Raw genomic sequence first — 45,222 nt, forward strand, 5'->3', positions numbered from 1 at the left:
GGGTACACCGTCCTCGTCAAAGGAAATATCCTCGCGAGCGAGTTCCGCAGCGTCAACATCGTGTTCAGCCGCGGCGAAGTCCGCCTGTTGCTCTTCGTTTACAGTCGCTTGGGCGTCGTCCACCATCGGCTCTGCATCTGATTGCTTCGTCGAGTCTTCCGTCACCTGGAACATCCTTTCTTCGAGTATCGCGCCGATGTAGCATCAATTGCCTGTGCTCCAGCGCGTCAAAAACTCGGTCAACGCCGCCGACGTATATTGAAGGATTTGCATGATGCGGTTGTAGTCCATACGCGTGGGCCCCAACACACCAATATGGCCCACGGGATGCCCGTACAAACTGTAGGTCGTCGTCATAACGGTGCAGTCTTGCAATGCGCCAACGCTGTTTTCCGCGCCGATACGCACCGTGAGTCCGCGTTCGTCCTTCGGGAACCAAGACGTAACGGTACCGCCTTGTTCCAATAGGCTGAGAATGGACTGCGCCTTTTCGACGTCGTGAAATTCTGGTTGGCTAAGGACGTTCGCCGCGCCGCCGATGTACACCGTCTCTTCGCGGTCCGTCACCTGACAGACTTCGCTCAACACCGCCAACGCATCTTCGAAACGCTCAACCGTCCGCGACAGTTCTTCAGCCAACTCCGCGTATAGGTTGCTGCGCAACTTCGAAATGGGCACACCGACCAGTTTATCGTTCAAAACGTTGACGATAGCCTCTACGTCATCGACGCGAATATCCTCCGAAAAATGGACGTGTGCGTTTTCCACATGACCTGTATCGGTCACGAGAATGGCGACTGCCCGCCCGGAGCCGATGGGAATCAGCTCAATCTTACGCACCTTTTCGGTATACATATTGGGTCCAAGGACAATCGACGTCTGCCTGGTCAGCGAAGATAGCATCGTCGATACTTCGCGCACAACCTGCTCCACTTCGTCGATCCGCTTCGTGAAAAAATCTTTCAGGAAGGCGCCAGCGCTGCGGTCGACGTGACCCTGCCGCAACAGGTTATCGACGTAGAACCGATAGCCTTTCTGAGACGGAATACGCCCCGACGAAGTGTGAGGCTGCGTCAGGTAACCCATCTCCTCCAAATCCGCCATTTCATTTCGAATCGTCGCTGGGCTGAACTGAATTTCTTCGTGTTTGGCGAGCGCCCGCGAGCCGACAGGTTCGGCCATCCGCACATAGTCCTCGATCACTGCAGACAAAATCAACTGTTGGCGGGGCGTCAACATCATTCTCGCCTCCTTGTTAGCACTCCAACTCCGCGAGTGCTAAACTACTCTCCTTGACAATAGCAACGCCAGCGCCCATTGTCAATCGACTGTAACGGCGCCGATGCACTTCGCGAAGATGGCATTGGCAACGGGCCAATAACCAGCGGGAATACGATACCCACCTTCCACTTCAACCACCAGACCCTGCGCGAGCAGCCCGCGCCACACATCCCCGAAAGCCTCTTCGATAGACAAGCCGAAGCGCCCCTGAAAGCGGGGGGCTGACACGCCTTCGGCCAAGCGAAGTCCGAGCATGACCTGATCTTCCATGCGTTCAGCGATTGAGATGGCTGTCTCCTCGGCGTAAGGACGCCGCCCCAGCGCGATCGCGTCAAGATAATCGCGGATTTTGCGCAAATTTTCGTGGCGGACGCCGCCAACATAGCCATGTGCCCCTGCCCCCGCCGCAAGATAAGGCTGGTTGCGCCAGTATACGAGGTTGTGGCGTGCTTCTGCCCCCGGCTTCGCGAAGTTGCTAATCTCATAGTGGCAAAAACCATTTTGTGTGAGGGTGTCGCGGACGAGATCATACATGTCCGCCTCCTCGTCCTCGCCGGGCAGCGGAAGTTGGCCAAGCTCCTGCCACTTGGCAAACGGCGTGCCGGGCTCCACTTTGAGCCAGTAAGCGGAAACGTGATCGATAGGCAAAGCCAATACGCGCAAGAGACTGTCTTCGACGTCTTCGATGGTCTGTTCTGGCAAGCCGAACATCAAATCGATGTTGATATGGCGAAAGCCCGCTTCAAACGCTGCATCGACGGCGGCAGAAATGGCGTCGCTATCGTGCGCGCGACCGATGGCCATGAGCAGGTGATCGCGAAATGTCTGAGCACCAAAGGAGATGCGATTGACCCCATATTCGCGCAACACGCGCAACTTCTCTGGCGTAATGGAGTCTGGGTTGGCCTCGAAGGTCACTTCCGCTTCCTCGTCCAACGAAAAATGCGCATGCAGCGATTGCAGCATGCGCGCCAGCAACGGGTCCGCCAAGAGCGTGGGCGTACCGCCGCCAAAAAATACGGTTCGCAAAGGAGGTACACCTTCCTGCGCAATCATCTCCCACTCCCGTGCGAGGCCGTCGACATAGTCTTCCATCACGCGTTCCGGCGCCACATACGTATTGAAATCGCAGTAAAAACATCGGCTCTTGCAAAACGGAATGTGCACGTACAAAGACCTAGGCCAAGCTCCTGCCTCCCGATCAAACCAATCGGCCATGTCGATCACTCCATTTTTAAGACGGCCATAAACGCTTCCTGCGGCACCTCGACACTGCCGACCTGTTTCATTCTCTTTTTGCCCTCTTTCTGCTTTTCCAGTAGCTTGCGCTTACGCGAAATGTCGCCGCCATAGCATTTGGCCAAGACGTTTTTGCGCATAGCGCGAATCGTCTCGCGGGCGATCACGCGATTTCCGATGGCCGCCTGAATGGGCACTTCGAACATCTGGCGCGGGATGAGTTCCTTCAGTTTTTCGCACAACACCCGCCCACGGTCGTACGCCTTGTCGCGATGCACGATAAAGGACAGGGCATCGACCACTTCACCATTAAGCAAGATGTCCATCTTCACAAGCTTGGACTCGCGATAGCCGACCAACTCGTAGTCGAACGACGCGTAGCCTTTGGTTGAAGATTTGAGCCGATCAAAGAAGTCGTAAACAATTTCCGAAAGCGGCAGATCGTACACAATCGTCGTCCGCGTCTCGTCGAGGTATTGCATGTCGTGGAATTGTCCGCGTTTTTCTTGGCAGAGCTCCATGACGCTACCGACATAGTCCTTTGGCACAAAAATCGATGCCCGAACGTACGGTTCCTCAATCCGCTCGATCCGATCCGGATTCGGCATTTCGCTTGGATTGTCGACCGTCTGCATGGTGCCATCCGTCCGATACACGTGATAGACGACGCTGGGCGCTGTCGTGATCAAGGTCAGCCCGTACTCGCGTTCGAGCCGCTCTTGTACGATTTCCATGTGCAACATGCCGAGAAAGCCACAGCGAAAGCCGAATCCCAAGGCGCTGGACGTCTCCGGCTCATAACTCAGTGCCGCGTCGTTCAGTTCGAGCTTTTCCAACGCCTCGCGCAGATCCTGATAATCAGCGGAATCGACCGGGTACAGTCCACAAAACACCATCGGGTTCGTCTTGCGATACCCAGGCAACGGCTCTGGAGTCGGATGTTCGGCATCCGTAACCGTATCGCCGACGCGTGTATCGCGCACATTCTTGATACTCGCCGCCAAATACCCGACATCGCCGGCTGAAAGTTCGTCCACAGGCGTCATGCGCGGCCGAAAGACACCGACCTCATCTACTTCGAATTCTTTGCCCGTCGCCATCATGCGCACGCGCATACCTTTCTTCACGGTGCCGTTAAAGACGCGCAGATAAACAATCACGCCGCGATACGCGTCGTAGTGCGAATCGAAGATAAGGGCCTGCAAAGGCGCATGCGGATCGCCTTGAGGTGCCGGAATTTTGGCCACGACCTGCTCGAGAATGTCCTCGATGCCGATGCCCGCTTTGGCGGAAGCCAAAACCGCCTCGCTCGCATCCAGGCCAATCACATCTTCAATTTCTGTGCGCACGCGCTCCGGTTCAGCACTGGGCAGGTCAATCTTATTGATGACCGGAAGAATTTCGAGATCGTTATCCAAAGCCAGGTAGACGTTTGCCAAGGTCTGCGCCTCAATTCCTTGCGCCGCATCGACCACAAGCAGCGCACCTTCACACGCGGCAAGCGATCTTGAAACCTCGTACGTGAAATCGACGTGTCCTGGCGTGTCAATTAAATTTAATTCGTATTCATTGCCGTCCTTCGCGCGATACGCCAGTCGCACCGCCTGCAACTTGATGGTGATGCCGCGTTCGCGCTCAAGATCCATCTGATCAAGTAACTGGTCCTGCATCTCCCGCTCGCTGACTGCCCCAGTTAGCTGCAGGATCCGATCCGCCAGCGTCGACTTGCCGTGATCAATGTGTGCGATGATTGAAAAGTTGCGAATGCGCGATTGCCGATCCGCCGTAGACACCGTTCATCCTCCTCTCTGACGGAACCATGAAGCCGCCAGAGCTGCCTTAAAATCTATCCCATTTGCAAAAAGCGTGGTCTGCGTAAACAGGCGCACGTTCCGTTTTCGACACAAATAAACCGCGCCTAATGCGCGGCTTGCCCTAGATTATAGCACTCGCGTGAGGTGCCCGCCACATTGGGATCAGTGGTTGTGGTGCGTGTGTGTATGTCCCTCTCCCGAGGTGAACGACGCGAAAGCCTCAAAGCCCTCGTGTAGCACGAAGTAAAGAATGCCTGTCGCCGCCAAAGCGTCCACCCACCACCAATGGAACACGTCGTTTAATGCTAAGCCGACGAGCAGCGTCCACGACATGTAGGCACATGTAAACGAACACATCGCATCCCCAATCAGCGATGGACTTCCGATCTCGCGCCCATATCGCAATTTTTGCACGGCCAGCCAAGGCGTTATGACGCTGCTTGCGGCTGCAACGGCCAATCCTAGGATCGACAGTTCGGGGCCTTCGCGCAGGCGCAGGGCCTGTCCTGACTTCACCGCAATATAACCGGCGAGCACAAACAGACATGCGGCAATAAAGCCGCTCGTCCAGCGCTCGACGGGGTGCTTGGCGTTCATCGGCACACCCGACTGGATTTCGATAAACAGGCGCGCAACCAGCAACATGCCACTCACCAGTTCCACCGCACTATCGACGCTGAATGCAGATAGCGATAGGCTCCCTACGCGATAGGCCGCAATCGCTGAAAGAATCGATTCAGTCATAATCCATCCGACCGATAACAGCTCGAGCTCAAGAGCACCCCGAAGGCGCTTTTCACGCATCGACTCCATGACGTCCTCCACACCTAGCTCAGTTTGTATTTAGGAACAACGTATTGAGCACACCTTTGAGCATCGAGCCAAAGACATGTGTAATCCGCTCGCCGACGTATACGCCACCGGTATCCATGGCCGCCGCCAAGGCGCTGTTCGAGGCGTCTTGCGGATCGGGTGAAGTCGTGCTCGATCCCGTCGTCACAGGATTACTATCACTTGGGAAATTGTTGTATTCTAACACAGGCGGCTGATATGTCGTCACGCCTTCAGGTGCAAAAGCGCTACTCGTCGTCGCAGGAACCTGCGTGACAGGTGCGACGGACACCGTGCTTGTACCGAGATGGGACATAACTGTCGAAACAATGGTAAATACGGTTCCGCTCGCACCGAGCAAGATGGATACAAAAATGACGACTGCGGCAATTTGCTTTAGCTTTCTTTGCGCGTGCTGCCATGAAAAGTTCATCTGCGCATGCTTCCTTTCGTTCTCGCTTCTATCTCCAGCCTATGCCCAAACGAAAAGAATTATCACCATCCACAAAAAATCAGTAGACCGGTAGGTTTGCGAGCAGGAAACCACACCGCAAGAACGAATTGGTCGAAGAGAGACTTCAAGATTAGGGTTGGGCGACCAACCTGCGACACCAGTGAGGGAATTTTCAGATGGACAATACGATTTCGCAGAGCAGTGCGCTCGCACCACTTAACGGGACCTACGCGCAGACGAACAACAATACGGCGCAGGTCACCAGCGCTGCACAGGCGTTCGCGCTGTTGCTTGAGGCCGAGTGGGCGCTCATGTCTGGCGAAGAAGACATGCCCGATGTAGATGCCAGTGGAAACGGGGATACCATCGTCGGGGCTGATGATACAAGCTTCCCGATAGACAGCAGTGGCCTGTTGGCGGCGCTGCCAAACTACGCCGGGGCGCTCATCGGCAATTTGGACACGACCTTGCCGGATCAACTGGCTCAAGGCTCCAACGTTCTGCCGACCACGGCCACAGGCTCCAACGACAATCTCGCATCGCTCGTCGAACAGGCCGCCAATCGCTATGATGTGCCTGCGTCGCTTGTACGGGCCGTGATCGCACAGGAATCCGGCGGCAACGCAAATGCCGTCTCGGATGCCGGTGCCATCGGGCTCATGCAGTTGATGCCGACGACGGCCGCCGCGCTCGGCGTCCAAAATCCTTATGACCCTGCGCAGAACATCGATGGAGGCACCCGCTATCTCGCGCAACTGATGCAGGAATTTGGGGGCAGCGTACCGCTGGCGCTCGCCGCCTATAACGCAGGGCCAAACGCCGTGAAGGCATATGGTGGTATTCCACCGTATCCAGAGACTCAGCAATATGTACAAAGCATTCTCGCAAAAAGCGGCATGATGCAGTCCACCTAACCGTCTAAAAGCCAACGACCATGGCCGCCCGGGTCAAACGGGCGGCCTAACGTTTTAATGCGTGACGAGATCCGCATCTTCAAATGTCATCGCAGGATGAAGCGCAACGTTCAAGCCCTTGGCGACGATATAGGCCACATTGTCCATAAAATCATCCACTTCTTTAGGTGTGACGACCAAATTATTTTCTATAGGTTCAAGCACTTCTTTCACCAAATGCCACTTCTCCATTGACGATAATTGATCAAACAGCGCCGTCGCTGCATTGCCTGGCACTTGTTCGCGCAGTTGGTTGAGCACGAGCTCTATGGCGTCGCCGGCAATGGTCGCCGCCTCGACGACCGTAGGCACGCCAATGGCAATCACGGGGACGCCAAGCGATTCCTTGTCAAGTGCGCGACGGTTGTTGCCCACGCCGGCACCAGGCTGAATGCCTGCGTCAGACAGCTGAATCGTCGCGTTCACGCGAGAGAGGGAGCGCGATGCCAAAGCGTCAACCGCAATCACGGCGTCAGGCCGCACGCGCTCGACGATGCCGCGCACGATTTCACTCGTCTCAATTCCTGTTAAGCCAAGGACGCCCGGTGAAACGGCCGCGATGGAACGATAGCCCTTGCCGTCGCCTAGCACATGAGGCATGTATTCGAACAGGTGGCGCGTCACAAATAGCTTGTTGACCACCATCGGACCCAGGGCATCGGCCGTCACATGCTCGTTGCCCAACCCAATCACCAAAATGGTACTTGACGGAGGGAGGTCAAGCAGATGCTTGAGTTCGTCCGCCAATACCCTGGTCACTCGCTCCTGTAAATCGAGATCGCGGTGACGCAAGCCTGGGACATCGAGCGTGATGTATGTTCCCTTGCGCTTGCCAAGGCGCCGCTGTGCCGCTTGCGTCCGTACACGCACGCGCGTGACGACTATGCCCTCGTGTTCTTCGCGCGATTCCTCGACGCCATGAACAGTTCCTTGCCGCGAAGCGAGTTCGTGCGCTTCCATCGCCAGGTCGGTGCGCGGACTTCTGTGCGTAACCGACATGTGGCATTCTTTAAGCGGCACTCGCCGCCAGCGCTTACATCCGATCCGCTGCTCCATCGACTTACCTCCCATCTGTTGCGACAATGACCAGTCTGTGTTACACTCTCTGTCGTCTGCATGATGACGGCTCTGTGCACTGGAGGTGAACCATCGATGCCGAACATCAAATCCGCGAAAAAACGGGTTTTGGTTGCTAAGCGCCAAACGCTTCGCAATACATCCTTGAAGTCCGCTCTACGCACGAGCATCCGCAAGTTTGAATCGGCCTATGCGACGCAAGACGTCGAACAGGCGCAGGAGACTTTGCGTGCTGCCATTCGCGCTTTGGACAAGGCGGTTACCAAAGGCATATTGCACAAAAACGCCGCTGCGCGTAAAAAGTCGCGCTTGACCAAGCGTCTGAACGCTTTGGCCAACAACGGCTGATCAAACAAAATAAGGCCTCATGGCCGGCAATCAGCGACTCGGTGGAGTCGCTTTTTGTGTTTGTAGAAGCCTTTCCACATGCCCATTGGCCAGTTCCTGGCGAGCCAATGCCACCAGCTTCGCAACCATCGGGCCGCCCAAATGCCCGCCAACCGCCCCCGCCTGTTCCGCGGTCAGCGCGCCATTGTCGCCACCCTCCTGGTAAGGAACGTGCAATTTGTCGGCGACCAGTTTTGCGGCCGAAGGTTTTTCCGGCACCGTGTACGGTACGACATGTAGTTGCCCATCCTTTCCAATCGTACGAACCGCAGGGCCGTCGTTCCTGTTCTGTTCCATACACGCACCCCCTTTGCGTTACTGTACCCGGGGTGAACTTCTTGTACTCGCCGCCAAAGCAGCCTCCATGAGGATGGTTTCCAAGGCCTGCTGTGGGTCTCTCCGCCCGCGCTTAACATCGTATTCGCTGTCAGCGATCCGCCGCGTCAACATTTCCAAATCCCGCAGTGCAAAACGCTGCGCTTGTTTGGCCGCCACCCGCATCGCAAACGGATGCACACTTGCCCGTTTCGCAAGTTGATCCAACGTCTCCCGACCGTCGCCGTGGGATTTCGCAAGCCCCATCATGCGAATCTGCCTCGCCAAAAGCGCCATCAGCGCCAGCGGATCATAGCCTTGCCGGGCCAGTCCCTGCAGATTCGTCAGTGCAGTAGCAATTTGCCCTTGGGCAACGCAATCAATCCAGTCAAAGACACTGTCCTCCACACTTCTCGCCACAAGCTGTTCGACATCCGCGCGTTCAATGCGCCTGTCCAAAGCGTATACGGACAACTTCTCCAGCTCGTTCAGGCAATGCGTCATGCTGCCCACGCGCCGCCAAAGTTCCTGTATCGCTTCTTCCGTGATATCCACACCGCGTTCTTTTGCAAAGCGCTTGAGATGGCGCAAAGCCTCCGGCTCTTTTGGTGTCGTACATTGCACCACGACATGTCGCTTTGCTGCCTTTGTTATGCGTTTACGTTCGTCGAGCTTATCTGCGACCGTTGAGAGCACCAGTACGCGTCCAGGTGCGGGGTTTTCAAAGTACGCTTCGAGCGCATCTGCATCAGATCCAGATTTACCTTGACTGGTCAGTGCAACACAATTGCGCACATGCACCAAAGCCTTTTCGGCAAAAAATGACAAGGTATCCAGTTCTAATCGCGCCTGTTCAAAACCATCCTCTTCGTAGTCAAATCTGGAAATGCTCGTGAACCCACCGATACGCGTAGCGCGATCGCAAAACAGGTCCACAAGGCCAATCTCGCTACCGTATAGCACGTAGACGGAAGCTAAGCGGTTTGCCTCCAACTCATCTATCGCTTGAAAAACATCCAAAAGCAAAACGCCTCCCCGGCACCAGTATACAACCTGACCCAGGAAGGCGCATATTGAAATCGAACCTACAAATGAAAAGCTGAGTTACAGCGATTAGAGTTTCATCACATACTTGCTGCGATTACCCGCGAGGCGCATGCCGCCAAGTTCCCAAAGGTACTTCGCTTTGCTGCCTTCCTTCGCAAGTGCACCCATGACGCCCTTGATGGGTACGCCCATGAAACTGCCGACGCCCACTTCAGCTCCCAACGAACAGAGCGTGCCCCAATCGCGCGGATGGAACGGCTCCATGGGTCGACGGCGCTCGCGCAACATAATGTTTTTCGCAGCCAGTGCACCCATCTGCTCAGCATTTTGTGCTGTTGGCGGATATGGACGGCCATTTGCATCCTCGGCCCATGCACTGTCACCAGCGATGAAAATGACTTCGTCATCGACGGACTGCATAAATTCGTTGACTTTCGCGCGACCGCGGCGATCAACCGTGAAGCCAGACTCGGACAACAACGGATTCGCACGGACACCACCCGTCCAAATAATCGTACCTGCTTCAACCGTTTCGCCGCCATCGAGATGAATGACGCCCTCTGTCACTTCATTGATCTTGGTACCCGTGCGCAATTTACCGCCTTTTTTGGTATACGTCTCGACGACGAATGGACGCAGGTGTTCGGCCACCATCGGCAAAATGGTAGGCATCGCTTCGATGCACTGCAGGTCAACCTTTTCCCAAGGTATGTTCAGCGACTTGCAGAGCTTCGGTAGATAGTCAAGCAATTCGCCCATGAGCTCGATGCCCGTCAAACCGGCGCCGCCAAGGGCGATGCGCAGATGACGTTCGTCGCCGTCCTGCGTATAGAGCTGGAACTGATTATCGATATGCTTGCGAATCTCGATGGCCGAATCGAGGTTGGTGATACTCAAGCTGTACTCTTTCAGGCCTTTAATGCCGAAGTACTCCGACACCCACCCCAGACTGTAAATGAGGTAGTCGTACGAAATATCTCCCGTTGACGTCTTCACGACTCGATTCGCCTTGTCGATACCCGTCACTTCTGCAACAACCAATTCCGAGGTGTCTTTGCGCAGCACTTCTTTGATGGGGATGGCATACTTTTCACCGTCATCACGACCGCCAGCAGCCTCGTGCAGGAGGATGGTCAGGTAGTGATAGTCGTGGTTGTTGACGATGGTAAACGGGATGCCTTCCCGATCCAGATGAGCGGCGGCCATCATTCCTGCATAGCCTGCGCCGACAATTACGATTTTGCTCATGCTCGTCCTCTCCAGTTCCAGTGTCCTTGAATTCTGTTGCCCGATTGTCCGATCCGGCACGGCGACAAGACCGAACATCTTCCAACGCAAAATCATATCATATCGTTTGTCGATTTACACGACTCTGTATACGCAATCTGCGATTCGCTATGTACGGTAAGTGCAGGCGTCTGCAGCATGCCATCGCGATCACGCAGAGCAAAGCGGCAGGCAGAGGCAACGGGGGCATTTGGACGAGGCTCCATGGCCAATGGGCGATTGTCTGTACAATAGCCATAACAATGGACACCAAATTTGTGTCGAGGATACCACATGCATGCGCGAGATCGAACAAGATCATATTCTGTGCCAATAGGGACGCGCATAGGGATAGAGCCGCCCAAATGACGGTCAGAGGCAGCAACCAAGCAGCCATAGGTTCTAAAAGCACGGTCGCAATGGCACTGTACGGTGTCCACTGGCCAAACATCCACCAAACGACGGGTAACAGATATGCATCCACGACAAGACTCGTGGTAACGGAATGGAACATGGTGCGCCACAATGTATTTACTATTTTGGGAAAGGAGAGCCACGAAGGCGATGGGTTCGGTGCTTGAGCTCGTACGTGCGACGCCTCAACCAAATCTGTCGCTTCACACACGGCGAATGTCGCAAACATCGACAACAACGTACTCGGCTGCGTGAAGTCGGCGGGTAAGGCGATAGCGAACAACAGACAGGATGCCGTCAAGGTAACCCCACCACCGACCGATCTGCCCAGGCTTGTTGCCAGGATCCGATACGAGGCGGCAAAGGCGGCACGAAGGATGGAAAGTGTGCCCCCGCACAGCGCGGCGAAGACCCAAATCACGGCAAGCGCATATACACATCGCGCCGTTTTCCGCCAGCGGCCGGCTGCTCGCGCCGCAAACTGCCATGGCATAAGGGCGAGGCGCAATGCGAAGGTGACATTGGCGCCACTCGCAGCGAGCAGGTGCGCCACACCCGCCGCCAAAAACGCCGATTGCGTCGTATTGGCAATGGGTGCGGACCTTCCGATCACGATGGATTCGGCCAACGTTGCACTCGCCACCCGGTTCGTCGATACCGTCTTTTGCATGGCCGCCAATGCCGCGGCACCCGTATCCGTGAACCAAGCATGCCCCGTTGTCATGGGATAGGCTTTTCCGCGAAACAACCAAAGTGGTGCAAGCATATCGAGCACACTTTGGTTTTTCGAAACCGACAATACATAGATGCCGTTTACCCGTACCAACTGGCCGGTTTGCCAAACCGTAGAAACCGGAACAAGTGCCAGTACGCGAAAACGACAGGGCTGCCTCAGTTCCCCTTCACTCGTTACCTCTAACCATAACTCCGTATTTCTTTGCTTTTGCGTCACACTTTCGATCACGCCTGTCAGCGTTGTGTAGACACCCGGCTCGACCGCTGGACGGCCAGGGCAGAGGCGAGCATATATGAGTCCATAGCTGCATGCGCCGATGGCCAGCACGACAATGACCAACACCAGCTTCAGTCCGTAGCTTTTGTGTCGCCACCGGAACAGCAGCCCCAACACCGCACCGATACCAGCGGAGCAGCATGCCACCCATATGGCCTGCACGCAGTTCACACAACGATATGACAACCATTCCGCCACAATCCATAGCCATGCACAACTGCATGCAACGACCGAGCGTCTCAAGGGCTACTCACGCCCCGCCGGCTGGCGATCCAACGCCAAAGCTGAGCAAGCTCTGCCACTTGGCCAAGGTTTTTGGACCGATCCCGCGCACTTGCCCAAGGCTCTGCAAATTGGCAAATGGGCCATGCGCCGTCCGGTAAGCAATGATTTCTGCGGCCCGCTTCGGGCCGACGCCGGGCAGTGTTTCTAGAGTCGCTGCATCGGCCGTATTAACATCGATACGCATCGACGTTGGCGAGGCGAATCCTCGAGCAGCCCCCGGTATCTGGGAGGGGGCCGTGCCGTCGCCGATTCCGCCAGCGGGTGCACTTGCCAAGACATCGATTTCTTCGCCATCCCAGAGCAAAGCCGCTTGGTTGACAGTGGCTGCGTCCGCAGCGTGAAGAAAGCCACCTGCCGCCCGGATGGCGTCTCCGACACGCGCGGTCGACAGCACCTGAACAACGCCAGGACGACGTACGTCACCATGCACATCGACCTCAATCGTACCGAGCGCCTCTCCGTCATTGGCAGTTGTCGCGTTATTTGTGCTGACACGGGCTTGTAAAGACGTCCCAAGCGCTTTCGTACCGAGGTTCACCGATCCCTTCGGATTCGCGCTGTGACCAAAGAAGATACCTAGACCCGCAGCGCACAGCGCGACCATCAGCACGCCAACAACGCGCCACCACCTGTTAAGCGGGCGCAAACCAACTTGCAACATCCTGCCTTCGCCAGGCGCTTCACGGTCGTGTTCCGGCTCCGGCTCCACGAGCCAGAGATGGCGATCTTGCATACCCATCCCTCCGTGCGAATCGTCTTTCGAACTGTTGCTTCATCATTCGCGGCGGAGGCTGGTATCGCCTGTTGCCTGAACACTAGATTCGTTTAAACTTTGAAGAACGGGTCGACTGAAGGCGAATATGCTATCGTAGGAAACCATTTGCCGGAGTTTCGATATGTCGTGTAGAATCATGGGTGACCGCATTGGAGGTATCCTGTTTGCTTACACCCAGTATGGAAGATTACTTGGAAAAAATCTATGAACTGATCCTCGAAAAAGGGTACGCACGCGTGTCCGACATTGCGAACTCCCTTGCTGTACAGCCCAGCTCCGTCACAAAAATGCTCCAAAAATTAGATGAGAATAAGTATGTCAGCTATGAAAAATACAGGGGGATTGTGCTTACCGCTCGTGGGCACAAGATGGGCCGGCTCATGAAGGAGCGGCATGCTATGTTGGCGGAATTTTTGCGTATGCTCGGCGTCGCAGAAGAAACATTGCAGAAAGACGTTGAAGGCATTGAACATCACGTTAGTCCCAAGACGCTTGAATCCCTGCAAGCACTCGTGGTGTTTTTTCAGGAAAACCCAGATGCGCTTGCCGCATTTCTCGCGTTTCAGGCGGGCGGCGAAAAGTCCTAAAAAGACGGCGCGCCTATGGACGCACCGCCCGACACACGAGTCTATCAGCAGTCTCTACCGATTGTCTGCCGAAATCCCCTGTGGCTTCAATCAACTGTAATCCAGCCGCTGCCAAAGCCTCTTGCACCTGTGGGAGTGGATAATAACGTTGGCGATGCCGTTCTTCAATACGGCGATACAACGGCTCACCAGCGACCTCATGCACGCGGGCAAACGCCACAACTTCGTGTCGTATCCAATCCCCTTGCACGTCGGTCTCGTGGAGCAAAGCGACGTCGTCATCAACCTGGTGCCAATACCCATGTTGCAACATGTCCAACCGAGCAGGGCCGATGACATCGAACGCAAATACGCCGCCGTTGCGCAGTGTATTTGCAATCGCACGAAACGCTTGGCGCAAGTCATCTTCACACGTTAAATAGTTCAATACATCACACGTGGCGATAGCGAGATCGACCGGGCGAGGAAGCCGCAACTCACGCATGTCCTGCGTCAACCAGACAATGCGCGCTCCTGCGGCCATCGCCCGCTCCTGTGCGATGCTCAACATCGCTTCGGATTGATCAACGCCAATGCACAAGCGGGCTTGGCGTCCCAATTCAACCGTCAAAACACCGGTTCCGCAACCGATATCCGCGATATCCAGGCTGTCAAGGCGATAGCGTTCTTCTAAAAACGCCCGCCACTCTGCGTAAGGCGCATCGGCCATGAGCGCATCATAGACGTCTGCAAACGCATCATACAACACAGCGATCAACCATTCGACGTTTCGAGCGGCAGCACTTCCGCGTCGCCCCAAAGCCGTTCAATGTGATAAAATTCGCGCTCTTCCGGCCTGAATACATGCACGACCACATCGCCAAAATCGAGCAGGACCCAGCGCGCTTCCTCGAGACCCTCGACCCCTTTACATGTGACGCCAAGTTCGCCTAAATCATCGCGGATGGCGCGTGTTACGGCTTCTACCTGAGGCCGCGACGACGCCGAGCAAATGACGAAGTAGTCGGCCATCGGTGTCAAGGTTTGCACGTTCATCACGAGAACGTCGGTCGCCTTTTTGTCCTGTGCCGCCGTCGCCGCGCGACGGGCGACTTGCTCGATTGTCTGCTGCATGCACATGCCTCCTCAAGCATTGGCCATCGTGTTACACTCCTCGCTCAAGAAGCGAGTTGCGTGCCGCCACTGCGAGTAATCCAAGCGGGCGGCCGGTGGCAATCAAGTAGGTAATCGTGTTGTCGAGACTGGCCCGCGCTGCGTTTGCCAGCCCGTCTGTCAGTGCCGCCCGCACGGCCTCGACGCCTGGATACGAGCGATTCGGTTCGATGGCATCCGCAACAAACAGCACCAGATCCAGATCCGTCATGTTGGGCCTGCCCGTGGTGTGATAGCGCACTGCATCGAGTATCTCTTCATCTTCAATTTGATACATTTGTTTTCCAATATGCGCAGCGACCGGTCCGTGTAACAACAAAGGTACCGTAAGCCACTCGTCCGGGAGCGAAATTGCATGTTCTTTCACATACCGCAACAACCGATCCCTCGACCATTCGCGCGCAAAATCGTGCAACCAGGCAGCTACTTCCGCTTTGCTTGCGCAAACCCCGAAGCGATTGGCCAAATCCCGTGCCGTTTGCACAACGCCTTCGACGTGGCGAAAACGAACGTCAGACAGTTGTCTTCGCAAATCCTGAAGCAAACGATCAAGCTTGATCTCCGACATCCTTCGCCACTCCATTCGGTCCTTGCCACCAGACGTCAAGCACGCGCTCTGGAACAAGCTCACACGTATCTTGCCCGCGATCCAAACGCTGGCGCAACCACGTTGACGAGACGTCCAGTAACGGCATTTCGATCACGCCGACCTGCAAATTTGGCAACTCCTCGCGCACCTTTGCCATGGTCTGCGCAATTGGATACCCTTCACGCGCCGCCACAACAAACGGAACCAGGCTACATAGCGCGGTTGCACCACTCCATGTCGGCAGGTGTGCTAGACTGTCGGCGCCCAGCAAAAACATAAAGTCGACGCCTGGGTACCATTGCTTACATGCCTTGACGGTATCAATCGTGTAAGACGGGCGCGGCAGCCTCGCCTCGAGCGGCATCGTTCGCAAATGCGGTCGATCATGCAGCAAGGCCGAAACCATGGCGACCCGCCAAGTAAACGTGTCATCCGCAATGTCCGCTTTGTGCGGTGGACTGGGGGCGGGCAGAAACCAGACCTCATCAACCCCCGTTTGCTCATAAGCAAGCTGCGCCATCGTCAAATGACCTACATGCGGCGGATCAAAAGTGCCACCAAACAGCAACACCTTTTTGGCTGACGTCGCGGGCAGTGGCTCCGATTGCGAACGATGTAAGTCGCTTTCAGTATACCACACCCCATTTTCGCGGTTCATTGTGCCCCTCGCTCCTTGTTGAGCGCGCTATACACCGCATCCGCCATCACCTGCGCCGGCGCCTTTTGCGAAAGCCACCACTCATACGCATCGACGCCTTGCCAAATCAACATCGAAGCGCCGTCGACCACCGTCGCTCCCGCTTCCTTCGCCATCCTCAAAAACGTCGTCTCAAGTGGCCGATACACAATGTCTTGCACAAGTTGACCAGGGCTAAATACCGTAGGATCGTCGATTGGGGACATATCGGCATTCGGCCACATGCCTAGTGGCGTACATTGAATTACCGCATTGGCATCAGCAACCGCCTGATGTCGATCCGCCCACGCAACATGACGCAGATGCAGCCGATCGCCAAATTGCTTGTCCAACAGCAAAACTGCCTCCGCGCGCCGCGCGGCGATCCCAACGTCTATCCCAGGGCGATGGATGGAGAGTGCCGCAAGAATGGCCTGGACACTGCCGCCAGCGCCGAGGACAACGACGCGCAACGGCTCTTGCGGCATCGCGTGTTCGACGGACCGCCACCAACCACTGACGTCCGTGTTATGCCCGACGGCGCCTGTGGATGTGAATCGGACGACATTCACAGCTTGAACCAGTTCCGCTTCTTCTGTGCGCTCTGACACCCAAGCAAAAGCCCCGAGTTTATGCGGAATGGTCACGTTCACGCCGACGGCACCAAGAGCTTTCAGGCCGCGCAGCGCATCACTTAAGTCTTCCGGCTCGACGCGGAATGGCACATAGACCGCCGAAATACCCTCGGCTGTAAAGGCTGCGTTCATCATCGCGGGCGACAAGGAATGGGCAACCGGGTTGCCAAGGACCCCGAACAGCTTCATCGTTCCTCTCCCCTTTGCGCGTCTGCCTCCATGCGCCGCGACAGGTCGCCTACCAAACGCGGACGCAAACTCGGCCGAAGCCATGACGGCACGCTCAACACGCCGTCAAACGGCCGTCCAGACAGTGCAATCCAGCCGAGTCCCGGGATCACAATATCGCTGCCACGCCCCGAGATGGCGAGGCTTCCACGCGCAGACGGTTCGCCACGGCGGACGCGCTGTAGGCGAATGCTACGGCGATTCGCAAAGTCTGGGCGACATACGGCACATGGAACTTGTAGGATATCGTCCTGATGCCGCTCCCAAATCTCATCCGCGCGAGACAGCTTCGTGCGGTGAACCGGTAAGTCGTTTGCGACATACAGGACAATCGGTTGTCTGTCTCCCCGTTCAAAATCCAACCGAACAATCCCGCCCAAAAACAGCGTCTGCTCTGGATTGAGCTGATACACGCGGGGACGCAAGCGACTTTGCGGGACGACGATCCGCAGGCAATCGACACACAGGCGTTCAATGACGCGCGCTTCGTGAACCAGACCCGGCGTGTCGTATAGCTCAATCCTCCCGTGACGACCAGCGATTTCGAGCCGGGACAGAGCCAATGTCGTCCCCGGTCGACGGGACACCGTATACGGAGCCTTTTTGTCGCTGAGCCTGCCAGCAATGGCATTAAGCAGTGTCGACTTACCCGTATTTGCCATCCCAACCACGTAAACGGGTCGTTCCGTTTCCCACTCGACAAGACCAAGCACTTGTTCGATCCCAAGCTGCTTTTCGGCGCTGACAAACAAAACATCACTCACCGGCACGCGCGTGCGTTCCACCTGCCCGCGAATCCAATCGGCCAGGCGCGTGTACTGTACACGTTCCGGCAGCAGGTCGACTTTGTTGACGACAACCACAACTTCGCTGTTGAGAACAAAGCGAGCCAGATTCGGTACGAGACTGCCAGCGAGATCGAACACGTCAACCACATAGAGGACGAGGCCTGGTCGCTCGAAGATCTGCGCGACTTGCGCCTGATACGTCGATTCATCGACAGTCACGGGCAGAAATTCTCCATAGTGGCGTATGCGAAAACATCGCCTGCACAAGACATCCGGTTTGCCAACGGCGCTTTCAGGAACGAAACCGGGCTTGTCCTCGTCCGTGCTTTGCAAGGGCGCACCACACCCGAGACAAACAATCTCAGCGACCATCTTCCGACCTCCCAACGCGCACGACATGTGGGCGCTTGAGTCCACGACTGCGCAACATCATCAAGGCGACGCGCTCCATCATGCGCACCGCTTTCGTACCCCACCACTCTTTAGGATCCAGTGGCAGGACCAAAATACTGTACATGCCAAGCCGATTGGCTCCTTGAATATCCGTAAACAACTGATCTCCGACCATCACGGCAGCTTCCGGTGGGAGTTGGAATCGCTCCAAAGCCATGCGAAACCCTGTCGACTTCGGCTTGCGAGCGCCAGCAACGGCAGGCAATCCAGAAGCTCTGGCAAAAGCGTCGACCCGTGCCTCGCCGTTGTTGGAGACGATGCAGACATGAAATCCTTTGGCGTGCGCCATTTTCAGCCAATCCGCAAGTTTCTCAGGCACCTGCGGATGGTTCCAGGGCACCAAGGTGTTGTCGAGATCGGTCAGGATCAGTCGCTTTCCCCGGCGCCAAAGGTCTTCTAAGTCGATTTCGTAAATGGAACGCACATACTCGTCCGGCATGAGCCGAGACAAAACTCCCACAATTCTCACCCAATTCTAAGGCCGTTCACATATGACGGTAAGACATGATAGCATAGCCGCCAGAAAAAGCATAGTTTGCAAAACAGCCAAACCGTCCACTTGGGCTTCAGAAGCCCGTACAGACAGCTTGGCTGCAAACGTCCTCATTTACACAGGTGAATCGGATTGCGAGGCCTTGCCACTTCGCATATTCTCATACAATTTACCCAAGGCGCGATGTTCAATGCGCGATACGTAGCTGCGCGAGATCCCCAATTCCTTTGCGATTTCACGTTGCGTGCGCTCTTCTCCGTCAGGAAGGCCAAAACGCTTGCACAAGACCTCGCGCTCTCGCGCAGGCAGCATCGGCAGACACTCGTACATCTTTTGCTTCTCCCATGACAAATCCACTGTATCGACAACTTCGTCAGGGTCGGAACCCAGTAAGTCGGCTAAGGTCATCTCATTGCCGTCCTTGTCGGTGCCAATGGGATCCGATAGCAATGCGTCCCGGCGATGCTTTTTTGTGCTCCGCAGATACATCAGAATCTCATTCTCAATGCACCGTGCGGCATAGGTCGCCAGCTTCGTGCCTTTGTCGGCACTGTAACTTTCTACGGCCTTGATGAGCCCAATGGTGCCAATGGATATAAGGTCCTCCTGATCTTCGCCTGACGTTTCATATTTTTTGGCCAAATGTGCGACCAGACGTAAGTTGTGTTCGATAAGCAAGTTGCGAGCAGATGTGTCGCCCTGTGTATGGCGGGCGATGGCTTCCCGCTCCTCCTCAGCAGACAGAGGTTGAGGAAAGGCGCCATTCTTTACATATGAAACAAAGACTGAAACATCCTTGAGCACAAGTGCCAGCAGCGTCAAAATACCAGACAGAACGCCCACCTCCGGTCGACCGTTGTCGGGTGTGACGCTGCTAACTGTATGCGAGCTGGACAGAATTTCTGCTACGATTCGACGAGATACCGCTATGGAATCGTCATCATCTCGCCTCTTTCGCTACCCATGGTAAAATCGCCGTCGCGCGCATGCCGTGATCGCCCGCCACCGCCAACGTCAAGCTGCCACCGTGCGACAGACATCGTTCCCGCACGGAGCGCATCCCAGCCTCCTCCTTCAGGGTTGCCACATCCCTGAACACGCCATCATCGGTCACCTCAAGCACCACGCTGCTGTTTTCGCGGTACAAACGCACGTCAATGCTGCCGGCTTCTGCATGTTTGGCTGCGTTGGTCAGCAATTCTTGCAAGATGCGGTAGAGTGTCGCCGTGATACGTGTCGGTAATTCGTCGATGGCAATGGACATGTCGCATGTGCACGGAATCTGGAACTTACGCTCGAAACGCTCCACCACATTGCGCAGCAACCCGCAATCGATACCATGTTCCATGGAATCGCCCATGACCGTGACTGTACGCCTGAGGTCCGTAAGAACGTGGCGTGCCTCTGCAACTGCCTCGTCACACAGCCTGGCCGCGTCGTCTTGCCGGCCTGTGTGGGAGGCCGTGCGGATCGCCTCCAATTGGACGATCAGCGATGTCAATTGCCGCTCAATCCCATCGTGCATATCCCGCGCCAACCGCAAACGCTCAGCATCTGCCTCGAGACGCACCGCCGCTTCCGTCTCCCTGGCCAACATGGCGTACGCGTGAACAAGATGCTCGTGCTCGCGGCGTCGCAGTGCCCCAGCGCGCACTCCAAAGAAAAGCACGACAAGGCCGAACCCCTCGACTGCCGCAGGGATAGGCGACATGCCGCTCGTCAGCACGACGAGTAAGCTCACCAAGGCATACAAAATGGTCAACAGCGGATCGATCACGTCCATCGTCGAGGCAAGCCAACCTAACAGCGGCCATAAGGCGTCCGTCGCGTGGTGTAACGGCTGGTCTCCCAATATCACCAAGGCCGCGACGAGCGCCAACGCACCACCCGTCACCCATGGGGCCCAGCGTCGACTGCGCTCGTCGACAAGCCCGAGGATCATGGCGCATTGTCCGAAAATCAGAACATCGTATAAGGTGCGCAAGACAAACGAACCGTGCGCAAGCGGCAAGTAGACAATCAGCATGACAATTGCGCCCACGAGCCGCCTCATCCAAAACCCGATGTCGCGGCCTGCAAATCGCCGCGACTTCTCCGATTGGGTTGTCTCCCATACACGCGTAATTCCGAACTGTCGTTTCATGCATTCATCATAACAGAAGCTGGTGATGCCAACCATGCCTTGGCGATTGCCAGAACGTCCCGGTGCGCTTTCGCGCTCGGCTCGTCATGTACTGTAATCGCGAAAGCAGACGACGGATGACCTCCTGTCATGCGATAGCCGACTATCCAAGCGTTGACGCGGCCGCTTCCCAGTTCGGCGGTGCCACTCTTTGCCGCAATTGCAAACGTGTGCAAGGCATACAACGTCCCGTGCGGATCGTGCACAGCTTGCCACATCGCCTGTCCGATCACGCCAGCCGCATAGCGATCACAAGCGCGTTTGGCAGGCGGTGGGGCCATAGACACCCAACGTTGACCAGCGCGCCAGCCGAGCACGAGCCGCGCAGGCCTGTACTCGCCGCCAGAGGCCACCGTTGCCGCCAAAAGCGCACCCGCGAGCGGCGTCATGCGCACATCCTCTTGACCAATTGCCGTATTCGCCAAAAGCCCAGGATCATCTCCGCGGCGGCGGAAGACGATGCCGTGCGCCGCCTCAGGAACGATCCCTTGCGATCCGGATAGAGCCTCCAGACCTGTAGTCAACAGCCCGAACCGACTAGCGGCTTTTTCGATTGCGGTGTGGCCGAGACGAACCCCAAGTTCGGCAAACGTCACATCGCATGACTGGGCGATGGCGTCTACCAGCGAAACGACACCGTGCACGCGCCAACAGTGCATCGCGACGTGTGGTAGGTGAGCCACGCCATCGCAAGAAAATGTCTCCTTCGCCCGCGCGACATGCGTGTCGAGGGCCGCCGCTGCCACCACCAGTTTGAACACTGATCCCGGCGCGATGGCCGTCAAAGCATCGCTTTGGACGCCGTGCGCCGCCGAAGCTACGACCAAAGCGTCCCGGTGGTGCAAGTCGACTTCGACTATACTGGCGTGGCGTAGACCGCGATCGCGTAGGATTTTCTCCGCCTGCATCTGCATGCGGGCGTCGAGCGTTGTCACGACATCGGCGCCGCGCCTTGGCAGTAAACCATAACCTCCGGCATATCCAGATAACGGATTAGGCCGACCGTCCGCCATATCCAAGTGGCCGACCATCGCCGGTCGGCGCGATCGCAGGACGGCGTCCAAAGCTTGTTCAAGCCCACCGCGTCCTTCCTCGGGCACGGCCAACTGCGGGTTCGGCCAAACGTCTGGCTTTCCGACACGCCCCACCAATTCCGGAGCTAAGGCTACACCACGCTTCCCTACAGGGCAGTTCGCTGGCAACCATGGCGTGCCATCGCGAAATCGAATCACGCCACGACCATCCGCGACCATTTGCGTGCGAAAATGCTCCATGTCGATTCGCCAGCGCTCGCCGTGGAGATTTGACTCCATACCACGGCCCAGCCGCAAACACGCCATCACCGCAACCAACTTCAGCGAAAGGGCCAGAATAGCTGCGAGCCACACCCCGTGAATAAACAAAAGCCGGCGTTTGGACGCCGGCGTATCGCTCCACCACTGCATAACATCGCCTCACGCGTGAAGGGTGCAAAAAGAGCCTTCACCGGTTGACTTTACCATATCCAGTAGGAGCGTCTGTTATGTGATCATTTCTCGGGAAACGTTAGCTGTGCGCATGCTGTAAATTCTGCTCGCGCAACATTTCATTGTGCAACTGCTGTGCATAAGTCTTGGCAAAGTAGTGTTCTCCACTGCCGTCGCCCTTCGCAACATAATACAGATACTGCGTGTGCGCCGGATGCAACACCGCCTCGATGCTCGCCAGGCCTGGACTGCAAATCGGACCGGGTGGCAAGCCCGTCACCAAGTACGTGTTGTACGCGTTTTTTGCGTCCATAATATCCGCATCGGTCACGACTGCAAGATGATGCCCTATGGCATAGTCAACGGTCGCATCGATTTGTAATCGCATGTGCAACCGCAAACGATTGTCGATCACGCTCGCGATAAGCGGCCGCTCCTGCTCAACCTCGGCCTCGTTTTCAATGAGCGACGCTTCCGTGACCACCTGATTCAAAGACAGTCCCTCGGCTCGCATCAACTTGAGGTTGGCTGGTGTAAGCACGCGTGTCGCGAAGTCGTTTAACATTTCGTTGACGATGTCCTGCGGATTCTCACCGCGCAAAAACTGGTACGTATCTGGAAACAAGTAACCCTCAAGTCGGTAACGGATTTGCTTGCGCCCAGCGAGTTGTTGCAGAAACGGTTGCGTATAATCGCTGGCTTGCACGGCGCGCAAAAACGATTGCGCTGTGCAGACGCCGTCTCTCTGCAGTGTGGCTGCGATGTCAGCGATATCGTAGCCTTCTGGGATGGTGACGTTCACGGCTTCCAAAATGACATCGCCACCTGACAGCTTCGCGAAAATATGCGGAATCCCCATGTTCGGAGACAGCGCGTATGTTCCTGCCTGGATGACAAGCGCGCCGTGTAAACGTCCATATAGTGAGAACGCCGTTGCACTGCGCACCAAACCCCGTGCTGCCAAATCTTTGGCCACGGCACCGACGCTTTCGCCTGTGTGCACGACGACCTTTGTAAGCGACGTGCGCGACGATACCGGAGCAAGACTCGTTCGGTACCAACCAACGACCACACAGACGACAGATACAACGAAAATCACGAGCGCCAGAGCGATTCGACGCAACCGCTTGTCCAACCAGCTCTGACGCGCCTTCTTTGCCATTGTTTCACCTTCCGTCCAAGCCAGAACCAGATGCCCTCAGCGATGTGCGTCCAGGTAGTTTTGTAACAAAATCGTCGCTGCTACTGCATCAATGATGCTGCGCCGACGCTTTCGCCGCACATCTCCTTCCAGCAGCGCCCGCTCCGCGCTGACGGTCGTTAACCGCTCATCAAAAAGTTCTACCGGGATACTCACTCGTTCGCGCAATTGCTGCGCGAATAAAGCGGCTTTCTGCGCCTTCTCGCCGACTTCCCCTTTCATCGTGATGGGATTGCCCACGATGATCCGTTCCACACCATGCTCCACGACCAGCCCCGCGATGACATCGACAACCTGTTCGTCCGTCTCACGCTGAATGACGGTCAGCGCCGACGCGATAAGCCCTGTCGGATCCGACAGGGCTATCCCGACGCGCCGTTCACCATAGTCAACGGCCAAAGTCCGCATCGCCATGAAGTGCGGCATAGGCCCGCACCAGCTCTTCAATTAAATCGTCTCGTTCGATCCGCCGAATCGTGTTGCGTGCATCTAGGTGGCTTGTGATATATGCGGGATCTCCGGAAATCAGGTAGCCGGCAATCTGGTAAATCGGATTGTAGCCTTTTTCCTTCAAGGCGCGATACGCCACCTGAAATGCGTGACGCGCCTCGGCGTTTTCCGATTTCGTCTCAAACCGCATCGTGCTGTCAAAATCCTGGTTTGTCAAAGCCCGCACCTCGCTCGAGCGTCAGCCGACGCAAGAATAGCTTCGTCCCTTAGTTCGGCTCAGACCGCCCGATCTCCTGCGACGGCCTCCACAATTTCCGCAACTTTTTCGATCGCGGCACTCAATTTCTCCGGATCGCGTGCGCCAGCTTGTGCCAGATCGGGGCGTCCACCGCCACCGCCGCCGGCAATAGCCGCGACCTGCTTGACGATTTGGCCTGCATGGAATCCTTTTTCCTGCAGATCCTTGGAAACCGAAGCCACAAATTGAACTTTCTCATTGTGCACGGAACCGAGGACGACCATGTATGTCTCGCGCCCGACGCGCAGCTCGTCAACCAGTTGGCGCAACCCTTCCATGTCGACATCCCTTAAAGCCGCGCGAATTACCGGAATGCCGGAGATGTTCTCTTCCCGCTTAGCAAGATCGGCGACACGGCCGTGGTTGAGCCGAGCCTTGGCGGACTCCAACTCGCGCTCCAGCGCACGCGTCTCCTCGATCACGCGCCCAACGCGATCGACCACCGTCGCCGGGGTCGCTTTGATCAACTGTGCGACCTGACGCAACTGTGCCTCGCGCTCCCGTGCCACGCTATAGGCATGGCGCCCTGTCACGGCTTCGATGCGTCGCGTTCCACTGCCGATGCCGGTCTCCGAGACGATGAGGAACTGGCCAATCAATCCAGTCCGCGCGACGTGGCAACCGCCACACAACTCGATGCTCTCGCCAGCTTGCACGACGCGCACCCGTTTGCCGTATTTCTCGCCGAACAGGGCCATCGCACCGAGCGACTTGGCATCGTCGATGTCCATTTCGCGAATCACCACATGGTGATCTCGCCAAATCGCATCATTGACATGAGCCTCGACCTTCGCCAACTCCTCGTCCGTAAGCGGTCCAAAGTGTGAAAAGTCAAAGCGCAGCCGCTCTGGTTCGACGAGCGATCCCGCTTGTGCGACGTGCGTGCCAAGGATTTCGCGCAATGCCCTGTGCAAGAGGTGTGTAGCCGTGTGATTTTTGACCGTGTCACGGCGCAAGTCTGCATCGACATGGGCGCGCACGGAGTCGCCTTGGTGTAAGGACCCGTCGATGACGCGAATTGTCATCACATTCTGCCCATGAGGCGCTTTGCGCACGTCGAGGACTTCCGCCCGCCCGCTCGCGCTGACAATCTCGCCGCGATCGGCGACTTGCCCGCCACTCTCCGCGTAAAATGGCGTCACGTCGAGAACGACCTGTGCCTCGCTACCGACACTGACCCCATCGACGCGCTCGCCGTCTTGTACGAGTGCGACGATTTCCGCGTCCACGGTCAATTCCTCATAACCTACAAATTTCGATGGCTGATCGATGGTCTCTAGCGCACCGCGCTGACTCTGCATGCCCTCTGCCACCTGCCGAGCCTGGCGCGCACGCGTCCGCTGTGCCTCCAGTTCCGCGTCAAAGCCATCGCGATCGACCGTAAAGCCCGATTCTTTGGCGATCTCGACGGTCAAGTCAATCGGGAAACCATACGTGTCGTACAGTCGGAAGGCGTCTGTCCCGCTGATCACCGTCTCACTCTTCGCCCCAAGCTCGGCCATCAATTCGGACAGCAAAGCCTCGCCCCCGCTGAGCGTCTCGTGGAACCTCTCTTCTTCGGTGCGGACGACGCGCTCAATAAGGCTTCTCTTTTCGCGGATCTCTGGGTAATCTTCCCCCATGATCTGATCGACGACGGCGACGAGTTGGTACATAAACGGCTTTTCGATGCCGAGTCGACGGCCGCTGCGCACCGCGCGGCGCAGCAAGCGGCGAATGATGTAACTGCGGCCTTCGTTGCCGGGAAGCACGCCATCGCCGATGGCAAATGTCACCGTGCGCAAATGATCTGCGACGATTTTGAAGTGAATATCATCCTCGTCTGACTCACCGTAGCGCCGACCCGCGATCTCGCCTGTGCGATCGATAATGGGCCGGAACAAATCGGTTTCAAAATTGTTGGCAACGCCCTGTAACAGGGAAGCGAGGCGCTCGAGTCCGGATCCTGTGTCGATATTCCGCTTTGGCAGAGGCGTATACTCCCCGTCTGCACCTTTGTTGAACTGTGTAAACACGAGATTCCAGATTTCCAGAAAGCGATCGCAGTCACAACCGGGCTTACAATCGTCCGCACCGCAACCAAACGCTTCTCCGCGATCATAAAAGATTTCCGAGCATGGGCCGCATGGGCCTTCACCAATTTCCCAAAAGTTGTCCTCTGTACCGCGATAGATGCGGTTTTCCGGCAATCCAACCTGGCGGTGCCAGATCTCAAACGCCTCGTCGTCTTCGACGTGAATGGTCACCGAAATGCGCTCCGGTTCCATCTCGAGCACCTGCGTGAGAAATTCCCATGCCCAGGTGATGGCCTCTTTTTTGAAATAATCCCCAAATGAAAAATTCCCCAGCATCTCAAAGAAGGTCTGGTGCCGAGCGGTATGGCCAACTTCTTCGATGTCGTTTGTACGAATGCATTTTTGCGCATCGACAATGCGCGGAATTTCAGGGATTTCACGACCATCAAAATACGGTTTGAGCGGCGCCATGCCGGCGTTGATCCATAAAAGCGTTGGATCGTCGTGCGGGACTAAACTAAAACTTGGCAACACCTGATGGCCGCGCGCTGCGAAAAACGATTTGAATGCGCGGCGAATTTCTTGTCCAGTGAGCGATTTCATAGAGAACGTATCCTCCCTTAACTCTCTCGTTTGTCAAAGAAAACGAGAAGATCGCAAAAAGCCCCCGTCCCCTCAGGGACGGGAGCTGTTTTTCACCCGCGGTACCACCCTGGTTACAAGCTAGGAGCTTGTCCCTCTTCGCTGTAACGGGCACACCCGGCATGCGTTTGTCAGCATGCGCTTGGAAGTAGCTTCGGCCGGCCACCCGGGGCGGCTCCCACCTGATGCCCGCCCTCTCTGAACGAGTGGATGTCGACGTACTCAGCTTCCGCATCGCTTTGTCGATTTTTGATTCTATCGGTCTCGCGGGCCGCTGTCAATTCACTTCGGGACGCGCGATCGGCGCTCGTTTGCCCAACTGGTCCAAACGACTTTTAGTACGGCCAGTGTCGGTACCGCAAGGATGAGTCCGACCACGCCAGCAAGTTCACCGCCGATCAGCAACGCTGCGACAATTGCCATGGGATGCAATTTTAAGGTGCGGCCCATGATTTGTGGCGAAATGAAGTTACCTTCGCACTGCTGAACCGCGATATTGACGATGACAACCTTGATCAAAAGCGCAGGGCTCACAGTCAACGCGATGATGACCGCGGGCGCGATACCAATAATGGGGCCAAGATACGGAATGATGTCAGCGATGGCCAAAAAGAGGGCGAGTAAGAGCGCGTAAGGCATGCCGATGATCAAGTAACCGATGAAAGCAAGAATGCCAATCGCCAACATCACAAGAAACTGGCCGCGGATATAGCCGCCTAAGGTCTCGTCGATGCCGTGCAGAATGATGCGAACGCGGCGTTTATAGCGAACAGGCGCCAATCCCACCATGGCCCGGCCAATCGCTTTAGCGTCCTTCAACATGTAAAACACGAGAAAAGGAACGATGAACGCCATGAAAATGGCATTGATGGTACTGCTGATGAACGAAAAGATCCCTGTGGGTGCCGTCTCAAACCGATGTTCCAGTTGTTGCAAGGCATTTTCGAGACCTACGCGAACGGTGTTGGGGAGATATTGCTTACGGCTATTCACCATATCCATCCAGTGGCTGATTTGCGCCGTGATCGCAGGGAAGCTGCTGACAAGTTGTGATATCTGCCGGGAAATCACAGGCACGGCGTTGAGTACCCCGACGACCACCAAGATGGCGAATGTGAAGTAAATGCACAAAATAGCGGCACTGCGCGGAACGCGCCGGCGATGTAGCAACTCGACCACAGGCTGAAGGATGTAACTAATGATGAGAGCCGCGAGAAAGGGATAAAAGACGGTGCTGATGACGGCCCAAATGTCCATGAAAAATCCCCGCAATAGGCCAAACAAGTAGATGCACAAAAGCGTCGCCGCGACCGACAGGGCGACTCGAAAATAGCGACTTGTCGGCAACACCGAGCACCTCCGGGGGAATTTTGGCCATATCCCATAGACCCGTGGACAAGGCTCTTCACAGTATATGCAACTTTGCGTTCCATCATTTGCTATATGATAAATTCGCTTCGAGATTCGAAGAGGCTTGTGTATACTGAAGACAAGTTATCACAGGAAGGTGAGGTCATTGCCATATTTGGCCGTCGCCGCCGGAGGATTTGTCGGTGCCATATTGCGTTACGCGATCAGCGAGTGGGTCGGAACGGCTCACGGTTTCAACGTCGCCACACTCCTCATCAACTGGGCGGGTTGCTTGGTGCTCGGATGGTTAAACACGATGACCAGTGAACGACTGCCTATTCACCCACACATTCGGCTGGGCATTGGCACGGGCCTCATCGGCGCGTTCACGACGTTTTCCACGTTTACGGTCGACGCATGGAAACTTTATCAGGTCGGACAAGTTGACCTTGCTCTTCTCTACATATTGCTGTCTGTCGGTGGCGGTTTACTCTTCAGCTATGCTGGATTTCGAATCGCGGACGGCATGTTTCGCGCCGGCGCTCGCTAGGAGGATCACGACGTGACGTACATGACCATGTTATGGGTCGGAATCGGAGGCGTCGTGGGGGCACTGCTGCGCTACCAAATCTCGCGTGCCATTAACGCTCGGACAAGCTCCCCATTCCCTTGGGCGACTCTCGCCATCAACCTGAGCGGATCGTGGCTTCTTGGTTGGCTGACGAGTCACCTGCACAAACTTGTTCCTACCTTGCACAACGTCCCGATGCTGGTCTTGGGCGTGGGGCTATGCGGGGCTTATACGACATTCTCAACCTTTTCCTATGAAGCGGTAAGCCTTTTTCGCGCTCGTCAAGAGATTTTGTCGCTCACGTATGTGACGCTGTCTTGCCTGGGTGGATTGGCATTGTCCGCCATGGGCTTATACGGTTTGCCACACAGCCATCCATAAATCAAAAGGACGGCCAATTGCCGTCCTTTTGCATCTGCCTATCCCAATCGGCTCAAGCGCCGGTTCCATATTCCAATGCGTTGGACGGATGTTCGACCACGATCAATGAACCGTCCTCGGCCACCTCGTAGACGCGGACTTCATCACCAGACACGTTGAACTCCGCGAAGCAGCTCCAGCAATAGTACTGATTTGCACCAATTTTGCCGATATCCCGGCTTGTGCAACTCGGACACCGCATTCCTAGGTCCCCCCTTCTCGCAAATGGAAGGCGCACCTCGGCTACGCCATCGTTCCCGTTGGATATAATTTCGCAATTGATCAATAGCTTTCCCAAGATGGATAATTGCAAAACCAAATTTCAGCTTGCGAAATATATACCGAACGAGATTCCTGGTCAATGGTACGCCTATGGTTGAACGTTTGCAATGCAGAAACTGGTTAACAGAGCCGAAGTGGCTTACGAAATGTCACGAAACTGTGAAACGTGAACGAATCAATTGGACACATTCCTTTACGACACGAGCGGCCTGCTTGATTTCGTCAATAGTATTTTGCCAACTAAAACTAAAACGCACCGCTTCGCGCACATGTCCCAGTCCACAGGCCTCTATGACGTGACTTGGCTCCAGACTTCCCGCTGTGCAGGCCGATCCGGCAGATGCCATAACACCCTCGAGATCCAGGCGCATCAACAAGACATCGTTGCGCACGCCGTCGAAGGCGACATTCAAAATCGATGGCGCAGCGTCCGGCGGACTCAACCGATGCACGCCAGGCACATCGGCCAAAGACGCCCAGAATACATCCCGTAGAGACGCGAGGTGCGCGACGTGATCGTCAAAGTGACTAGCCAAGACATCGATAGCTGCCGCAAAACCTATCGCACCGGCGACGTTCTCCGTCCCACCACGCCGCTTCTGCTCTTGGTTCCCCCCATACAAAAGCGGCTGCCACGGCGTATGCTTGCGCACATACAATAAGCCAATACCCTTTGGGCCATGAATTTTGTGCGCCGAAAACGTCGCCATGTCGATGTCTGTTTGCACGAGCCCAATCCGTTGTACAGGTAACGCTTGGACCATGTCGCTGTGCACGATGATTTGTGGATCATGCCGCTTGACCAGGCGAGCCATCTCTTCAACAGGCTCAATGGTCCCAAGCTCGTTGTTGATGGCCATGACACTTACCAAGGCGGTATCAGGGCGCAGACAACGAACGACGTCCGTGGGATCGACCAAGCCGTATCGATCCACCGGAACCAGCGTCACCTCCGCGCCAAGGGATTCCAGAAAGGACAACGTATGCAGTACGGCGTGATGTTCGATCGCGCTGGCAACAATGTGCTTGCGGCTTTGCTGCCGCCCCAAATAAGCGCCGACGAGCGCTGCGTTATCCGCTTCCGTACCGCCACTCGTAAAAATCAGATCGCGAGGATCGCAATCCAGCCATGTGGCGATGGTGCGCCGCGCCCGCTCGACGGCTTGCCGAGCTTGTCTGCCCGCCGTATGGGTACTGGATGGGTTGCCGTAGATGGAGGTGAGGTATGGCTCCATCGCCTTCAGAACGGTTTCTGCAAGCGGAGTCGTCGCTGCATTGTCGAGATAAATCACGCGCTCTCCTCCTTGCCAGACAGGAACAAATCAGATGTAGAACATGTATCCGTGCTCTGACTGCCCGCGCATATCGACCAAATCTTGTAGCGTTAAGGAATTCAACACGTCGTGGATGGCTTCCCGCAGGCGTGTCCAGAGCACATCGAGTCCATCGTCAATATCTTCGTCGACGATGGTAATCGGACCCTCTAAAGCAAAGATAATATCTTTAACAACGATGTCGCGCGGATTGCGGGCGAGCACGTAGCCGCCGTAAGCGCCGCGGATACTGCGGACAAAGCCTCCATTGCGCAATGGGGCAATGAGTTGTTCCAAGTAATGTTCGGATAAGTTCTGTCGTTCAGCAACTGATTTTAGCGAAATGGGCGCATCGGTCGCCTGCTTGGCGAGATCGACCAGCAGCATGAGGCCGTAGCGCCCTTTCGTCGATATCTTCACGATTGGCCGTCCCCCTCTCGATAATACGTGCGTGGTTCGACGCCAACGGGCCAATAATCTTGCTCCACGTGGTGGCCGGGGTAGTCATGTGGATAGAGATAACCCACTCCATGCCCCAACTTCTGCGCCCCACTATAGCCCGTTCCTCGCAAGTGTGGCGGCACGACGAGCGGCAAGCCGTTTTTGACGTCGGCGAGAGCCTCATTGATGGCCTTGTACGCGGCATTAGACTTGGGTGCCGTCGCCAAATACGTCGTCACCTGCGACAAGATGATGCGCGCCTCGGGCATGCCGATGGCCATGGCAGCCTGCCAGCCACTTACCGCCAGCGTCAACGCAAATGGATCGGCATTGCCGATATCCTCCGCGGCCAAAATCATCAGCCGCCGGGCAATGAACGCCGGATCCTCCCCACCCGCCAACATTTTTGCAAGCCACAAGACGGCGGCATCCGGATCGGATCCGCGAACCGACTTAATGAACGCTGAAATCGTATCGTAATGTTCGTCGCCCGATTTATCGTAGCGCACACCGCCAGCCGACTGCAGGGCGGCCTCGACCTGTTCGACACCGATCTGCGTCTGTCCATCTTCGCCAATGGACGCCGCGAACGCCGCCAGTTCGAGTAAATTCAGGGCCCGGCGCGCATCGCCGCCTGCCTGCAGGCAGATTGCCCGGCGCGCGTCAGACGTTAGTTGCACATGCATGCGGCCGAGCCCACGTTCTTCGTCACTACAGGCCCGGTCAAGTAAAACACCAATTTCCTCTACCGTCAGCGGTTCCAAGTGAAACACGTGCGATCGCGAAACCAAAGCAGAGTTGACTTCGAAGTATGGGTTTTCCGTCGTCGCCCCGACCAAAATCAACAAACCAGCTTCGACGTGTGGCAACAATGCGTCTTGCTGGCTCTTATTGAATCGATGAATTTCATCGAGAAACAACACCGTGCGTCGAGCGTATAGCTCTTGTTGCTCCTTTGCCGCATCCACCGCTTTCCGAATGTCCGCAACACCTGCCGTCACGGCATTCAACTGCACAAAGCTGGCCTTCGTCTGGTGGGCAATGACCTGTGCCAATGTCGTCTTGCCTGTCCCTGGCGGGCCAAACAAGATGATGGATTGCATCCTATCCTGCTCAATCATCCTCCGCAATAACCCCCGCGCCCCCACGATGTGCGCGTGGCCGACCACTTCATCCAGCGAAGTTGGCCGCATGCGGTAGGCAAGCGGTGCGGCATCGGCGCGATCGCGCTCGGACGCCATCGCGAACAGATCCATTGCATCGCCTCTTTCCTGGCGTAAACAAGCAAATTCCTAGTCATCCACTCAGCTTTATACGATTATACACCGCAATCGCGCTTCCGTAAAAACAGAAGGAGCAGGGCCCATTCGCCCTGCCCACCTCGTCGTCTTACCCATGATGGCGGACACGTAGATGCAACACTTTAAGCTGCTCTTCGGACACTTCGCCCGGTGCGTCCATCATCAAGTCGGTGCCGCTCGCCGTCTTCGGAAATGCAATGACATCGCGCAACGACTTGGCTCCTGCAAGCAGCATGATGATGCGATCCAAGCCAAAGGCAATGCCACCGTGCGGAGGCGTGCCGTATTCAAATGCGTTCAACAGGAAGCCAAACTTGTCGTACGCTTCCTCCTTCGTGAACCCAAGCGCCGCGAACATCTGCTCTTGAATCTCCCGGCGATAAATGCGCATCGATCCGCCGCCGATCTCAAAGCCGTTGAGGACCATATCGTACGCCTGCGCCCTCACCTTGCCGGGGTCTGTGCCTAACAGCGGAATATCTTCCTCGCGCGGCATCGTGAAAGGATGATGTTCAGCGACCCAGCGCTTCTCCTCTTCGTCGTACGACAGAAGAGGGAAATCGGTGATCCATAAAAACTTGTACGCGTTAGGATCGGCAAGCCCGAGCGTCTGGCCAAGATGGCTACGCAGTGCCCCAAGCGCTGGTAGCACTTGTTTGCGCGATCCGGCACCAATCAGGATCAAATCGCCAGGCTTCGCCTTCGCACAATCGGCGATGGCCTGGAACTGCTCGTCCGAGAAAAACTTGCTGATGGACGAGCGAAAACTGCCATCTTCGAGAACGGCGATGTAGGCAAGACCGCCGAGTCCGTAACCCTTCACAAAGTCGACGAGATCGTCCGTTTGCTTGCGGCTGTACCCCGCACAGCCGGGCGCGACCAAGGCCTTAAGAACCCCACCCTTTGCCAAAACGTCAGCAAACACGCGGAAATCGGTACCCGCAAGCACGTCGGCGAGATCGACAAAAGCCATGTCGAAACGCAAGTCCGGCTTATCGGACCCGTATTTGTCCATCGCCTCGGCATACGGGAGACGCTGAAATGGCCGCGGCACTTCGACGCCAGCGACATCGCGCAAGACGTTGGCAACCATCTCCTCCATCATGTCTTGCAAAGCCGCCTGTGGCAAGAACGACGTTTCAATATCGAGCTGGGTGAACTCGGGTTGCCGATCCGCCCGCAAATCTTCGTCGCGGAAACAGCGTGCAATTTGGTAGTACCGCTCAAACCCGGACACCATCAGCAATTGCTTAAAGATCTGTGGCGATTGTGGCAACGCGTAGAACTCACCTGGTTGCAGGCGACTCGGTACCAGATAATCACGAGCGCCTTCAGGCGTACTTTTCGTCAAAATTGGGGTCTCGATTTCCAAAAAGCCGTGATCGTCCAAGTACTGGCGGAACGCACGAATGATGCGGTGGCGCATCATCAGAATGCTCTGCATCTCGGGGCGCCGCAAGTCCAAGTAACGGTGGCGCAGCCGCACCGTTTCGTCGACTTCGACGCCGTCCTGGATATAAAATGGCGGGTTTTTCGCCGTGTTTTCGATCACGATGTCGCGCACCACGACTTCGATTTCACCGGTTGCAATCTTCGGATTGATGGTCTCTGCATCCCGCTTTTCCACCGTGCCCTCGATGGCGATCACGAACTCGTTACGCAATTTATCTGCCGCTTCCATCGCATGCTCCGGCGTGCCCCGGCCGCGATCGAACACAAGCTGAACGATCCCCGAGCGATCGCGCAGGTCGACGAACACCACGCTCCCAAAATCGCGCCGGCGCTGTACCCAACCAGCCAGCACGACAGATGTCCCTGGCAGCGCCGCCAGAGTGTCTGCCACCCAATGACTGCGTGTTAGACGATGCATCACCTGTTGCTCCACAATCACCACTCACTTCCCCCTTGTTCAATGGCATCCGCCAGCTCGGCAAACGGAATTTCGCGCTGTACACCTGTGGCGAGCTGCTTGACCGTCGCCTTGCCAGAGGCCAGCTCGCTTTCCCCTATCATGATGACAAATCGCGCCTGTAGCCGATCCGCCAACTTCAACTGCGACTTCAGGCTGCGCCCTTGATAGTCTCTGTCCGCACGCAGCCCCAAGCGGCGCAATGACTTAAGCACGGCCATCGCCGTATGTTCGGCACCCCGGTCGGCAACTGCCACAAACGCATCAAGCCCCACCGTGCGGCCGATTTGCACGTTTTGCGACGCCAACACGGCGATTGCGCGTTCGATCCCGCCAGCAAAGCCGATGCCAGGTGTCGATGGCCCGCCTAATTCCTCGACCAGGCCGTTATAGCGACCACCGCCGGCGATGGTGGAAAATCCCGGGGTCGTAATCTCCCACGCCGTGCGCGTATAGTAATCGAGCCCGCGAACGAGATTTTTGGCAATCTCGAACGGAACATCCATCGCCCGTAAATAGCCCTGTACCTGCTCAAAATGATCCTTGCACTCGTCGCAAAGGACATCGACGATGTATGGGACGTTCGCTTCCCGCAACACTGCCTGGCAAGATTCGTTCTTGCAGTCAAACAAGCGCAGCGGGTTCTTCTCCAATCGCACTTGGCAATCGCGGCACAATTCGTCGCGATGCGGCAATAGCCGTTCAATCATCTGCGCCCTGTGCACGGGTCGACACACGCTGCAACCGACCGAGTTGAGTTCGACGGTCAGGTTTTGCAGACCAAGGCGCTCTAAAACGGCGAGGCTGAGCGCGATGACCTCGGCATCGACCGCAGGCAGTTCTGATCCCAGCACTTCTGCGCCGTATTGATGAAACTGCCGAAGGCGTCCCTTTTGCGGTTTCTCATAGCGAAACATCGGACCGATATAATACAATTTTGCCAATGCGCCGGTGCCGTACAGCTTGTTCTCGACAAACGCCCGCACAGCACCCGCCGTGCCCTCCGGCCGTAAGGTAACACTGCGATTGCCGCGATCGAGAAACGTGTACATCTCTTTCGACACGATGTCTGTCGTCTCACCGACACCGCGTTCGAACAACTCTGTGTGTTCGAAGATAGGTGTGCGTATTTCGCCGTAGTTGGCCTTGTCCAGCACATCGCGCACCGTACTTTCAAGCGCCTGCCAAACTTCTACTTCACCCGGCAGGAGATCGACCGTGCCGCGAGGACGTTGAATCTCCATGTGTCATCCTCCTTTTCCAAGCTACCGCGGGTGCCGTGAGGATTGGCCGCGGGATCAAAAAACGCTCTTTCGTCGATGCCGGTAGATACCGGCAGGGACGAAAGAGCGCTTCCGCGGTGCCACCCTGCTTGAACGAGACGTTCCACCTCAACGGCATAACGCGCCGACGACGCGCGGCCACCTATCAGCAGCTCGCGTTTTCAGAAGCCGTCTTTCCAAACGCAGGCTGGAGTCGCTTGCAGCCACGGCGCACTCTCTCTGAAACAGCCCAAACCGCCTGTACTCTGCTTCCTCATCAAATCGATATGTTGGTTGCTATACTGAAGTGTGATTATACGGAATGGCGCATATGTGTGTCAAGCACACCCTGAGCCGGGACCTTAAGCCCGCGCTGAACAGCCATCCCCATGGCCGTTTCGGAGAGATAGAGCCGATGGTCATAACGAACGTCGCCCCCGGATGTCAAAACCGAGGAAAGCTCCTTTGCCGCCGTCGCAACAGGTCTACGCAAAACTTTTCCCTCCTGATCCCGTTTGTTTTACCGTTTCCACACGTGGCACGGCTCATGCAATGGCATCTGGAGTTGACCATCAGAGCTTGGCAGTGGAACAATAAAGGCTTAAGGAGTGGTGATAGATGGTTCTCGATCGCACACAGTCCAAACTGTGGTTTGAACGAGCACAAGCGGTTATTCTTGGTGGTGTCAACAGCCCATCGCGATCGTACAAATCAGTCGGTGGCGGTACGCCAACGGTCATGGTCCGCGGACAAGGATCACACATGTACGACGTCGATGGCAACGAATATATCGATTATCTCGCGGCATACGGCCCGTCGATTCTCGGACACGCGCATCCCGCGATCACGGAGGCGATTGCACAAGCGGCGGTCGACGGGGTGCTCTACGGAACACCAACGCCGTCCGAGGTGCTGTTCGCGGAAAAACTGCGGCAGGCCATTCCTGACTTGGAGCGCATCCGTTTTGTCAATTCCGGAACCGAGGCCGTTATGACGACGATTCGCGTGGCACGCGCCTATACGGGGCGGCGCAAGGTTTTGAAGTTTGCTGGCTGTTATCATGGCCACTCGGATGCCATGTTGGTGGCGGCCGGGTCAGGCCCATCGTCGATCGGCGTCCCCGACAGTGCAGGGGTGACCGCGAACATCGCCAGTGAAGTGATTACCGTTCCGTTTAACGATCCCGATATCTTGGCAAAAGCACTCGAAGTACACGGTACAGACGTCGCGGCAGTGCTCGTCGAACCTATTGTCGGCAACTTCGGCATCGTTCCGCCACGAGATGACCGTTATTTAGAGCAAGTCATCAATCTCGCGCATAAACACGGTGCGCTTGTCATTTTCGACGAAGTCATTACAGCATTTCGCTTCCATTACGGAAGCGCCGCGCAAATGTACGACGTGCATCCAGATTTGTACGCGCTCGGGAAGATTATTGGGGGTGGCCTGCCCATTGGCGCATATGGTGGGCGAAAGGACATCATGGAACAGGTGGCGCCGCTTGGTCCTGCGTACCAGGCTGGAACCATGGCGGGAAATCCCCTGTCGATGCGCACGGGCATGGCATGTCTCGACGTGCTGCGCGAACCGGGCATCTATGACGACATGGCGCGGCGAGCACAAGTTTTGACCGAGGCGGCCCACGAAGCAGCTAAACGTCACGGTGTCCCGATCACCATCAATCGTATGGGCGGCGCATTCACCATTTATTTCGGAAGTCATCCGGTGCGCAACTACGACGACGCCAACGCGACAGACAGCGACCAATTTGCCCGCTTCTTTCATTTGTTGGCGGATCGCAACATTTTGATTGCACCGTCGAAGTATGAAGCGTGGTTTGTCTCGGCTGTACATACCGATGAGGACATTGAACGCACCGTCGCAGTGTATGACGAGGTATTCAAAGAATTAGGGCAACACAGGCCATGACGCAAAACGCCGGGCGGCTCTGAGAAACGAGCCGTCCGGCCCACATGGTGCGTCGAAGAGAGCCACACGCAGTCTGAACGCGTTTTAACATCCATCGTCCCATCGCATTTATCCTGATTGCGATCTGTCTGGGTCAGCGCAACCTAGTCTGCCGCAATTTTTGCACGGTAAAGCAGGCTACTAATACAATGATTGCCATCACGCTGCCAAAGATCCAGTAGTAATGTGCCTGGTGAAAGCGTTTCACAAGCGTGAGCATCGGAAGTACGAAGTAAAGCGTAGAGGCAATCAGCAGTGTCCAGGGCTCGAGTACGCGGCGCACACGATACATCACAACGGTGAAAAGCGCTGCCGAAAACGTTAAAACCGCCGTCAAGCGCGCTTCAGCCGTCAAATTCCATGGTGTCATCCAGATACCAAGCGCAGGAACGAGCGTACTTTGAAACACCATCGCGCCGGTGACGTTGCCTAAAGCCAAACTGTCCTTGCCCTGTCGAATCCACACCACACTGTTTAATGTTTCTGGCAACTCTGTGGCAAGTGGAATAATCAAAGCCGACAACACAAACGTTGGCAAGCCAATTTGTAAGGCAATTTGTTCGACCCCGCCCGTCAAAATGTGTGCACCGCCGACAATGAGTGCGAGTGACACAAGAAGTTGCAAACTGACGAGACCAAAAGAAGGTTCGCCCACCCCTGGTTGCAAATACAGTGGTTTAAGATCTCCCGCGTCCGTGGTTTCTGCCTTATCGCGAAGCGTCCAAATGACAAATACGACGTACAAAAGAACAAGCGCAATGGGCACAAAGCGACGGACCTCAGTTAGGGGGAACAGGGCCGGCAACATGGATAACACATAAGCCGTTAAAAAACAGAGCATGTCACGCATGTATGCACGCCGCTGAATGTGCAGTTGGTACAGTGAATGGCCGAAGCGAAACGCCAGCGTCGCACTCGCAATGACCAATCCGCCCAACGTCGCGAGCAAAAAGGGAGCGCCGAGGATCCCGCCGATCCCAACCTGTTCCGCTTCCTTGCTGCCACCCATCAAAATAGCGGTCACCGGTACCGCCGTTTCCGGCAGCGCGGTGCCTACCGCAGCCAAAATACTCCCCACAGCGCCCTGCCCTAACCCCAACTTGTTACCGACCCACTCGATGGCGTTCGTAAAGAGTTCAGCGCCGAACAGAACCATGGCGAGCGAGAACAGAATTTGCACAATGAGCATCAAGATTCCCCCCGCGAAGCGGCACGTCCATAAAGGTCTACGCTCGCGGAGGAAACAATATGCGCATTATTGGTATTGCTTTTCGGTGCTGCGCGACCAAAATGGAAGCCAAGAAAACCACTGTGGGCGCAGACGCCATAGGCTTGGCACGAGCAAAATCACAATGGCAACCGCATAAAACTCGACAAACGTCACCCAGATGGATGGATCGGCTGACACGGCTCCTTCTAAGGCCGCTTCCACGTATAAAGGATTCAACGCGTAGAAAAAGTGCGACCACGAAAGAGTAAAGAGGTCGATTGGATTCTGCTCATACAAGCCTTTCAACCCATAACCTAAAGCGCCGAAAACAACCATCATCAGACCCACGGTGCCGTAAGAAAACACCGTGCTCCATGTCGAACGCAGCGCGATCGTCGAGAACAACACGCAAATCGTCGAGATGACGACGATGGTGAGCAACTGAAACGCCAATACGGACACAACTTCCTGCGGGACAGCCCCACCAAACAGAAAGACGAGGCTATAGACAGGCAGGGTGACCACGACTAGGAGCACCAACAAGGCGCTGGACGACAACACCTTTCCTAATAAAATGCCAATTGGTGACACAGGCGTCGTCAAGAGCACGGCGAGCGTTTTGCGCTCGCGCTCGCCACTGACGCTGCCAGCTGCAAAGGCAGGTGCTAAAAACGCGACGACCGTCATCTGCAAAAGGCTAAGCAGGACAAAAACCTGCTGGCTTTTGGTCGGCTGCACCAGGTACAGCTGCCCCTGCACATTCTCATACAGCAAGAAAAAGGTTAGTATCGACATGCCGCACAGATACGATGTAATGACAATAGGTGCTCGCGCCGTGCGCATGCGCTGATGGAATTCCTTGGCGAGCAAAGGATTGATCCGCAATCGCATCACATACCCTCCTGAATCGCAGACAACCGTAAAAACAACTGTTCGATATCCGTGGGCTGTTCACTAAATTGCGTGATCGCCATACCGTGCTGGACAAGCGTGGTCAACAGATCGGCCTGTTGGGCGAGCGTGCCTGCGTACAGGACATTCCAGCCAGCATCCGCAGCATGAACGTCGACGACGTGCCGATCCGCCGCCAAAACGCGCTCCAATTCGCCAGGTGCAAAACGGCCATCGATACGAATGGTGCGATATGCACTCGAATGCTGAACCATGACCTGTACCGCAGCTACGGCAACCAGTTCACCGCGCCGCAGGATGCCAACTTCGTCGGCCACTTCCGCAAGTTCGTTCAGGATGTGCGTACTGATAAGCACCGTCTTCCCCATGTCGCGCAGTCCATGCAACACCGTCCGCATTTCGAGGCGAGACTTCGGATCAAGGCCAGACGATGGTTCGTCCAAAATGAGAACAGCAGGATCGTGCATCAGGCAGCGGGCGATCTCCAAGCGCTGCTGCATACCCCGTGACAGCGCATTGACGTATGTGTCTCGTTTGTCCGTCAACCGCACGCGCTCCAGCAAATCATCCGCACGGGCTTTTACCAGGCGTCGATCCACCCTGTAGCAATCCGCAAAAAAGCGCAGATACTCCATGACAGTCAGATCGTCATACACCCCGAAGGCATCAGGCATATACCCGATACAGCGCCGAACTGCCCGCGGCTCACGCGTCACCTCAAAGCCCTGAATGTACGCGCGCCCGGATGTCGGTGTCGAGAGCGTGGCCAGCATCGACAGGGCGGTCGTTTTGCCTGCGCCATTCTCTCCTACCAACCCAAACACGGTTCCCGGAGCGATCGACAGGTTCATATCTTGAACCGCCGCCATTCGGCCATAGCGCTTGCACAAATTTTGCGTCAAGATCACGGTCAATCTGCCTCCAGACTACGGCTAACCGGAGCGTATTCGCGAATCAAAGTAAGCGTCTTGGCGCTGGTCACGCGGCGCTCACCAACGGGCGTTGGCAATTGCGGCGTACGGTTTGCTGTGGTAGCGATCAGCATCGCCTCTGTCTCGCTCGCCGACGCACTTGGCGTCCAGGAAGACAAGTAAGCACCGAGCGAACGGCCAATCCCGTGCGTCAAGGCCCGGTTGTAGGCGCCATAATCAGAAATCCAAGAGACCGTCGCCGATCCACCACCGACAGGAATCGTTTTCGTCTGCCCGGGGATCAATGTTCCCAAGCGAACCATGGTCCCCTTCCAGACAACAGCGACATCCTCCAATGTATAGGGCGTGTCGTTTTCTACCGTGCCAAACAGCAAACCGTATGCGTCGGTGAACTGTGTCGCAATTTCTCCACACTCGCGATCGATACCTGACGTGTACAAATACCGAACGTGCCAGCGCGGAACACCGTAGAACGAAACATCGGTCGCACTCGCACGACTTGTTACGATCGACTTGGTCAGCGGCTGATTGTCACTTGTAAGTGGCAATACATCGCTACCACCTGGCAGTTGCAGACGAAAGTCACCAGAATCAGGCGACATGAAGGCCTCGGCCGCATAAGCAAGCCCACTGCCGTCACCACTTAAATCGATCACACCTACGCCATCCAACAATAACCCCTTTGGTCGCTCGGATCCGCCAAATGCGTAGATACCGACAGTCGTCATGGCGCTCAACACGGGTAATACCACCCACGCCCAAGTCGCCTTGCGGCGTCGGTGCAGCCAAAAAAACGCGAGCGGACCTGCGACGAGAATATAGATGAAAAACACTACGCCAAAAGTCGAAAGTGATGGCATGCGCAGTGGCGCCAACGCGTCGCCCACAGAAGTTAAAGACAGCGCACCGCTTTCGCTGAACAGGGCGGGTACGGCTGATACCGCCCCCCTTGCCAGGACGGCGGATCGAAAAATCGCCGTCCACATTTGGGCATCTCCCGTCCACGCCAACAAATGCGGATCCATCGGCGAGAACGCCGTTTGCCAAATTTGCCCCCTGCCGACCTGTTCACTCGCAAGAAGCGGTATTTGGTTCGATCCCGCCCAGATGCGGGCATTCCCACGCACTGCCGCGGCATCTGTCGCAAGCGCACCGGCCGAAGGTTGCACGCCAGCAAAATCGGCAAGCGGCTGCGCGCTCACCTGCGACGGAGCTCCGGCAATCAGAGGCAAGTTGGGCCAGCCAGGAAGCGGACTTCCGGCTCCAGTCACAATCAAGAGACCGCCTTCCTTGACCCACTCGCGCAACGCGTTTTGTTGAATGGTGGATAACGACGAAAGTTCAGGGATTGACGCAACCATGGCGGATAAGCCGGCTAATAGATCGACAGCCACAGGAACCTGTGATGCATCAAGGGCCACCGGCAGTACTGGCGTCGAATCGCTGCTCGCACCCGCCAAAAACTGCGTTTCCTGTGGATCATCCGAAATCACGCCAACGAGTGCGACATGCGATACCGCGTTGCCCGTTAGAGGCGCAGTCGATAGCGTCGCATCGCCTACAATCAGGGACACCGTTGCCCCTTTCGTCAATATGCTGCCTGGCAACGCAATCTCCTTGCTTGTCCAGCCATCCCGCGGCAGAGCAATCGGCCACTTGAGCACGCCGGCGCCACGACGCCCGTTGTTCAGGGATTCGTTCACCGCAACAGCGAGATCGCCAGTGGTCGCTGCACCGTTATGGTGGAGAGAAATATGCACTGGAACCCAATCATCTGTGCTGTAGTAGCCACTGTACCCCACTTCCACAGACATACTGACCGCCTGCTTGTCCACCTGGGCGCTTGCGGCGAACGGCCAAGCCTCCACCATCGTCACAGCGATGAAGGCACCAAGCCATTTGCCATAGGCGCGCCATCGGAACTTTCGCCGCGCTCGGCTGCCGTTATGCTGCTTGCATACCATCTCATCGTTCCTTTCGACGCCATGAACAGGCGCCTATTCCAACCGCACAAACGTGCAAGGTAAGTCCCATCTGTCGAATTGACACCATTGTACACCGTCGACAAAGAGGACCGCTAATCCGAGCGGCTGAACGGCTACTTGCAAAGCAAATCTTTGTGCGCAATTGGAACCAACTTGGAAAGAAGCGTATTGTAAGAGAGTACATAGCATGGAAAGAGGTCCTTGAAATTGAACGACGGCACTCCGACACAGACGGCTGCTGAAACCTACCTCGAGCGAGGTACAACCATCTATCGCCGGGTCAGCCTTGCATTCTTGGCAGCCGGGATCGTCACGTTTGCAAACCTGTACTGCGTACAACCACTATTCCCGATTTTCTCTGCTCGCTTTCAGTTGACGCCAGCCCTCTCCAGTCTTTCTCTATCTGTGACAACCTTCATCCTTTCCGTGTCCCTGCCGATTGCCGCCTGGATATCCGATGTCTGGGGGCGAAAGCCCGTCATGGTCACGTCATTAGGCACTTCCTCGGCGCTCGGAATCATTGCAGCTATTTGTCCGTCATTCACTTCCCTATTGGTGGTACGCGCCCTACAAGGACTTACGCTCGCGGGCCTACCTGCCGTAGCCATGGCCTATTTGAGCGAAGAAGTCGCCCCGCGTGGTCTGGGCTACGCCATGGGGCTCTACATCAGCGGCAATTCTATCGGGGGACTGCTCGGTCGTATCTGTATTAGTTTTTTGGCAGACCACTTCTCGTGGAGAATTGGAATTTTGGTGTTTGGCACCGTCAGCCTGTTCCTCAGTCTTTACTTTTGGCGAAGCTTGCCCAAGTCGCGACACTTCACCCCACAAACCACCAGCCCATCCTCGGCGCTTCAAGCATTTCGCGAAGCACTGCGCGATCGCGGCTTAATCTGCCTATACCTTATCGGAGCGTTGCTTATGGGCGGCTTTGTGTGTCTTTATAACTATATTGGCTTTCGCTTGCTTGCGCCGCCGTATCGCCTGTCTCAGTCACTTGTCGGCATGCTGTTTATCGTCTATATAGCTGGTACCTTTAGTTCTTCATGGATGGGGAGATTAGCGGATCGCATTGGACGCAAACGCGTGCTTCTTGCCAACGTCCTTCTCATGGGTGGCGGGGCTGCGATTACACTCCTACCGAACCTCTTTTGGATAGTCATAGGCATGACCGTTTTCACGTTCGGATTTTTCGGCGGCCACTCAACCGCAAGCAGTTGGGTCGGACGACGAGCGGTTCATGCGCGCGCGCAGGCCTCGTCCCTGTACTTGTTGTTTTACTATGTGGGATCCAGTGTCGGGGGCTCACTAGGGGGATTCTTCTGGAGCTCGGGCGGATGGCCGGGCACGGTTGGGATGATCTTAATCTCTAATCTCTGCGCGGTCATTCTCTCAATTGCCTTGACGAGAATCCCCCCCGTGGCCCATACCAGTACGCGATCATAAGTCAGGAATGGGGCGATGCGAATGCGGCGATGATGAAAATGAGGCTAAATAGGCACGCAGCCCCTCCGGTAACCCTTAAAAACATGAGATATCCATCAGACGGTTCAGCGTCCCTTAACTTCCACCCGATGTGTAGATACCAAGCTGCTCTCGGTGCAACAAGGTGAAATACGCCTACAATCAATAATACGAATACAAATAGCAGAGAAAGCCCTCCCCAAGCTTCTTTGACATTTCAAATATATCCAAAGTATTCATAGGCGTCCAGTAATATACCTCTTGAGCGAGCCGGTGCTCGTACCTATTTTCCTGAATTCAGCCTGACCTTTAGATGCACTCGACTGGGGTGAGCTTCTGCTTTCGGGGATGTGGGTGAGGAATGGTGCATATAGCAAAACAGAGCCAGGCATCTTCGCCTGACTCTGTTCTCTCTTGCCTGGCAACGACCTACCTTCCCAGTCCCTCTCGAGACAAGTATTCTCGGCGCTGGAGGTCTTCACGTCCGTGTTCGGGATGGGTACGGGTGTTTCCCCTCCGCTATGGCCACCAGACTCGTGCGCTTCGTTTGCTCCTCGCTCACACGGCTTCGGCCTTCGGCCTGCAGATGTGTTCGCTCGGAACAAACTCCGCTTCAGCTGTGTTGCGTGCAACCCTTGTGCTGTGTTCGTTTGTCCTGGCACTCACGTGGCTTTGGCCTTCGCCAGCCGAAGTGTTTGCTTGGACCAAACTTCGCTTCAGTTGTGTTTCGTGAAACCTTTGTGCTGTGTTCGTTTGCCCCGCACTCACGTGGCTTTGGCTTTCGCCTGCCGGTGTGTTTGCTCAGAACAAACTTCGCTTCAGGTTGTCTTCTGCTATGTACCTTTGCTTCTGCTATGAAATGACCTTGCTTGCGGGTGAAGCCCTCGACCGATTCGT

At 56.0% G+C, this 45,222-nt stretch carries 46 protein-coding genes, 1 rRNA gene and 1 other annotated feature (1 of these 48 cut by a window edge); of the genes, 7 read left to right on the plus strand and 40 right to left on the minus strand.

What is annotated here, in order from left to right; all coding sequences use genetic code 11:
* From grpE to QMF38_RS01805, 6 genes are all read right to left on the minus strand, one after another.
* Positions 1-174, minus strand: partial view of a nucleotide exchange factor GrpE gene (grpE, locus tag QMF38_RS01780; RefSeq protein WP_058094816.1) — the 5' portion only. The gene continues 447 nt to the left of window position 1, outside the view; 174 of the gene's 621 nt are visible here — the first part of the coding sequence; its start codon is at positions 172-174; its stop codon lies off the left edge, out of view.
* Between the two features lie 30 nt (positions 175-204).
* Complete coding sequence (gene hrcA / locus QMF38_RS01785; protein ID WP_058094815.1) at positions 205-1,239, minus strand: heat-inducible transcriptional repressor HrcA; 1,035 nt, start codon at positions 1,237-1,239, stop codon at positions 205-207.
* Positions 1,240-1,320: 81 nt separating this feature from the next.
* Positions 1,321-2,499 carry a radical SAM family heme chaperone HemW gene (hemW, locus tag QMF38_RS01790; RefSeq protein ID WP_058094814.1) on the minus strand — a complete coding sequence of 393 codons (1,179 nt, stop codon included), beginning with the start codon at positions 2,497-2,499 and terminating at the stop codon, positions 1,321-1,323.
* Positions 2,500-2,504: 5 nt separating this feature from the next.
* Positions 2,505-4,313, minus strand: coding sequence for a translation elongation factor 4 (lepA, locus tag QMF38_RS01795; RefSeq protein WP_058094813.1), 1,809 nt, complete (start codon positions 4,311-4,313; stop codon positions 2,505-2,507).
* Between the two features lie 183 nt (positions 4,314-4,496).
* On the minus strand, positions 4,497-5,147 hold the full coding sequence (locus QMF38_RS01800) for a cation diffusion facilitator family transporter (RefSeq protein WP_058094812.1): 651 nt from the start codon (positions 5,145-5,147) through the stop codon (positions 4,497-4,499).
* A gap of 19 nt (positions 5,148-5,166) precedes the next feature.
* Positions 5,167-5,598 (minus strand): hypothetical protein, encoded by a 432-nt coding sequence (locus QMF38_RS01805; protein ID WP_058094811.1) that lies wholly within the window; start codon positions 5,596-5,598, stop codon positions 5,167-5,169.
* 197 nt (positions 5,599-5,795) lie between these two features.
* On the opposite strand from QMF38_RS01805, the gene QMF38_RS01810 reads away from it, so the two are divergent.
* Positions 5,796-6,533, plus strand: coding sequence for a lytic transglycosylase domain-containing protein (locus QMF38_RS01810; protein ID WP_058094810.1), 738 nt, complete (start codon positions 5,796-5,798; stop codon positions 6,531-6,533).
* A 54-nt stretch (positions 6,534-6,587) separates the two neighbouring features.
* Here QMF38_RS01810 and gpr read toward each other — a convergent pair whose 3' ends face one another.
* A complete protein-coding gene (gene gpr, locus QMF38_RS01815) occupies positions 6,588-7,628 on the minus strand; it encodes a GPR endopeptidase (RefSeq protein WP_083496109.1) in 1,041 nt (346 codons plus the stop codon).
* A gap of 96 nt (positions 7,629-7,724) precedes the next feature.
* Here gpr and rpsT point away from each other — a divergent pair, with 96 nt between their 5' ends.
* Positions 7,725-7,997, plus strand: coding sequence for a 30S ribosomal protein S20 (gene rpsT, locus QMF38_RS01820; RefSeq protein ID WP_040288297.1), 273 nt, complete (start codon positions 7,725-7,727; stop codon positions 7,995-7,997).
* Between the two features lie 30 nt (positions 7,998-8,027).
* On the opposite strand, the gene QMF38_RS01825 is transcribed toward rpsT, so the two are convergent.
* The 5 genes from QMF38_RS01825 to QMF38_RS01845 all read right to left on the minus strand — a co-directional run bounded on the left by QMF38_RS01825 (position 8,028) and on the right by QMF38_RS01845 (position 13,108).
* The gene (locus QMF38_RS01825) at positions 8,028-8,333 is read right to left on the minus strand and encodes a small, acid-soluble spore protein, alpha/beta type (RefSeq protein WP_058094809.1); all 306 of its coding nucleotides are present in this window, start codon (positions 8,331-8,333) and stop codon (positions 8,028-8,030) included.
* Between the two features lie 18 nt (positions 8,334-8,351).
* On the minus strand, positions 8,352-9,371 hold the full coding sequence (gene holA, locus QMF38_RS01830; protein ID WP_058094808.1) for a DNA polymerase III subunit delta: 1,020 nt from the start codon (positions 9,369-9,371) through the stop codon (positions 8,352-8,354).
* A 93-nt stretch (positions 9,372-9,464) separates the two neighbouring features.
* The gene (locus QMF38_RS01835) at positions 9,465-10,646 is read right to left on the minus strand and encodes an NAD(P)/FAD-dependent oxidoreductase (protein WP_232302269.1); all 1,182 of its coding nucleotides are present in this window, start codon (positions 10,644-10,646) and stop codon (positions 9,465-9,467) included.
* Between the two features lie 97 nt (positions 10,647-10,743).
* Entirely contained in the window at positions 10,744-12,252 is a 1,509-nt protein-coding gene (locus tag QMF38_RS01840; RefSeq protein WP_198146658.1) for a ComEC/Rec2 family competence protein, read from the minus strand.
* Between the two features lie 88 nt (positions 12,253-12,340).
* Entirely contained in the window at positions 12,341-13,108 is a 768-nt protein-coding gene (locus QMF38_RS01845) for a helix-hairpin-helix domain-containing protein (RefSeq protein ID WP_058094805.1), read from the minus strand.
* A 221-nt stretch (positions 13,109-13,329) separates the two neighbouring features.
* Between QMF38_RS01845 and mntR the strand changes: the two genes are divergently transcribed.
* The gene (gene mntR, locus QMF38_RS01850; protein WP_198146661.1) at positions 13,330-13,737 is read left to right on the plus strand and encodes a transcriptional regulator MntR; all 408 of its coding nucleotides are present in this window, start codon (positions 13,330-13,332) and stop codon (positions 13,735-13,737) included.
* A gap of 13 nt (positions 13,738-13,750) precedes the next feature.
* Here mntR and QMF38_RS01855 read toward each other — a convergent pair whose 3' ends face one another.
* From QMF38_RS01855 to QMF38_RS01925, 15 genes are all read right to left on the minus strand, one after another.
* A complete protein-coding gene (locus QMF38_RS01855) occupies positions 13,751-14,485 on the minus strand; it encodes a class I SAM-dependent DNA methyltransferase (RefSeq protein WP_157057234.1) in 735 nt (244 codons plus the stop codon).
* Between the two features lie 5 nt (positions 14,486-14,490).
* On the minus strand, positions 14,491-14,850 hold the full coding sequence (gene rsfS, locus QMF38_RS01860) for a ribosome silencing factor (protein ID WP_006445521.1): 360 nt from the start codon (positions 14,848-14,850) through the stop codon (positions 14,491-14,493).
* A gap of 31 nt (positions 14,851-14,881) precedes the next feature.
* Positions 14,882-15,457: a bis(5'-nucleosyl)-tetraphosphatase (symmetrical) YqeK gene (gene yqeK, locus QMF38_RS01865; RefSeq protein WP_232302268.1), complete on the minus strand. Its 576-nt coding sequence runs from the start codon at positions 15,455-15,457 to the stop codon at positions 14,882-14,884.
* Complete coding sequence (nadD, locus tag QMF38_RS01870; RefSeq protein ID WP_058094802.1) at positions 15,438-16,136, minus strand: nicotinate (nicotinamide) nucleotide adenylyltransferase; 699 nt, start codon at positions 16,134-16,136, stop codon at positions 15,438-15,440. Before nadD ends, yqeK begins: the two co-directional genes overlap by 20 nt.
* A complete protein-coding gene (gene aroE, locus QMF38_RS01875; RefSeq protein ID WP_058094801.1) occupies positions 16,133-16,978 on the minus strand; it encodes a shikimate dehydrogenase in 846 nt (281 codons plus the stop codon). The genes nadD and aroE overlap by 4 nt, the downstream gene beginning before the upstream one ends.
* Complete coding sequence (yqeH, locus tag QMF38_RS01880; RefSeq protein ID WP_058094800.1) at positions 16,975-18,177, minus strand: ribosome biogenesis GTPase YqeH; 1,203 nt, start codon at positions 18,175-18,177, stop codon at positions 16,975-16,977. Before yqeH ends, aroE begins: the two co-directional genes overlap by 4 nt.
* Positions 18,167-18,697, minus strand: coding sequence for a YqeG family HAD IIIA-type phosphatase (locus tag QMF38_RS01885; RefSeq protein WP_052012160.1), 531 nt, complete (start codon positions 18,695-18,697; stop codon positions 18,167-18,169). Before QMF38_RS01885 ends, yqeH begins: the two co-directional genes overlap by 11 nt.
* A gap of 168 nt (positions 18,698-18,865) precedes the next feature.
* Positions 18,866-19,585, minus strand: coding sequence for an RNA polymerase sporulation sigma factor SigK (gene sigK, locus QMF38_RS01890; RefSeq protein WP_058094871.1), 720 nt, complete (start codon positions 19,583-19,585; stop codon positions 18,866-18,868).
* Positions 19,586-19,691: 106 nt separating this feature from the next.
* On the minus strand, positions 19,692-20,894 hold the full coding sequence (locus QMF38_RS01895; protein ID WP_058094799.1) for a sensor histidine kinase: 1,203 nt from the start codon (positions 20,892-20,894) through the stop codon (positions 19,692-19,694).
* Positions 20,891-22,378 carry a penicillin-binding transpeptidase domain-containing protein gene (locus QMF38_RS01900; protein WP_281758530.1) on the minus strand — a complete coding sequence of 496 codons (1,488 nt, stop codon included), beginning with the start codon at positions 22,376-22,378 and terminating at the stop codon, positions 20,891-20,893. The genes QMF38_RS01895 and QMF38_RS01900 overlap by 4 nt, the downstream gene beginning before the upstream one ends.
* A 100-nt stretch (positions 22,379-22,478) precedes the next feature.
* Entirely contained in the window at positions 22,479-23,561 is a 1,083-nt protein-coding gene (mltG, locus tag QMF38_RS01905) for an endolytic transglycosylase MltG (protein WP_281758532.1), read from the minus strand.
* 36 nt (positions 23,562-23,597) lie between these two features.
* On the minus strand, positions 23,598-24,026 hold the full coding sequence (gene ruvX / locus QMF38_RS01910; protein WP_232302267.1) for a Holliday junction resolvase RuvX: 429 nt from the start codon (positions 24,024-24,026) through the stop codon (positions 23,598-23,600).
* The gene (locus QMF38_RS01915; protein ID WP_006445506.1) at positions 23,989-24,267 is read right to left on the minus strand and encodes an IreB family regulatory phosphoprotein; all 279 of its coding nucleotides are present in this window, start codon (positions 24,265-24,267) and stop codon (positions 23,989-23,991) included. Before QMF38_RS01915 ends, ruvX begins: the two co-directional genes overlap by 38 nt.
* Positions 24,268-24,326: 59 nt before the next feature.
* The gene (gene alaS / locus QMF38_RS01920) at positions 24,327-26,966 is read right to left on the minus strand and encodes an alanine--tRNA ligase (RefSeq protein WP_281758534.1); all 2,640 of its coding nucleotides are present in this window, start codon (positions 26,964-26,966) and stop codon (positions 24,327-24,329) included.
* Positions 26,967-27,037: 71 nt separating this feature from the next.
* Positions 27,038-27,249: a binding site (T-box leader), on the minus strand.
* A gap of 38 nt (positions 27,250-27,287) precedes the next feature.
* Complete coding sequence (locus QMF38_RS01925) at positions 27,288-28,355, minus strand: AI-2E family transporter (RefSeq protein ID WP_232302266.1); 1,068 nt, start codon at positions 28,353-28,355, stop codon at positions 27,288-27,290.
* A 166-nt stretch (positions 28,356-28,521) separates the two neighbouring features.
* On the opposite strand from QMF38_RS01925, the gene crcB (QMF38_RS01930) reads away from it, so the two are divergent.
* Together crcB (QMF38_RS01930) and crcB (QMF38_RS01935) are read left to right on the plus strand one after the other, a co-directional pair.
* The gene (gene crcB, locus QMF38_RS01930) at positions 28,522-28,905 is read left to right on the plus strand and encodes a fluoride efflux transporter CrcB (protein ID WP_281758535.1); all 384 of its coding nucleotides are present in this window, start codon (positions 28,522-28,524) and stop codon (positions 28,903-28,905) included.
* A 21-nt stretch (positions 28,906-28,926) separates the two neighbouring features.
* A complete protein-coding gene (gene crcB, locus QMF38_RS01935; RefSeq protein ID WP_281758548.1) occupies positions 28,927-29,307 on the plus strand; it encodes a fluoride efflux transporter CrcB in 381 nt (126 codons plus the stop codon).
* A 52-nt stretch (positions 29,308-29,359) separates the two neighbouring features.
* Here the strand turns inward: crcB (QMF38_RS01935) and QMF38_RS01940 are convergent, their stop codons facing one another.
* The 7 genes from QMF38_RS01940 to QMF38_RS01970 all read right to left on the minus strand — a co-directional run bounded on the left by QMF38_RS01940 (position 29,360) and on the right by QMF38_RS01970 (position 36,347).
* Entirely contained in the window at positions 29,360-29,548 is a 189-nt protein-coding gene (locus QMF38_RS01940) for a hypothetical protein (protein ID WP_040288286.1), read from the minus strand.
* A 229-nt stretch (positions 29,549-29,777) separates the two neighbouring features.
* Positions 29,778-30,920, minus strand: coding sequence for a cysteine desulfurase family protein (locus QMF38_RS01945; RefSeq protein ID WP_281758536.1), 1,143 nt, complete (start codon positions 30,918-30,920; stop codon positions 29,778-29,780).
* Positions 30,921-30,950: 30 nt separating this feature from the next.
* Complete coding sequence (gene cymR, locus QMF38_RS01950; RefSeq protein ID WP_058094792.1) at positions 30,951-31,361, minus strand: cysteine metabolism transcriptional regulator CymR; 411 nt, start codon at positions 31,359-31,361, stop codon at positions 30,951-30,953.
* Complete coding sequence (locus QMF38_RS01955) at positions 31,358-32,638, minus strand: replication-associated recombination protein A (protein ID WP_281758537.1); 1,281 nt, start codon at positions 32,636-32,638, stop codon at positions 31,358-31,360. Before QMF38_RS01955 ends, cymR begins: the two co-directional genes overlap by 4 nt.
* 133 nt (positions 32,639-32,771) lie before the next feature.
* Positions 32,772-34,574: an aspartate--tRNA ligase gene (gene aspS / locus QMF38_RS01960; protein ID WP_281758538.1), complete on the minus strand. Its 1,803-nt coding sequence runs from the start codon at positions 34,572-34,574 to the stop codon at positions 32,772-32,774.
* Positions 34,571-35,836: a histidine--tRNA ligase gene (gene hisS / locus QMF38_RS01965; RefSeq protein ID WP_281758539.1), complete on the minus strand. Its 1,266-nt coding sequence runs from the start codon at positions 35,834-35,836 to the stop codon at positions 34,571-34,573. The genes aspS and hisS overlap by 4 nt, the downstream gene beginning before the upstream one ends.
* A 331-nt stretch (positions 35,837-36,167) precedes the next feature.
* Entirely contained in the window at positions 36,168-36,347 is a 180-nt protein-coding gene (locus tag QMF38_RS01970) for a hypothetical protein (protein ID WP_281758540.1), read from the minus strand.
* 125 nt (positions 36,348-36,472) lie between these two features.
* Between QMF38_RS01970 and QMF38_RS01975 the strand changes: the two genes are divergently transcribed.
* On the plus strand, positions 36,473-37,783 hold the full coding sequence (locus QMF38_RS01975) for a glutamate-1-semialdehyde 2,1-aminomutase (protein ID WP_058094789.1): 1,311 nt from the start codon (positions 36,473-36,475) through the stop codon (positions 37,781-37,783).
* Positions 37,784-37,916: 133 nt separating this feature from the next.
* Here the strand turns inward: QMF38_RS01975 and QMF38_RS01980 are convergent, their stop codons facing one another.
* From QMF38_RS01980 to QMF38_RS01995, 4 genes are all read right to left on the minus strand, one after another.
* Positions 37,917-39,011, minus strand: coding sequence for a sodium:calcium antiporter (locus QMF38_RS01980; protein WP_281758541.1), 1,095 nt, complete (start codon positions 39,009-39,011; stop codon positions 37,917-37,919).
* A gap of 66 nt (positions 39,012-39,077) precedes the next feature.
* The gene (locus QMF38_RS01985) at positions 39,078-39,923 is read right to left on the minus strand and encodes an ABC transporter permease (RefSeq protein WP_040288282.1); all 846 of its coding nucleotides are present in this window, start codon (positions 39,921-39,923) and stop codon (positions 39,078-39,080) included.
* On the minus strand, positions 39,923-40,852 hold the full coding sequence (locus QMF38_RS01990) for an ABC transporter ATP-binding protein (RefSeq protein ID WP_281758542.1): 930 nt from the start codon (positions 40,850-40,852) through the stop codon (positions 39,923-39,925). The genes QMF38_RS01985 and QMF38_RS01990 overlap by 1 nt, the downstream gene beginning before the upstream one ends.
* Before the next feature lie 2 nt (positions 40,853-40,854).
* Entirely contained in the window at positions 40,855-42,840 is a 1,986-nt protein-coding gene (locus tag QMF38_RS01995) for a hypothetical protein (protein ID WP_281758543.1), read from the minus strand.
* A 228-nt stretch (positions 42,841-43,068) separates the two neighbouring features.
* On the opposite strand from QMF38_RS01995, the gene QMF38_RS02000 reads away from it, so the two are divergent.
* Positions 43,069-44,307: an MFS transporter gene (locus QMF38_RS02000; protein WP_281758544.1), complete on the plus strand. Its 1,239-nt coding sequence runs from the start codon at positions 43,069-43,071 to the stop codon at positions 44,305-44,307.
* A 1-nt stretch (position 44,308) separates the two neighbouring features.
* Here QMF38_RS02000 and QMF38_RS14770 read toward each other — a convergent pair whose 3' ends face one another.
* Positions 44,309-44,512 carry a DUF6199 family natural product biosynthesis protein gene (locus tag QMF38_RS14770; protein ID WP_390853815.1) on the minus strand — a complete coding sequence of 68 codons (204 nt, stop codon included), beginning with the start codon at positions 44,510-44,512 and terminating at the stop codon, positions 44,309-44,311.
* A gap of 229 nt (positions 44,513-44,741) precedes the next feature.
* A 5S ribosomal RNA gene (rrf, locus tag QMF38_RS02005) occupies positions 44,742-44,858 on the minus strand.
* Between the last annotated feature and the right edge of the window lie 364 nt (positions 44,859-45,222).

It is taken from the genome of Alicyclobacillus hesperidum subsp. aegles, assembly GCF_027923525.1.
Lineage (GTDB): Bacteria > Bacillota > Bacilli > Alicyclobacillales > Alicyclobacillaceae > Alicyclobacillus > Alicyclobacillus aegles.

Coding starts and splice junctions, on each gene's coding strand:
- nadD (WP_058094802.1), bottom strand. CDS start 16,136: ATGAACCGCGAAAATGGGGTGTGGTATACTGAAAGCGACTTACATCGT.
- QMF38_RS01825 (WP_058094809.1), bottom strand. CDS start 8,333: ATGGAACAGAACAGGAACGACGGCCCTGCGGTTCGTACGATTGGAAAG.
- rpsT (WP_040288297.1), top strand. CDS start 7,725: ATGCCGAACATCAAATCCGCGAAAAAACGGGTTTTGGTTGCTAAGCGC.
- yqeH (WP_058094800.1), bottom strand. CDS start 18,177: ATGGTCGCTGAGATTGTTTGTCTCGGGTGTGGTGCGCCCTTGCAAAGC.
- alaS (WP_281758534.1), bottom strand. CDS start 26,966: ATGAAATCGCTCACTGGACAAGAAATTCGCCGCGCATTCAAATCGTTT.
- QMF38_RS01800 (WP_058094812.1), bottom strand. CDS start 5,147: ATGGAGTCGATGCGTGAAAAGCGCCTTCGGGGTGCTCTTGAGCTCGAG.
- hemW (WP_058094814.1), bottom strand. CDS start 2,499: ATGGCCGATTGGTTTGATCGGGAGGCAGGAGCTTGGCCTAGGTCTTTG.
- QMF38_RS01895 (WP_058094799.1), bottom strand. CDS start 20,894: ATGAAACGACAGTTCGGAATTACGCGTGTATGGGAGACAACCCAATCG.
- QMF38_RS01975 (WP_058094789.1), top strand. CDS start 36,473: ATGGTTCTCGATCGCACACAGTCCAAACTGTGGTTTGAACGAGCACAA.
- QMF38_RS01805 (WP_058094811.1), bottom strand. CDS start 5,598: ATGAACTTTTCATGGCAGCACGCGCAAAGAAAGCTAAAGCAAATTGCC.
- QMF38_RS01985 (WP_040288282.1), bottom strand. CDS start 39,923: ATGCGATTGCGGATCAATCCTTTGCTCGCCAAGGAATTCCATCAGCGC.
- QMF38_RS01835 (WP_232302269.1), bottom strand. CDS start 10,646: ATGAGCAAAATCGTAATTGTCGGCGCAGGCTATGCAGGAATGATGGCC.
- mntR (WP_198146661.1), top strand. CDS start 13,330: ATGGAAGATTACTTGGAAAAAATCTATGAACTGATCCTCGAAAAAGGG.
- mltG (WP_281758532.1), bottom strand. CDS start 23,561: ATGGCAAAGAAGGCGCGTCAGAGCTGGTTGGACAAGCGGTTGCGTCGA.
- hrcA (WP_058094815.1), bottom strand. CDS start 1,239: ATGTTGACGCCCCGCCAACAGTTGATTTTGTCTGCAGTGATCGAGGAC.
- QMF38_RS01980 (WP_281758541.1), bottom strand. CDS start 39,011: ATGCTCATTGTGCAAATTCTGTTCTCGCTCGCCATGGTTCTGTTCGGC.
- QMF38_RS01885 (WP_052012160.1), bottom strand. CDS start 18,697: ATGCCGGACGAGTATGTGCGTTCCATTTACGAAATCGACTTAGAAGAC.
- yqeK (WP_232302268.1), bottom strand. CDS start 15,457: ATGTCGGAGATCAAGCTTGATCGTTTGCTTCAGGATTTGCGAAGACAA.
- aroE (WP_058094801.1), bottom strand. CDS start 16,978: ATGAAGCTGTTCGGGGTCCTTGGCAACCCGGTTGCCCATTCCTTGTCG.
- hisS (WP_281758539.1), bottom strand. CDS start 35,836: ATGGAGATTCAACGTCCTCGCGGCACGGTCGATCTCCTGCCGGGTGAA.
- crcB (WP_281758548.1), top strand. CDS start 28,927: ATGACCATGTTATGGGTCGGAATCGGAGGCGTCGTGGGGGCACTGCTG.
- QMF38_RS01995 (WP_281758543.1), bottom strand. CDS start 42,840: ATGGTATGCAAGCAGCATAACGGCAGCCGAGCGCGGCGAAAGTTCCGA.
- QMF38_RS01810 (WP_058094810.1), top strand. CDS start 5,796: ATGGACAATACGATTTCGCAGAGCAGTGCGCTCGCACCACTTAACGGG.
- QMF38_RS01845 (WP_058094805.1), bottom strand. CDS start 13,108: ATGCAAGATCGCCATCTCTGGCTCGTGGAGCCGGAGCCGGAACACGAC.
- QMF38_RS01900 (WP_281758530.1), bottom strand. CDS start 22,378: ATGCAGTGGTGGAGCGATACGCCGGCGTCCAAACGCCGGCTTTTGTTT.
- QMF38_RS01955 (WP_281758537.1), bottom strand. CDS start 32,638: ATGGATCTGTTCGCGATGGCGTCCGAGCGCGATCGCGCCGATGCCGCA.
- rsfS (WP_006445521.1), bottom strand. CDS start 14,850: ATGCAGCAGACAATCGAGCAAGTCGCCCGTCGCGCGGCGACGGCGGCA.
- QMF38_RS01940 (WP_040288286.1), bottom strand. CDS start 29,548: ATGCGGTGTCCGAGTTGCACAAGCCGGGATATCGGCAAAATTGGTGCA.
- gpr (WP_083496109.1), bottom strand. CDS start 7,628: ATGGAGCAGCGGATCGGATGTAAGCGCTGGCGGCGAGTGCCGCTTAAA.
- ruvX (WP_232302267.1), bottom strand. CDS start 24,026: ATGCCGCACTTCATGGCGATGCGGACTTTGGCCGTTGACTATGGTGAA.